At 64.4% G+C, this 53,167-nt stretch carries 58 protein-coding genes and 3 pseudogenes (2 of these 61 cut by a window edge); 39 read left to right on the top strand and 22 right to left on the bottom strand.

The annotated features are described in order from the left end of the window. Nucleotides 1-279 carry the 5' portion of a hypothetical protein gene (locus PFLCHA0_RS23320; protein ID WP_015636730.1) on the bottom strand. It extends 99 nt beyond the left edge of the window, so 279 of the gene's 378 nt are visible here — the first part of the coding sequence; its start codon is at nt 277-279; the stop codon falls past the left edge of the window. 210 nt (nt 280-489) lie between these two features. On the opposite strand from PFLCHA0_RS23320, the gene PFLCHA0_RS23315 reads away from it, so the two are divergent. From PFLCHA0_RS23315 to def, 3 genes are all read left to right on the top strand, one after another. Then, nucleotides 490-681, top strand: a complete 192-nt coding sequence (locus PFLCHA0_RS23315; protein ID WP_011062850.1) for a CsbD family protein — start codon at nt 490-492, stop codon at nt 679-681. Nucleotides 682-867: 186 nt separating this feature from the next. Then, the gene (locus PFLCHA0_RS23310; RefSeq protein WP_015636729.1) at nt 868-1,812 is read left to right on the top strand and encodes a YihY/virulence factor BrkB family protein; all 945 of its coding nucleotides are present in this window, start codon (nt 868-870) and stop codon (nt 1,810-1,812) included. 2 nt (nt 1,813-1,814) lie between these two features. After that, nucleotides 1,815-2,354, top strand: a complete 540-nt coding sequence (gene def, locus PFLCHA0_RS23305; RefSeq protein ID WP_011062848.1) for a peptide deformylase — start codon at nt 1,815-1,817, stop codon at nt 2,352-2,354. Between the two features lie 18 nt (nt 2,355-2,372). Here def and PFLCHA0_RS23300 read toward each other — a convergent pair whose 3' ends face one another. Both PFLCHA0_RS23300 and gstA read right to left on the bottom strand, forming a co-directional pair. Continuing rightward, nucleotides 2,373-2,798 carry a GNAT family N-acetyltransferase gene (locus tag PFLCHA0_RS23300; RefSeq protein ID WP_015636728.1) on the bottom strand — a complete coding sequence of 142 codons (426 nt, stop codon included), beginning with the start codon at nt 2,796-2,798 and terminating at the stop codon, nt 2,373-2,375. Between the two features lie 265 nt (nt 2,799-3,063). Continuing rightward, a complete protein-coding gene (gstA, locus tag PFLCHA0_RS23295) occupies nt 3,064-3,666 on the bottom strand; it encodes a glutathione transferase GstA (protein WP_041119583.1) in 603 nt (200 codons plus the stop codon). A 98-nt stretch (nt 3,667-3,764) separates the two neighbouring features. Between gstA and PFLCHA0_RS23290 the strand changes: the two genes are divergently transcribed. The 3 genes and pseudogenes from PFLCHA0_RS23290 (at nt 3,765) to PFLCHA0_RS32415 (ending at nt 6,482) form a co-directional block, all read left to right on the top strand. Beyond that, nucleotides 3,765-4,625, top strand: coding sequence for a LysR family transcriptional regulator (locus PFLCHA0_RS23290; protein WP_015636725.1), 861 nt, complete (start codon nt 3,765-3,767; stop codon nt 4,623-4,625). Nucleotides 4,626-5,162: 537 nt separating this feature from the next. Further along, nucleotides 5,163-5,936 (top strand): annotated as a pseudogene (locus PFLCHA0_RS32420) (PAS domain-containing protein); the annotation flags it as partial. A gap of 6 nt (nt 5,937-5,942) precedes the next feature. Beyond that, on the top strand, nt 5,943-6,482 hold the full coding sequence (locus PFLCHA0_RS32415) for a methyl-accepting chemotaxis protein (protein WP_225368817.1): 540 nt from the start codon (nt 5,943-5,945) through the stop codon (nt 6,480-6,482). Nucleotides 6,483-6,542: 60 nt separating this feature from the next. Here PFLCHA0_RS32415 and PFLCHA0_RS23280 read toward each other — a convergent pair whose 3' ends face one another. From PFLCHA0_RS23280 to PFLCHA0_RS23260, 5 genes are all read right to left on the bottom strand, one after another. Then, a complete protein-coding gene (locus PFLCHA0_RS23280; protein ID WP_011062843.1) occupies nt 6,543-7,052 on the bottom strand; it encodes a hypothetical protein in 510 nt (169 codons plus the stop codon). Between the two features lie 160 nt (nt 7,053-7,212). Further along, a complete protein-coding gene (locus PFLCHA0_RS23275; protein WP_011062842.1) occupies nt 7,213-8,628 on the bottom strand; it encodes an MFS transporter in 1,416 nt (471 codons plus the stop codon). 179 nt (nt 8,629-8,807) lie between these two features. After that, nucleotides 8,808-9,551, bottom strand: a complete 744-nt coding sequence (locus tag PFLCHA0_RS23270) for an NAD-dependent epimerase/dehydratase family protein (protein ID WP_015636722.1) — start codon at nt 9,549-9,551, stop codon at nt 8,808-8,810. 37 nt (nt 9,552-9,588) lie between these two features. After that, nucleotides 9,589-10,221: a glutathione S-transferase family protein gene (locus PFLCHA0_RS23265; protein ID WP_011062840.1), complete on the bottom strand. Its 633-nt coding sequence runs from the start codon at nt 10,219-10,221 to the stop codon at nt 9,589-9,591. 90 nt (nt 10,222-10,311) lie between these two features. Next, complete coding sequence (locus tag PFLCHA0_RS23260; RefSeq protein WP_015636721.1) at nt 10,312-10,743, bottom strand: PACE efflux transporter; 432 nt, start codon at nt 10,741-10,743, stop codon at nt 10,312-10,314. 123 nt (nt 10,744-10,866) lie between these two features. Here PFLCHA0_RS23260 and PFLCHA0_RS23255 point away from each other — a divergent pair, with 123 nt between their 5' ends. Next, the gene (locus PFLCHA0_RS23255) at nt 10,867-11,781 is read left to right on the top strand and encodes a LysR family transcriptional regulator (protein WP_011062838.1); all 915 of its coding nucleotides are present in this window, start codon (nt 10,867-10,869) and stop codon (nt 11,779-11,781) included. A 4-nt stretch (nt 11,782-11,785) separates the two neighbouring features. Here the strand turns inward: PFLCHA0_RS23255 and PFLCHA0_RS23250 are convergent. Continuing rightward, nucleotides 11,786-12,715 (bottom strand): annotated as a pseudogene (locus PFLCHA0_RS23250) (LysR family transcriptional regulator). Between the two features lie 66 nt (nt 12,716-12,781). On the opposite strand from PFLCHA0_RS23250, the gene PFLCHA0_RS23245 reads away from it, so the two are divergent. After that, complete coding sequence (locus PFLCHA0_RS23245) at nt 12,782-13,402, top strand: LysE family transporter (RefSeq protein WP_011062836.1); 621 nt, start codon at nt 12,782-12,784, stop codon at nt 13,400-13,402. Between the two features lie 6 nt (nt 13,403-13,408). On the opposite strand, the gene gntR is transcribed toward PFLCHA0_RS23245, so the two are convergent. Then, nucleotides 13,409-14,440, bottom strand: a complete 1,032-nt coding sequence (gntR, locus tag PFLCHA0_RS23240; RefSeq protein WP_011062835.1) for an HTH-type transcriptional regulator GntR — start codon at nt 14,438-14,440, stop codon at nt 13,409-13,411. Nucleotides 14,441-14,655: 215 nt separating this feature from the next. Between gntR and PFLCHA0_RS23235 the strand changes: the two genes are divergently transcribed. Beyond that, nucleotides 14,656-15,189: a gluconokinase gene (locus PFLCHA0_RS23235; protein WP_011062834.1), complete on the top strand. Its 534-nt coding sequence runs from the start codon at nt 14,656-14,658 to the stop codon at nt 15,187-15,189. An 84-nt stretch (nt 15,190-15,273) separates the two neighbouring features. Then, nucleotides 15,274-16,626 (top strand): GntP family permease, encoded by a 1,353-nt coding sequence (locus tag PFLCHA0_RS23230; RefSeq protein ID WP_011062833.1) that lies wholly within the window; start codon nt 15,274-15,276, stop codon nt 16,624-16,626. Nucleotides 16,627-16,722: 96 nt separating this feature from the next. Here the strand turns inward: PFLCHA0_RS23230 and alaC are convergent, their stop codons facing one another. Then, nucleotides 16,723-17,934, bottom strand: coding sequence for an alanine transaminase (gene alaC, locus PFLCHA0_RS23225; protein WP_011062832.1), 1,212 nt, complete (start codon nt 17,932-17,934; stop codon nt 16,723-16,725). 279 nt (nt 17,935-18,213) lie between these two features. Here alaC and PFLCHA0_RS23220 point away from each other — a divergent pair, with 279 nt between their 5' ends. From PFLCHA0_RS23220 to PFLCHA0_RS23185, 9 genes are all read left to right on the top strand, one after another. Beyond that, complete coding sequence (locus PFLCHA0_RS23220; protein ID WP_011062831.1) at nt 18,214-18,876, top strand: LysE family translocator; 663 nt, start codon at nt 18,214-18,216, stop codon at nt 18,874-18,876. A gap of 69 nt (nt 18,877-18,945) precedes the next feature. Then, nucleotides 18,946-19,434 carry a GyrI-like domain-containing protein gene (locus PFLCHA0_RS23215; protein WP_011062830.1) on the top strand — a complete coding sequence of 163 codons (489 nt, stop codon included), beginning with the start codon at nt 18,946-18,948 and terminating at the stop codon, nt 19,432-19,434. A 257-nt stretch (nt 19,435-19,691) separates the two neighbouring features. Beyond that, nucleotides 19,692-19,790, top strand: a complete 99-nt coding sequence (gene kdpF / locus PFLCHA0_RS23210; RefSeq protein WP_019093583.1) for a K(+)-transporting ATPase subunit F — start codon at nt 19,692-19,694, stop codon at nt 19,788-19,790. Continuing rightward, nucleotides 19,774-19,944, top strand: coding sequence for a hypothetical protein (locus PFLCHA0_RS31895; protein ID WP_011062828.1), 171 nt, complete (start codon nt 19,774-19,776; stop codon nt 19,942-19,944). The genes kdpF and PFLCHA0_RS31895 overlap by 17 nt, the downstream gene beginning before the upstream one ends. Before the next feature lie 13 nt (nt 19,945-19,957). Beyond that, nucleotides 19,958-21,664: a potassium-transporting ATPase subunit KdpA gene (gene kdpA, locus PFLCHA0_RS23205; protein WP_015636718.1), complete on the top strand. Its 1,707-nt coding sequence runs from the start codon at nt 19,958-19,960 to the stop codon at nt 21,662-21,664. 9 nt (nt 21,665-21,673) lie between these two features. Then, the gene (gene kdpC, locus PFLCHA0_RS23200) at nt 21,674-22,357 is read left to right on the top strand and encodes a potassium-transporting ATPase subunit KdpC (protein ID WP_015636717.1); all 684 of its coding nucleotides are present in this window, start codon (nt 21,674-21,676) and stop codon (nt 22,355-22,357) included. 12 nt (nt 22,358-22,369) lie between these two features. Further along, a complete protein-coding gene (gene kdpB, locus PFLCHA0_RS23195; protein WP_011062825.1) occupies nt 22,370-24,442 on the top strand; it encodes a potassium-transporting ATPase subunit KdpB in 2,073 nt (690 codons plus the stop codon). 78 nt (nt 24,443-24,520) lie between these two features. Then, nucleotides 24,521-27,193, top strand: coding sequence for a sensor histidine kinase (locus PFLCHA0_RS23190; RefSeq protein WP_019093585.1), 2,673 nt, complete (start codon nt 24,521-24,523; stop codon nt 27,191-27,193). Then, nucleotides 27,190-27,882, top strand: a complete 693-nt coding sequence (locus PFLCHA0_RS23185) for a response regulator (protein WP_011062823.1) — start codon at nt 27,190-27,192, stop codon at nt 27,880-27,882. The genes PFLCHA0_RS23190 and PFLCHA0_RS23185 overlap by 4 nt, the downstream gene beginning before the upstream one ends. Here the strand turns inward: PFLCHA0_RS23185 and PFLCHA0_RS31890 are convergent. Continuing rightward, entirely contained in the window at nt 27,861-28,001 is a 141-nt protein-coding gene (locus PFLCHA0_RS31890) for a hypothetical protein (protein WP_015636715.1), read from the bottom strand. The two genes, PFLCHA0_RS23185 and PFLCHA0_RS31890, sit on opposite strands and share 22 nt — an antisense overlap. A 211-nt stretch (nt 28,002-28,212) precedes the next feature. Between PFLCHA0_RS31890 and PFLCHA0_RS23180 the strand changes: the two genes are divergently transcribed. Continuing rightward, nucleotides 28,213-28,710, top strand: coding sequence for a GNAT family N-acetyltransferase (locus PFLCHA0_RS23180; RefSeq protein ID WP_015636714.1), 498 nt, complete (start codon nt 28,213-28,215; stop codon nt 28,708-28,710). Between the two features lie 34 nt (nt 28,711-28,744). Here PFLCHA0_RS23180 and PFLCHA0_RS23175 read toward each other — a convergent pair whose 3' ends face one another. Further along, nucleotides 28,745-29,230, bottom strand: coding sequence for a GNAT family N-acetyltransferase (locus tag PFLCHA0_RS23175; protein WP_041752502.1), 486 nt, complete (start codon nt 29,228-29,230; stop codon nt 28,745-28,747). A 182-nt stretch (nt 29,231-29,412) separates the two neighbouring features. On the opposite strand from PFLCHA0_RS23175, the gene PFLCHA0_RS23170 reads away from it, so the two are divergent. From PFLCHA0_RS23170 to PFLCHA0_RS23155, 4 genes are all read left to right on the top strand, one after another. Beyond that, nucleotides 29,413-29,847 (top strand): YybH family protein, encoded by a 435-nt coding sequence (locus PFLCHA0_RS23170; RefSeq protein WP_015636712.1) that lies wholly within the window; start codon nt 29,413-29,415, stop codon nt 29,845-29,847. A 67-nt stretch (nt 29,848-29,914) separates the two neighbouring features. Beyond that, on the top strand, nt 29,915-30,259 hold the full coding sequence (locus PFLCHA0_RS23165; RefSeq protein ID WP_011062819.1) for a YciI family protein: 345 nt from the start codon (nt 29,915-29,917) through the stop codon (nt 30,257-30,259). A 26-nt stretch (nt 30,260-30,285) separates the two neighbouring features. Continuing rightward, the gene (locus PFLCHA0_RS23160) at nt 30,286-30,777 is read left to right on the top strand and encodes an SRPBCC family protein (RefSeq protein ID WP_011062818.1); all 492 of its coding nucleotides are present in this window, start codon (nt 30,286-30,288) and stop codon (nt 30,775-30,777) included. After that, nucleotides 30,777-32,024: an RNA polymerase sigma factor gene (locus PFLCHA0_RS23155; protein WP_011062817.1), complete on the top strand. Its 1,248-nt coding sequence runs from the start codon at nt 30,777-30,779 to the stop codon at nt 32,022-32,024. The genes PFLCHA0_RS23160 and PFLCHA0_RS23155 overlap by 1 nt, the downstream gene beginning before the upstream one ends. 52 nt (nt 32,025-32,076) lie before the next feature. Here PFLCHA0_RS23155 and PFLCHA0_RS23150 read toward each other — a convergent pair whose 3' ends face one another. Next, on the bottom strand, nt 32,077-32,802 hold the full coding sequence (locus PFLCHA0_RS23150) for an SDR family oxidoreductase (protein ID WP_015636711.1): 726 nt from the start codon (nt 32,800-32,802) through the stop codon (nt 32,077-32,079). 111 nt (nt 32,803-32,913) lie between these two features. Between PFLCHA0_RS23150 and PFLCHA0_RS23145 the strand changes: the two genes are divergently transcribed. Next, entirely contained in the window at nt 32,914-33,738 is an 825-nt protein-coding gene (locus PFLCHA0_RS23145; protein WP_041752501.1) for a LysR family transcriptional regulator, read from the top strand. Between the two features lie 22 nt (nt 33,739-33,760). Here the strand turns inward: PFLCHA0_RS23145 and PFLCHA0_RS23140 are convergent, their stop codons facing one another. Next, a complete protein-coding gene (locus tag PFLCHA0_RS23140) occupies nt 33,761-34,615 on the bottom strand; it encodes a LysR family transcriptional regulator (RefSeq protein WP_015636709.1) in 855 nt (284 codons plus the stop codon). Between the two features lie 88 nt (nt 34,616-34,703). On the opposite strand from PFLCHA0_RS23140, the gene PFLCHA0_RS23135 reads away from it, so the two are divergent. Next, a complete protein-coding gene (locus tag PFLCHA0_RS23135) occupies nt 34,704-35,138 on the top strand; it encodes a multidrug/biocide efflux PACE transporter (protein WP_011062813.1) in 435 nt (144 codons plus the stop codon). Nucleotides 35,139-35,145: 7 nt separating this feature from the next. Here the strand turns inward: PFLCHA0_RS23135 and PFLCHA0_RS23130 are convergent, their stop codons facing one another. Then, the gene (locus PFLCHA0_RS23130) at nt 35,146-35,793 is read right to left on the bottom strand and encodes a TetR/AcrR family transcriptional regulator (RefSeq protein ID WP_015636708.1); all 648 of its coding nucleotides are present in this window, start codon (nt 35,791-35,793) and stop codon (nt 35,146-35,148) included. A 151-nt stretch (nt 35,794-35,944) separates the two neighbouring features. Here PFLCHA0_RS23130 and PFLCHA0_RS23125 point away from each other — a divergent pair, with 151 nt between their 5' ends. The 4 genes from PFLCHA0_RS23125 to PFLCHA0_RS23110 are packed head-to-tail and all read left to right on the top strand — an operon-like array spanning nt 35,945 to nt 39,432. Beyond that, on the top strand, nt 35,945-36,553 hold the full coding sequence (locus PFLCHA0_RS23125; RefSeq protein WP_015636707.1) for a paraquat-inducible protein A: 609 nt from the start codon (nt 35,945-35,947) through the stop codon (nt 36,551-36,553). Continuing rightward, nucleotides 36,553-37,167 (top strand): paraquat-inducible protein A, encoded by a 615-nt coding sequence (locus PFLCHA0_RS23120; RefSeq protein WP_015636706.1) that lies wholly within the window; start codon nt 36,553-36,555, stop codon nt 37,165-37,167. The genes PFLCHA0_RS23125 and PFLCHA0_RS23120 overlap by 1 nt, the downstream gene beginning before the upstream one ends. After that, entirely contained in the window at nt 37,160-38,851 is a 1,692-nt protein-coding gene (locus tag PFLCHA0_RS23115; protein ID WP_015636705.1) for a PqiB family protein, read from the top strand. Before PFLCHA0_RS23120 ends, PFLCHA0_RS23115 begins: the two co-directional genes overlap by 8 nt. Continuing rightward, complete coding sequence (locus tag PFLCHA0_RS23110; RefSeq protein WP_011062809.1) at nt 38,848-39,432, top strand: PqiC family protein; 585 nt, start codon at nt 38,848-38,850, stop codon at nt 39,430-39,432. Before PFLCHA0_RS23115 ends, PFLCHA0_RS23110 begins: the two co-directional genes overlap by 4 nt. Before the next feature lie 60 nt (nt 39,433-39,492). Here PFLCHA0_RS23110 and PFLCHA0_RS23105 read toward each other — a convergent pair whose 3' ends face one another. Then, nucleotides 39,493-40,410 carry a LysR family transcriptional regulator gene (locus PFLCHA0_RS23105; RefSeq protein WP_011062808.1) on the bottom strand — a complete coding sequence of 306 codons (918 nt, stop codon included), beginning with the start codon at nt 40,408-40,410 and terminating at the stop codon, nt 39,493-39,495. Nucleotides 40,411-40,609: 199 nt separating this feature from the next. Between PFLCHA0_RS23105 and PFLCHA0_RS23100 the strand changes: the two genes are divergently transcribed. From PFLCHA0_RS23100 to PFLCHA0_RS23080, 5 genes are all read left to right on the top strand, one after another. Then, nucleotides 40,610-41,368: a 5-oxoprolinase subunit PxpA gene (locus tag PFLCHA0_RS23100; protein ID WP_015636704.1), complete on the top strand. Its 759-nt coding sequence runs from the start codon at nt 40,610-40,612 to the stop codon at nt 41,366-41,368. Nucleotides 41,369-41,463: 95 nt separating this feature from the next. Then, nucleotides 41,464-41,706, top strand: coding sequence for an acetyl-CoA carboxylase (locus tag PFLCHA0_RS23095; protein WP_011062806.1), 243 nt, complete (start codon nt 41,464-41,466; stop codon nt 41,704-41,706). A 10-nt stretch (nt 41,707-41,716) separates the two neighbouring features. Beyond that, nucleotides 41,717-43,090: an acetyl-CoA carboxylase biotin carboxylase subunit gene (locus tag PFLCHA0_RS23090; RefSeq protein ID WP_015636703.1), complete on the top strand. Its 1,374-nt coding sequence runs from the start codon at nt 41,717-41,719 to the stop codon at nt 43,088-43,090. Further along, entirely contained in the window at nt 43,087-43,959 is an 873-nt protein-coding gene (locus tag PFLCHA0_RS23085) for a 5-oxoprolinase subunit B family protein (RefSeq protein WP_015636702.1), read from the top strand. Before PFLCHA0_RS23090 ends, PFLCHA0_RS23085 begins: the two co-directional genes overlap by 4 nt. Next, nucleotides 43,956-44,930 carry a 5-oxoprolinase subunit C family protein gene (locus PFLCHA0_RS23080; protein WP_015636701.1) on the top strand — a complete coding sequence of 325 codons (975 nt, stop codon included), beginning with the start codon at nt 43,956-43,958 and terminating at the stop codon, nt 44,928-44,930. The genes PFLCHA0_RS23085 and PFLCHA0_RS23080 overlap by 4 nt, the downstream gene beginning before the upstream one ends. A gap of 133 nt (nt 44,931-45,063) precedes the next feature. On the opposite strand, the gene PFLCHA0_RS23075 is transcribed toward PFLCHA0_RS23080, so the two are convergent. Then, nucleotides 45,064-46,674: an inorganic phosphate transporter gene (locus PFLCHA0_RS23075; RefSeq protein ID WP_015636700.1), complete on the bottom strand. Its 1,611-nt coding sequence runs from the start codon at nt 46,672-46,674 to the stop codon at nt 45,064-45,066. Between the two features lie 248 nt (nt 46,675-46,922). Further along, a complete protein-coding gene (locus tag PFLCHA0_RS23070; RefSeq protein WP_011062801.1) occupies nt 46,923-47,945 on the bottom strand; it encodes a transporter in 1,023 nt (340 codons plus the stop codon). 228 nt (nt 47,946-48,173) lie between these two features. On the opposite strand from PFLCHA0_RS23070, the pseudogene PFLCHA0_RS32410 reads away from it, so the two are divergent. From PFLCHA0_RS32410 to PFLCHA0_RS23060, 3 genes and pseudogenes are all read left to right on the top strand, one after another. Next, nucleotides 48,174-48,911: pseudogene (locus PFLCHA0_RS32410) on the top strand (methyl-accepting chemotaxis protein); the annotation flags it as partial. A gap of 54 nt (nt 48,912-48,965) precedes the next feature. After that, a complete protein-coding gene (locus PFLCHA0_RS32405; protein WP_370059444.1) occupies nt 48,966-49,844 on the top strand; it encodes a methyl-accepting chemotaxis protein in 879 nt (292 codons plus the stop codon). Nucleotides 49,845-49,954: 110 nt separating this feature from the next. After that, entirely contained in the window at nt 49,955-50,398 is a 444-nt protein-coding gene (locus PFLCHA0_RS23060; RefSeq protein ID WP_015636697.1) for a hypothetical protein, read from the top strand. A gap of 69 nt (nt 50,399-50,467) precedes the next feature. On the opposite strand, the gene PFLCHA0_RS23055 is transcribed toward PFLCHA0_RS23060, so the two are convergent. Further along, on the bottom strand, nt 50,468-50,785 hold the full coding sequence (locus tag PFLCHA0_RS23055) for a PepSY domain-containing protein (RefSeq protein ID WP_011062798.1): 318 nt from the start codon (nt 50,783-50,785) through the stop codon (nt 50,468-50,470). A 155-nt stretch (nt 50,786-50,940) separates the two neighbouring features. Between PFLCHA0_RS23055 and PFLCHA0_RS23050 the strand changes: the two genes are divergently transcribed. Beyond that, nucleotides 50,941-51,852 carry a sterol desaturase family protein gene (locus PFLCHA0_RS23050; RefSeq protein ID WP_015636696.1) on the top strand — a complete coding sequence of 304 codons (912 nt, stop codon included), beginning with the start codon at nt 50,941-50,943 and terminating at the stop codon, nt 51,850-51,852. On the opposite strand, the gene PFLCHA0_RS23045 is transcribed toward PFLCHA0_RS23050, so the two are convergent. Then, nucleotides 51,830-52,510 (bottom strand): helix-turn-helix domain-containing protein, encoded by a 681-nt coding sequence (locus PFLCHA0_RS23045; protein ID WP_015636695.1) that lies wholly within the window; start codon nt 52,508-52,510, stop codon nt 51,830-51,832. The two genes, PFLCHA0_RS23050 and PFLCHA0_RS23045, sit on opposite strands and share 23 nt — an antisense overlap. Then, nucleotides 52,511-53,167, bottom strand: the 3' portion of a protein-coding gene (locus tag PFLCHA0_RS23040; RefSeq protein ID WP_011062795.1) for a glycerophosphodiester phosphodiesterase. Its footprint extends 471 nt past the window's final position; 657 of the gene's 1,128 nt are visible here — the last part of the coding sequence; the start codon falls outside the window, past its right edge; it ends in the stop codon at nt 52,511-52,513.

Raw genomic sequence — 53,167 nt, 5'->3', positions numbered from 1 at the left:
CTTGCGCTTGCCTTCGTTGCGGATCACCAGGCCTTCGAGTTTTTCCCGCAGGAACACCGTAGGCACTTTCAGGTGCAGCAGTTGATCGGTGTCCGGGGTGTGCAGCAGCAGGTGCACCCATTCGTACTGACCGATGGCCAGGCGGGTGACCAGGATATCGAACCACCAGATATTGCGGTTGCGGTTCAGCTCCGCGAAGTGGCAGTTGTTGACGCCCAGCACCGCACCGCCCAGTTCCTGGTTCCTGCGGGCGATAGCCTGCTTTTTATCGAGTTTCATAACGTTCCTACGGGGATTGGATCTTCAGTGCTTGGCCTGAACAGGGGGAGCATTCTCCCGGGTTGCCCGGCAAACATAAAGCGCTACCTGGGCGGCGCGATGAAATGCCCGGCAAAAATAATTGAAACTCTGCGCGAAAGCCGCGGGTCAACCTTGGGTAACGACGCAATCCCCTTTGTTCGATCAATGAATGTTCTACGGAGAAATACCATGGGCAGCACAGCGGATAAGGCAAAAGGTCTGGCTAACGAAGCCATCGGTAACGTCAAGCAAGGTGTCGGCAAAGCCACCGACAACACCAAGCTGCAGGCTGAAGGCAAGCTGCAGGAGAAGAAAGGCGAAGCCCAGCAAGCGGTGGGCAAAGCCAAGGATGCAGTGAAAAAGACCATCGACAAGGCCTGAAAACGGCCTGTTCGATGACCCACTGCAGCGGCCATCCACGGATGGCCGTTTTCATGTGAGGTGTGGGTGAGAGAGGGGAATCGGCCACTGGAAATGGTTGCGGTTCGCCAACTAGGCTAATTTGTTGTAGAAAACGCCCCCTGAGTCGCTATCGACTTCAACCTTTTTGCGGCGAAAGGAGACGCTATGATTTTTCCGGACCTCAAAGGTTTGCCCCTGCACCGGGTACTGATCCGCACGGTGAATGAGTTCATCGCGGACGAGATGTCCACCTACGCCTCGGCACTGGCCTACCAGATGCTGTTCTCGCTGTTCCCCTTCATTCTGTTCCTGATCGCCCTGATCGGTTTCCTCCATCTGCCGGACTTCTTCACCTGGCTGCGCCTGCAGTCGGAGCTGGTGCTGCCCCACGAGGCCCTGGAGCAGGTCAACCCGGTCATCGATCAATTGCAGCAGTCCAAGGGTGGCCTGCTGTCCATCGGTATCGTCATCGCCCTGTGGACCGCTTCGGCGGGTGTACGCCTGATGATGAGCGCGATGAACGCCGCCTACGACGTGGTCGAGGGGCGGCCGATCTGGAAGCGCTTCCCGCTGTCGGTGTTCTACACCGTGGGCATTGCCGGCATGCTTCTGGCCGCCGCGGCGCTGATGGTGCTGGGGCCGCAGGTGATGGCCTGGCTGGCGGGGCAGGTGGGCCTGGAGGACTTCATCGTCACCCTGTGGACCATCCTGCGCTGGCCGGTGATCGTGCTGCTGATGATGGTGGCCGTGGCCCTGATGTACTACGTGATGCCCGATGTGCAGCAGAAATTCCGCTTCATCACCCCGGGCTCGGTGCTGGCGGTGGTGGTATGGATCGTCGCTTCCCTGGGGTTTGCCTACTACGTGAAGACGTTCGCTAACTACAACGCCATGTATGGCAGTATCGGTGCGATCATCGTGCTGTTGCTGTACTTCTATATCTCCGCCGCGGTGCTGTTGCTGGGAGCGGAGATGAACGCGGTGATCGAACACATGTCGGCCGAAGGCAAGGACCCTGGCGAAAAGGACTTTGACCAGCACGACGAAAAACAACACGTTTCGGGACTGGGCCGGGACCACTCGCTCAAGCCGACCACTGACGAAGCCTGATCATGATCCGTGAAATCCTCAAGATGGGCGATGAGCGCCTGCTGCGCATCGCCCCGCCGGTACCGCCGGAAATGTTCGACAGCCCCGAGCTCTGGGAACTGATCGACGATATGTTCCAGACCATGGAAAGCGTGGGTGGCGTCGGCCTGGCGGCGCCGCAGATCGGTGTCGACCTGCAACTGGTGATCTTCGGCTTCGAGCACAGCGAACGTTATCCGGAAGCCGAAGCGGTGCCGCAAACCATCCTCATCAATCCGCTGATCACGCCCTTGAGCCCGGTGCTGGAAGAGGGCTGGGAAGGTTGTCTCTCGGTTCCCGGCCTGCGCGGCGCGGTGCAGCGCTACCAGCACATCCGCTACGAAGGCTTCGACCCCAGGGGCGAGCCCATTGTGCGCGTGGCCTCGGGTTTCCACGCCCGGGTGGTGCAGCATGAGTGCGATCACCTGATCGGCCGGCTGTACCCCTCGCGGATCAGCGATTTCAGCAAGTTCGGCTTCACCGAAGTGCTGTTTCCCGACCTCGACCCCAACGCCGACGAATAAGCCCCGGCCCGCCCGGTGTCAGGGCCTCGACCCAGGCCGGTCGATGGCCATGGCCAGCAACGGTTTGCTGCGCTGGTAGCGGGCCAGCCGTTCGTTCAAGGCGTGTGGCAGGCAGGTCGTGCTGCAGAAGCCCATCGACCGGTAAAGGGCCTGCAGGTCCGGATGGCAGAACAGCCAGACCGGGCCTTCGACGCTTTGCACGGCCTGCCCCACCAGCTGGGTGGCCAGCCCCTGGCCGCGACTGGTCGGGGCGACGAACAGGCCCGTCAGCCAATAGCCTTCAGCTGCCGGGCTCAGGCTCATGCCAGCGATGATTTCACTGCTTCTGGCAACCCAGAGCTGGCCCTCGGAAGCGGCGCGCATGGATGACCGGTGCTGGCGATAGAACTTGTTCAGCAAGGGCCGTTCAACCTCGGCAAGCAGGTTGATCTGGAGGTCGGGCATGAGGTTTCCGGATTTGGCAACAGGGGCCGGCGGATTATAAAAGAACCCTGGCCGACTATAGGTGCTATACCTGAAGCCTTTCCCGCATCAGTGGAGTGAACGTCATGTCCAAAGGTATGAACGCCAAGAAAAATGCCAAGAAAAAGCCGGCAAAGAGCGCAGACGAGAAACGCGCCGAGAAAAAGGCCAAGAAGACCGAAGTGAATATCTTCGGCCACTGATCACTTTGACGAAGCCCGCCCCGCGGGCTTCGTGCTCTCTCCCCTCAGGCCAGTTCCAGCGCCAGGGCATCGCGTACCGCCGGTCGCTGTTCGACCCGAGCCTGGAACCGCGACAGCGCCGGCCAGTTCGCCAGGTCGATGGCGAACAATGCCGTCCAGCGCAGAACGGTGAACAGGTAGGCATCGGCGATCCCGAACTGCGCGCCTTGCAAGTAGTCCTGGTGTTCCAGCGTCTGCTCGAGCAAGGCCAGGCGCTTGAACAACTTCTGCTTGAACACCTCTTTCACCCCATCATCGAACCCCGGATTGAATAGCCAGCCCATGATCCCGTGCACTTCGCTGGTGATGAAGTTCAGGGTTTCCTGCAGGCGCACCCGCTCCCAACTGCCATTGGCCGCGGCCAGGCCGGACTCGGGCTTGAGGTCGGCGAGGTATTGCAGGATGGCCGGGCCTTCAGTGAGGACCTGGCCATTGTCCAGTTGCAGCGCGGCTACGTAGCCCTTGGGGTTGATGGCGAGGAAGTCCCGGCCGTCGGCGGTGCGCTTGCTGCGGTTGTCGACGCGGATGGCCTCGAAAGGCAATTGCAGTTCGCGCAACACGATATGGGAGGCCAGGGAGCAGGCTTGTGGGGCGTAGTAGAGTTTCATCGGCAGGTCTCTGGTGAAAGTGGGAGCCAGTGTCGTGCAAGGCGGCAACATGGGTAAAATTAATCTTTCAGAACACTGCCATAAGGATAGCTACTGCCATGATGAACCTGATGCACTGGCGCCTGCTGGTGGCGATTGCCGAGTGCGCCACCATCACCCGGGCCGCCGAGCAGGTGGGCATGACCCAGTCCGGGGCCAGCCAGGCCCTCGCCCAGATGGAGGACATGCTCGGGGTGCAGCTGTTTGTCCGCGAGAGCCGCCAGGCGCTGCCCACGGCGATCGGTTTGCAGGTGCTGGCCCAGGCGCGGGTGATGCTCGAGGCCCTGGCCGAGGTCCGCCGGCAGGTGGACGCGGCGCGGGGCATTCCTCAAGGCAGTGTGCGACTGGCGGGCTTTCCCATGGTCCTGGCGACTTTCCTGCCGCCGTTGCTGCGGCGTTTCAAGCAGCTGTATCCGGGCATCGAGGTGGTGCAGCTGGAGGTCAGTGATGATGAGGTCGAAACGCTGCTAGAGGCGCAACTGGTGGACCTTGGGGTCGTGCTCAACCCGACCCCCGAGCGCCGCTCTTGGTTGCTGGGGCGTGATTCGTGGGTCGCGGTGCTACCTGAAGATCACCCCTGGCAGGCCTCGACCATCGACCTTGAAACCTTGCTGGCGCAGCCCTTTGTCCTGGCCACCGGGGGCTGTTCGGTGAATGCCCGCAGCCTGGCCGCCGAGGCCGGGATCCCCCTGGCCGACGTCCGGGTGGAGGTGCGGGAATGGAACAGTGCCTTCAGCCTGGTGCGCGAGCAGCTGGGAGTGACTCTGGTGCCGCAGAGTACGTTACCGGTGCAACGCGAAGGGTTGCGGGTGCTGGAACTGAGCACAGGAGTGGAGCGGGAGTTCGCCCTGGTAGCGGCGCCGGGGCGGGAGTCGAGTGTTCTGGTCCAGGCGTTTCTGTCGACCCTCGAAGAGTTTTAGTGCGGGAGCTTCCCGGGCTTTGCCACAGGCTCTGTTTATGTCTTGTTTGTTACTTGTCGCGAATGTACTTCAATACCTCGAAAGTTGTGAAAACAGACTGACTAGTGGCCTTGCATAGAGACTGCGGCTGTCTATGCTCAATTGTGAAAATTCGTATCTGTTGGCCTATGAGTATCCGTCCCGAGCGGCCTGCGCCGATGTAACCGGTATGCGTGCGACCTTCATCCAGGGCGCAGTATTGAATCCATGAATAAAGGCGAGAGTGCGCAGTTAGAGGCACCGCAGTATCAGGAGTGTCGATTTAGATGGAGTTTCTTAACTTTGTTAGGTCAGGCCCGGAAATGGGGCATCAAGTAAAGGATGGCTTGATAAGAGCGTTGCAACATGGACTCTCCGATTAAACATCATTTATCACCTGACACTTACTCTCTCATATGGAGGGAGGCGCTTGCCCTGTTTTATAGATCGTTGTGGTGGATCAGTTGAAAGACTAGAAACTTCCGTCAATCAAAAGACAGCGTTGAAGGTGATACAACCATGTTTAACCTACATCACAAGGCTGACCTGCTGGAAATCGAACGATTCAACTGTGCGCTGAGCGAGGCCAACGCCAAGTTGGCGGCGATCAGTCGTTCCATGGCGATGATCGAGTTCTCGCCCGATGGCATCGTGCTGGATGCCAATGAAAACTTCTGCCAGGTCATGGGCTACTCCGCAGAAGACATACGTGGCAAGCATCACCGGATTTTCTGTGAGGAAGAGTTCTATCGCAGCGAGGAGTACAGCAAGCTGTGGCGCGACCTGGGGCGTGGCGAACCGGTCAGCGGGACTTTTCTGCGCCTGGACAAGCGTGGCCGGGAGATCTGGCTCGAAGCCAGCTACATGCCGGTGTTCGATGCCGATCGTCAGGTGCGCAGTGTGATCAAGGTGGCGTCGGACATCTCCGAACGCATCCATGTCGAACATGAGAACCAGAGCCTGCTGAACGCTATCGGCCGTTCCATGGCCATCATCGAGTTCAGCCCGGACGGCAGGATCATCACCGCCAACGACAACTTCCTGAAGACCATGCAGTACACCCTGAATGAAATCGTTGGCCAGCATCACAGCATGTTCTGCCACCGTTCCGAGGCTGAATCCCCGGAGTACAAGCAATTCTGGGCTTCGTTGAACCGTGGCGAGTTTCACTCCCATCGTTTCGAGCGGGAAAACAAGTATGGGCAGACGGTGTTTCTCGAAGCCTCCTACAACCCGCTGTTCGATACCAAGGGCCGCCTGTACAAGGTGGTGAAGATCGCCAGCGACATCACCGATCAGATGACCACCTTGCGCTCCGCCGCCGAGTCCGCCCACAGCACCTCGGTGCAGAACGACGCCTGTGCGCAGAAGGGCTCGGAGGTGGTGCAGCAGACCGTGGAAATCATTCAGCAGATTTCCCATGACCTCAATGAAGCGGCCCACAGCATCGATGCGGTGAGCAAGCAGTCGGACATCATCGGCAGCATCGTCCAGACCATCCGCGGGATCGCCGACCAGACCAACCTGCTGGCCCTCAACGCGGCCATCGAGGCCGCCCGTGCCGGTGAGCACGGGCGCGGTTTCGCCGTGGTCGCGGACGAGGTGCGCAGCCTGGCGGCGCGCACCAGCCAGGCGACGGTGGAAATCGTCGAGGTGGTGCGCAAGAACCACGACCTGTCGACGAGCGCGGTGACCAGCATGCAGTCGAGCCTGAGCCGCACCGGGCTCGGGGTCGAACTGGCGAATGAGGCGGGGGAGGTGATCCTGGAGATCCAGCAAGGCTCGCGGCACGTGGTGGATGCCATCAGCCAGTTCAACTCGACCCTGCAGTTGCAGTAGCCGGTTTTCGCCGGGCACAAAAAAGGGTTCCCATGGGGAAACCTTTTGCGTTCAGCGGGGTTACAGCGCGGCGAGGAACTTCTCGTCCACCGGTTTGGCGCTGTCCTTGGCGTCTTTCTCTTCCTTGGCCAGTTGCATCTTGTCCTGCAGGCGCTGGGCAATTTCCTGGTTGATCGCCAGTTGGCGCTCTGGCGGCAGGTTCTTCAGGTCTTCCTCGGTCAGCCCCATGTCCTTGAGGATGCTGTCGCGCAGGCGCTGTTCCGGGGTCTTGCTCATGTAGTCCTTGAACTCGCTCAGCGCGCCGGTTTCCGTCGCGCTGGTAGCCTGCGCGGCGCTGGCGGTCGGTGGCGTGGCCTGGAGCAGCACGCGGGTCTTGGCGAAGGCGGCGTTGACGTTGTCGTCCACGCTGTTGGCCTGCTGGCTGGAGGACTGGGACGCCGGATAGGTCACGGAGTTCTGGGCCTGTTGCAGCATGCCGCTGTACAGCGCGCTGGCGGCTGCGGTAGTCGGGTCCATATCGGTGCGCGAGGTGGGCTGCACCGAAACGGATTTCTGGGCGTTGACCAACATGATCGGGAACCTGTGTAAGAGAACTAGGCTGAGGTTTTAGCAAGTTCCATGCCGATTGATGAGCCCTTGTATATCAAGGGCTTGGCTCAAGACGCCGGTCGTGGCTGCCAGCAAGCGGACAAGTCTTGCCGCTTTCAGGCAACCGCTGCCGGCGCCGTCTTCATGCGTGGGCAATGTCTTCCAGGGCCAGGTTGCGGGTGCGCGGCCCGAAGCGGCCGATGGTCAGGATCACGATCAGCATGCTGCTGACGATAAAGGCCAGGACCCCGGGCGTGCCGAAATGCTCGAGGAAAAAGCCCACCAGCAAACTGCTGAACACCGTCGACAAACGGCTGAACGAGTAACAGAAGCCCACCGCCCGGGCGCGAATGTTGGTGGGGAACAATTCGCTCTGGTAGGAGTGGTAGCTGAAGCTCAGCCAGGCATTGCAGAAGGTGATCATCACCCCGCAGACAATCAGCCCCAGGGCGCTGCTCTGCAGGGCGAACAAGGTGCCGAAGGTCATGGCGCCCAGGGCCGAGCCGACGATCTGCCACTTGTTCTCGAAGCGGTTGGCGAAACGCACGAACAGCAGCGGCCCCAGGGGGTAGGCCAGGGTGATGATGAAGGCGTACAGCAGGCTGTGGGTGACGCTCACGCCCTGGCCCGACAGCAGCGCCGGCAGCCAGTTGCCGAAACCGAAGAAGCCGATGGCCTGGAACACGTGAAACACGATCAGCATCAGGGCCCGGCGGCGGTAGGGCGGTTGCCAGATATCGGCGAAGCGCCCACGGCCCTGGATATCCATGGCCTGGGGTTCGGGCTCATCCAGCGGCTTGGCGTAGTCCCGGGCGCAGCGGGTCTCGAGGCCTTGCAGGATCCGGTCGGCTTCGTCGAAGCGCCCGTGCTGGGCGAGCCAGCGTGGCGACTCCGGCAAGCGTGAGCGCAACCACCAGATGAACAGGGCGAACACCGCGCTGGCCAGCACCACCCAGCGCCAGCCGGAGATCCCCCAGGGCGCCTGGGGCACCAGCCACCAGGACATCAGCGCCACTGCCGGCACCGACAGGAACTGTACGAAAAAGGCAAAGGCGAAGGCCGAGCTGCGCATGCGCTTGGGCACCAGTTCGCTGAGGTAGGCGTCGATGGTCACCAGTTCGATGCCCAGGCCGATGCCCACCAGGAATCGCATGCAGATGATCCCCAGCGCCGTGCTCTGCAGCCCCATCAGCACCGTGGCCAGGGTGTACCAGATCAGGGCGAAGGTGAAGATCGCCCGGCGTCCGAAGCGGTCGGCTATCGGGCTCAGCAGGCTGGCGCCGAGGAACAGGCCGAGAAAGGTCGCCGAGGCGAAGGCCGCCTGGTCGGAAAAACCGAACACCCCCTGGTTGCCGCTGGCGAAGATCCCGTCGCGGATCAGCCCCGGGCTGATGTAGGCGGTCTGGAACAGGTCGTACAGCTCGAAAAAACCGCCAATGGACAGCAGCGCCACCAGGCGCCAGATCGTGGCCACGGCAGGCAGGCGGTCGATGCGCGCGCTGATGCCGGCGGCGCGTTGAGGGTCGAGGTCGCTGGTGAGCGGGGCAGAGGCGGGCATGCAGGGAATTCCACAGGACACAGAGCGGAAATCTTAGCCTGCTAACGGAAACCAAGGATTGTGAATCCACGTGCGTAAACCGGAGGATGCGCTGATTTATTGTCGTATTTCGTTACATCTGCCGGATTTATAGCGCAATGCTGGGCACCCGCGCGTGACGGCGGGTGCCCGGTGGTGGCTCAGTAGGTGATGGGAATGCCGAAATCTTCCTGGAAGGCATCGTCCACCGGTTCGTAGCCCAGCACCCGGGTGGTTTCGCTGAGGTCCAGGCGCTTGAAGCGATTGTTGGAAATGCCGTGGCCGATCAGCAGTTGCACCCCCGGGGTTTCCACTGCCCGTTGCAACAGCTGCACTGCATCCCGTGGGCTGAGCCAGGCGCTCAGGTCGCGGGTGGTGGTCAGTTCGTGGTGTTTCGGGTCTTCGAACGCACCAATGCGCAGGGCAATGCAGGACAGTCCGCGCTTGGCGGCATAGAAGGCGCATAGCGCCTCGCCGTAGCACTTGCTCACGCCATACAGGTTGGCTGGCATCACCGGCATGCCCGGGGTGATCTGCCGGTCCACCGGGTAGCCCTCGATGGTCTGGGCGCTGCTGGCAAATACCAGGCGCCGGCAACCGGCCTGTACCGCGGCCTCGAACAGGTAGGTGGTGGCGAGGATGTTGTTCGGCAGCAACTCGTCGAAGCTGGCGCTGGCATGGGGAATGCCGGCCAGGTGCACGATGACGTCGATCCCCGGGAGCAGGCGGCCGATGGCTTGCGGGTCGTCGAGGTCCAGGCGCACGAAGCGGTGTGGCGCGGGGATTTCGAAGTCCGGCTCTACCCGGTCGGTGAGGGTGAAGCGGTGGCGCTCTTGGGAGCCCTGAAAAAACACCTTGCCGATCCTGCCGCAAGCGCCGGTCAGTAGTACGTTAAGTCCGTTCATTTCGAATCTCCGATGGGCCAGAGGAGGGATGGCCAGCTCAGGCGATGCCATTGCGCCCGTGCAGCATGAAGCCCGGGTGCAGGCTGAGGCGTTCGTAGTAGGCGGCCACGGCGGGGTAGGCCGGGTGCTCCATGGGGGTCATCTTCCAGCGATTCACCGAGAGGCCAAGAACGATATCCGCAAGGCTGAAATCCTCGCCCAGAACATAGGCGCCCGAGCGCTCGAGCTGGCGTTCGAGGATTTGCATCTTGGCATTCCAGGCCAGCAGGCTGGCGCCGATGCGCTGGCTGTCCTGGTAATCCGCATGCTGGCGCACCAGGCCCATGAAGGCATAGCTCCAGGACGGGTTCAGCTCGGTGGCCTGCCAGTCCATCCACTGTTCAACCAGGGCCCGGGCGCGCGGGGCCGTGGGCAGCAGGCCGCTGCCGGGGTGCAGGTTGGCCAGGTAGCGGCAGATGCTGTTGGATTCCCACAGGACCCCGGCGTCGTCGATCAGCACCGGTACCTGGGCATTGGGGTTGAGGGCGAGAAACTCGGGGGTATGGGTGGACTGAAAGCCACTACCCCAGTCTTCCTGCTGGTAGGAAAGCCCAAGCTCCTCACAGGTCCACAAGACTTTCCTGACATTGATGGACGAGGCTTTACCGAGAATTCTGCAGCGGGTTCCCATGACGCTTCCTTGTTCGTGGTACTGGATGGCCATGGGAATCTAACAGCGTGGCGTCGTCTCGGCGACGATCAATTTGCCGATACGGGTATCTCAGGCCGGATCGGGGAGGGCCGAGGCCGGCAAGCCGAAAACCCGGTCGAACAGCCAGTTGAAGGCAAAGGTGTAGCAGGGGATGAACAGGATCAGCGCCAGGTCCAGGAGAAAGGCCTGCACCAGGCTGATCGCCATCCACCAGGCGATCAGCGGGATCAGGAACACGATCAGGGTCAACTGGAAACCCACGGCATGGGCAATGCGCCGCTTGACCGTACGGGTGCGCGATGGCTGGCGGCTTTCCCAGCGCTCGAACAGGGTGGTGTAGATGAAGTTCCAGGTCACCGCGATGCTGGTGATGACCACCGCCAGCGGCCCGGTGCTGCTGGGCGAGGTGCCGGACAGCAGGGCCAGGCCCAGGGCCGAGAAGGTCATGCCGAACACTTCGAATAAAGAGACATAGACCAGTTTGCGTTTCACGCCTTGCATGCGGGTTCCTCGATTTTGAATGGGAATGGCCAGCCTGAGGGTGGCGCAGGGCGCGGAAGATAGCTTCAATCAAGGTGACAGAAAAAGTCGGAAGCTTTCAGTTTTCCTGATAGGTTGTTTCTCATGAACTTCTCCAGCGACAGCATCCAGTTGTTTCTCGCCGTGCTCGATCGCGGCTCCTTTTCTGCGGCGGCGCGTTCTTTGGGCAAGGTGCCTTCGGCCGTGAGCATGGGCATCGCCAACCTCGAGGCGGAGTTGGGGTATGCGCTGTTCGATCGCAGCCACCGCGAGCCGCTGCCCACGCCGCTGGCCTTGTCCCTGGCGCCCCATGCGCGGCTGATTGCCGACCAGCTCAAGCAATTGCAGGTGCATGCCGTCGAGCTGTCCCTGGGCCTGGAGAGCAAGCTGTCGATCGCGGTGGTGGATGACATCGACAAGCAACGGGTACTGGCCGCCATCAAGCTGATTGCCGAGCGTTATCCGCTGCTGGAAGTCGAGCTGCTCAGTGCTCCCCAGGATGACGTGCTGCACCTTTTGCACAGTGGCCGGGTCAGCGTGGGCGTGGCCTTTGCCGGGTTGAGCGTGAATGCCCTGGAGTATTTCCAGTACCTGGGCTGCGAGCGGATGATTGCCTGCATTTGCGCCGGGCACCCTGTGTTCCAGGCCAGTGACGGTTCGCTGTACCTGGAAGAGCTGATCAAGGTCCGTCAGGTGGTGGTGGCCAGCCGCGACCTGCCCCTGAGTGATACCCGGCCCCTGGTGGGCGAGTCGCTGTGGCGCACCGACAGCCTGGCCATGGCTCTGCACATGGTGGAGGCGGGGATCGGTTGGGGCAATTTCCCGTTGTCGGTGATCCAGCCGTTGCTGGCGGCGGGGCGCTTGCAACGGTTGCATTTCAAGAACATCGACAACGGCCTGGTGTTGCCGGTGCACGCGGTGTGGTTGAAGAACCAGCCTTTGCAGAAGGGGGCCCTGGCCCTGGTGCAATTGCTCAGCGGCGAGGACCCGGCGCTGGGGGCCGTGGCCCCGCCTGCCTGAGTGCCTACGCCAGGGCTTGCCGGCGCAACCAGTGCAGCAGTTTTCCGCTGGCCGAATCCGGGTCTATGGCCTGGGGGGAAAGCAGGTAATAAGCGCTGCCATCGGCGACAAAGCCGAAGGGCGCACACAGCAGCCCGCCCTCCAGGTCGTCACGCACCAGTTGCCAGGGGGCAATGGCCAGACCCAGCCCGGCCACGGCCGCTTGCAGGCTGAAGTAGAAGTGCTCGAAGACCTGCTCCGGTGGCGTCGGGGCAACCGGTTGTTGCTGCAATTGCAGCCACTGTTACCAGGCGTGCGGCCGGGTGGCGCTGTGCAGGCGCGGTGCCTGCGCCGCCAGTTGCGCCAGCCCGGCCGTTGCCGGGGTCCAGTCGGCCTGGCGCTCAGGGCGGCATACCGGGCCTATGGCTTCGTCGAATAGCCAGTGGGCCTGGGTGTCGCGGCTCCAGGCAAAGTCGTTGCGGCGGATCGCCAGGTCGATACCGGCACCGAACGAGAAGGGCCCGCCGCCGGCCAGCAGCTGGATCGGCACTTGCGGGTGCTCGGCATAGAACCCCGGCATGCGCGGAATCAGCCAGCGCATCAGCAGGGTCGGCTCGCAGGACAGCACCAGCGGTGCTGCGGGAGCCGGGGCTCGCAGGCGGCTGGCGGTGCTCTCGATCAGGTCCAGGGCCTGGGTCACGCTGTGCAGCAGTTCGGCTCCGGCGGCGGTGAGAAAGACCCGCTGGCTGCGGCGCTCAAAGAGAGGGGTGCCGAGGTCCTCTTCCAGGGCGCGCACCGCACGGCTGATGGCGCCGTGGGTCAGGTGCAGGGTGGCGCCGGCCTGGGTGAAGCTTTCCAGGCGTGCAGCGGCTTCGAAGCAGCGCAAGGCGCTCAGCGGGGGCAGGCGCCGTCGCGAGAGTTGTGAGTTTTTATCACCAGGAATGTCAGTTTTCATCGTTATCGGCCTGGGTCATGGTCCCAATACAGTAGCGCCTGATTCTATAGCCTAGGCGTATTCAACGTGACCGAACTGTTACTCGTAATCACCATTACCATTCTTGCTGTACTCAGCCCCGGGGCCGACTTTGCCCTGGTAACCCGCAACAGCCTGCTGCTTTCGCGCCGCCACGGCGTGTTCACGGCCCTGGGCATCGGGCTCGGGGTCATGGTGCATATCGGCTACAGCTTGCTGGGGGTGGGGGTGCTGTTGCAGCAGTCGCTGCTGTGGTTTACCGGCTTGAAGATCGCGGGTGCGCTGTACCTGATCTACCTGGGCATCAAGCTGTTGCGCAGCCCTGAGCAACGTCCGGGGGAAGAACCGGCAGAGGGGGCTCGGATGTCGACCTGGGGCGCCTTGCGCAGTGGCTTTCTGACCAATGCCCTGAACCCCAAGACGATGATTTTCGTTCTCAGTCTGTTCATGCAGGTGATTCAGCCGGGCACGGCCTTGCCGGTGCAGATCGGCTACGGCGCGATCATCGTCCTGGCCCACGTGCTGTGGTTCGTGCTGGTGGCGCTGTTTTTCTCGGCACCGGCGATTGCCGGCCGGCTACTGGCCTACAAACGCCGGATCGATCAGTTGTTCGGCGCGGTGCTGGTGGGCTTCGGCCTGTTGCTCAGTGTCCTGAGCGTCAGGCCCTGAGGCGTTTCAGGTGCTTTCCCGAACCCGCAGTTCAAAGCCCATGTCCACCACCGGCTCGGCCACGCTGTTGCCGGCCAGCAGGGTCAGCATCTGTTCGGCGGCGCGGCGGCCAATGGCTTCGCGCGGAGTGCTGATGCTGCTCAGGCGCGGCACCATGTGTTCGGAGGAGGGCAGGTCGTTGAAGCCCAGCACCGCCACCTGCTCGGGCACCTTGATCCCGCAGCGCATGGCTTCCAGCAGCGCGCCCTGGGCCAGGTCGTCGTTGCCGAAGAAGATCGCGTCCACCTGGGGCTGGCTCTGCATCAGTTGCAGGAACAGCTCGGCCCCCAGGCCGACGGACGAGGGCCGTGGGGTCAGCAGTTCCAGGTCGGGGTTGTACAGCCCGGCCTGCTGCAGGGCACGGCGGAAACCTTCGCCGCGCAGCAGGGTGCGCTGGTCCAGTTGCGCACCGACGTAGGCCAGGTGCTTGCGCCCGCGGGAAATCAGGTGCTGGGCCGCCGTTTCGCCGGCGTTCAATTGCGAGAAGCCCACGCAGTTGAGCCCGGCGCCGGAGTCCAGGTCCATCATGTAGACGCAGGGAATGTTGTTCGCCTCGATCATCCGTCGGGCGCTTTCGGTGCGGTCGAAACCGGTCAGCAGCAGCCCCCGGGGCTGGTAGGTCATGTAGTTGCGCAGCAGGTTTTCTTCTTCGTCCCGAGAATAGTGGCAGTTGCCGATCAGCACTTCGAAGCCTTTGGGGCGCAGTACCTGGTGGATGGCTTCCAGGGTTTCGATGAACAGCAGGTTGGACAGCGACGGCACCAGCACCACCACCGACTGGCTCTGCGCCGAAGCCAGGGCGCGGGCGGCGGAGTTGACCACGTAGTTCAGTTCCTGCGCGGCCTTCTGCACCTTTTCCACCAGTTCGGTGGCCACGCTGCTGACGCCGCGCAGGGCCCGGGAGGCGGTAATCGGGCTGACTCCGGCCAGGCGGGCGACTTCATTGAGGGTGGGACGGCCCGTGGTACGGGTGTTTTTATCGTTTTTATGAGTGGTCATCAGACGGCTTGCCAAACAAAATTCAAGTCTCTAAGGTAGCGCTGTCCTGAAACAGCTGCAATGCGTGAGCGAGGTGTGCCTGACCCTCGCTCTTTGGTTTGGCGGACTATATACGCGGCAACCCACAAAAATGACAAGAAGGCGTCGGCAGACACTGTTTTTGTACTAGATTTTTTATTTGCGAAGGTAGCGCTGTCTGCGCGCTGAGGTGTTTCATGAGTCAACCCATCACCGCCCTGGTCATCATGGGTGTTGCCGGCTGCGGCAAGTCCAGTGTCAGTCAGGCCCTGTGCCAGCGCAGCGGCGCCATGGCCATTGAAGGCGATACCTTCCACCCGGCGGCGAACATCGCCAAGATGAGTGCCGGCATTCCCCTCGACGACGAAGACCGTGCCGGCTGGCTCGACAGCCTGTGCGATGAACTGCGTCGTGCCCTGGCCGCCGGCCAGCACCCGGTACTGACCTGCTCGGCGCTCAAGCGCAAGTACCGCGAGCGCCTGCGCGCCGCCACGCCCGGCCTGGGCTTTGTCTTTCTCGAACTGACACCGGCAGTCGCCGCCGACCGTGTGGCGCACCGGCCAGGGCATTTCATGCCTTCGACCCTGATCGACAGTCAGTTCGCCACTCTCGAATCCCCGGTGGGGGAGCCGCTCACCCTGGCCCTGGATGCCAGCACCCTGAGCGTCCAGCGCCTGGCCGAACTGGCCAACCAATGGTGGCTGGAGCATGGCCTGGAACCTTCACATTAAGTGCTGGCTCGAAAAAGGTAGCGCTATCCCACTCGGCCCTTGTTTTTAACGCTTTAATAAAAACAACAAACCGGAGGCAATCCCATGTTTGGCATGTCCCAAGAGACCTATCTGCTGGTTGATGCAGTGGTCACTATCATCGGGCTGATCGTGTTGATCACCCGATTCAAGCTGCACCCCTTCATCGCTCTGATCATCGCCGCGGGTTTCCTCGGCCTGACGTCGGGCATGCCGGTGGACAAGATCATCAAGGCGTTCCAGGACGGCTTTGGTGGCGTGCTCGGTTTTGTCGGCATCATCCTGGCCCTGGGTACCATGCTCGGCAAGATGATGGCCGAGTCCGGTGGCGCCGATCAGATCGCCCAGACCCTGATCCGCTCGTTCGGCAAGGAGCGGGTGCAGTGGGCGATGATGTTCGCCGCCTTCCTGGTGGGCATCCCGCTGTTCTTCGAGATCGGCTTCGTGCTGCTGATTCCGCTGGTGTTCATCGTTGCCCGGCGTACCGGGGTGTCGCTGATCAAGATCGGCATTCCGCTGCTGGCCGGCCTGTCGGCGGTGCACGGTCTGGTGCCGCCGCACCCGGGGCCGCTGCTGGCCATCGGCGTGTTCGGCGCCGACATCGGCAAGACCATCCTGTATGGGCTGATCGTGGCGCTGCCCACGGCGATCATCGCCGGGCCGATCTACGGCACTTTCATTGCCAAGTACATTCCCGGCAATCCGTCCCAGGAACTGGTGGACCAACTGGCCCGCGAGCCCCAGGCCGCCCAGTTGCCCAGCTTCAGCGTGACCCTGGTGACCGTGCTGCTGCCGGTGTTCCTGATGCTGCTCAAGACCTTCGCCGACGTGGCGCTGCCGGACGGACACTTCTTCCGCATCTGGATGGACATGATCGGCCACCCGATCACCGCCTTGCTGCTGGCGCTGCTGCTGTCGCTGTACACCTTCGGCTACAAGCAGGGCATCGGTTCCAAGCAGATTCTCAAACTGTTGGATGCCAGCCTGGCGCCGACCGCGGCGATCATCCTGATCATCGGTGCCGGTGGCGGCTTCAAGCAGATGCTGGTGACCAGCGGCGTGGGTGACGTGATCGGCCATATGGCGGTCAATGCGCAGATCTCGCCGATCCTCCTGGCGTGGCTGGTGGCGGCGGTGATCCGTATCGCCACCGGTTCGGCCACCGTGGCCACCATCACCGGTGCCGGCATCGTGGTGCCGGTGGTGGGGATGATCCCCGGGGTCAACCGCGAGCTGCTGGTGCTGGCCACCGGCGCCGGCTCGCTGATCCTGTCCCACGTCAACGACGCCGGGTTCTGGCTGGTCAAGCAGTACTTCAACATGACCGTGGCCGAGACGTTCAAGACCTGGACGGCGATGGAAACCATCCTTTCGGTGGTGGGCCTGATCTTTATCCTGCTGCTGTCGTTGGTGGTTTAAGAGCTTCACCCGTAGGAGCGGGCTTGCCCGCGAAACACCGATAGCACGGCCACAAAAAAACCGCATCGCTGCGGTTTTTTTGTGGCTCAAGCCATCTCAGCTTTTCGGTGCCAGCCCGTCAGCGCGGAACATGCCGCGGATGCCGCGCACTGCCTGGCGAATCCGGTCCTGGTTTTCGATCAGGGCGAAGCGCACGTGATCGTCGCCGTACTCACCAAAACCCACCCCCGGCGAGACGCAGACCTTGGCCTCGGCCAGCAGCTTCTTGGCGAACTCCAGGGAGCCCAGGTGCGCGTAGGCCTCGGGAATTTTGGCCCAGACGTACATCGAGGCCTTGGGGTTCTCCACCATCCAGCCCAGTTCGTGCAGGCCCTTGACCAGCACGTTGCGCCGCTGCCGGTACTGTTCGGCAATGTCGCGCACGCATTGCTGGTCGCCTTCCAGGGCGGCAATCGCCGCCACCTGCAACGGGGTGAAGGTGCCGTAGTCGTGGTAGCTCTTGATCCGCGCCAGGGCGCTGACCAGTTCCGGGTTGCCCACCATGAAGCCGATGCGCCAGCCGGCCATGTTGTAGCTCTTGGACAGGGTGAAGAACTCCACCGCGATGTCCTTGGCGCCCGGCACCTGCATGATCGACGGGGCTTTCCAGCCGTCGTAGACGATATCGGCGTAGGCCAGGTCATGGATCACCAGCACGTCGTACTGCTTGGCCAGGGCGATCACTCGTTCGAAGAAGTCCAGCTCCACGCACTGGGCGGTGGGGTTGGACGGGAAGCCGAGGATCATCATCTTCGGCTTGGGGATCGAACCGCGGATGGCCCGCTCCAGCTCGGCGAAGAAATCCACCCCGGGCACCAGCGGCACCGAGCGCACCTGGGCGCCGGCGATGACCGCGCCGTAGATGTGGATCGGGTAGCTGGGGTTGGGCACCAGCACCGTGTCGCCCTGGTCCAGGGTGGCCAGCATCAGGTGCGCCAGGCCTTCCTTGGATCCGATGGTGACGATGGCTTCGCTTTCCGGGTCGATATCGACCTCGTAGCGGTCCTTGTACCAGCGGGAAATCGCCCGGCGCAGCCGCGGAATGCCCTTGGAGGTGGAGTAGCCGTGGGTGTCTTCGCGCTGGGCGACGGTGACCAGTTTCTCGACGATATGCGGCGGGGTAGGGCCGTCGGGGTTACCCATGCTCAAGTCGATGATGTCTTCGCCGCGCCGACGCGCAGCCATCTTCAGCTCGGCAGTGATATTGAAAACATAGGGGGGAAGACGATCGATGCGCGCAAAGCGGCGCGGCGAACCTTGTTCGGCCATTGTTGCCTCGAAAAGACGTAAGCGCCCGGAACCGTCCGAGCGACGTTGGCCACTGCGGTGGCCTGCGGGGCAGACGATACGGGCGCCGCCGCCGGCTTGTCCAGAGGCGCGGAAAATTATTTTTGGTGCGCCGGGCGGATTTGCGAGGGTGCAGGATTTGCCGCTATAACGTGCACGCTTCTTGCCTGCAGGGGCTGTGAGCTGCCTCAGCCGGCCCGGCTTTTCCGGGCTCCTCGCACCTCGCCCCTCTTCGAACAACAGCAGCAAACGGGATGAATGATGGAGTTTACCAGCGGCTTCTTGTTGAGCCTTTCGCTGTGCCTGGACATCGGCGTGGCCAATATCGCGATGATTACCCTGGCCATGCAACGGGGTTATTTCCAGGGCTTCTGCCTGGGCCTGGGGACCTGTGTCGGTGACCTGATCTATGCGCTGCTGGCCCTGGCCGGGATGACCGTGCTGTTGCAATACCAAAGCGTGCGCTGGGTGCTGTGGATCGGCGGTTCGGCCCTGCTGGTGTACTTCGCGGCGAAGATGATCTACGCCGCCCTCCATCACAGCGCGGTGCTGGCCACCGCCGGGGAGGCGGACCAAGGCTCGCCGCGCCGGGAGTTTTTTCGCGGGATCTTCCTGGCCATGTCGTCCCCCAGTGCGATCCTCTGGTTCGCTGCCGTGGGCGGCACCCTGATTGCCCGATCCGGGGGCGGTGGGATTGCCGATTCGGGATTGTTCCTGGCCGGCTTTTTCTGTGCCGGGCTGGTCTGGACCCTGGGCCTGTGCCTGGCCGCGACCCAGGGCGGCAAGCTGCTGGGGGACAAGCTGTTGCGCTATTCCTACCTGGCATCTGCGGCGATCTTCTGCTATTTCGCGGTGTACGTGATTCTATCCGGCTACCAGGAGTTCATCCTTGGTACGGGCGCGGCAGACCTTCCGGCGCTCTGATCCTGGCCTTGGCTATTGGCTTCTATACTTCGTGCCGAACCCATCTTTTCTGCGGCAGGAGTGGCATTCATGGATGAGCAAGAACAGGGCAGAGGCCCAGAACCGCGCTTCGAAAGGGAGCGTTTTTTGCTGATCGCCGGCCTCGGCGAACGATTCACTCCTGCCACTCGCCAGGACATCGGCCTGCTGTGGCAGCGCTTTGTGCCGCACATTGGCAAGGTGCCGGGGCAGGTCGACCGCAAGACCTATGGCATCTGCTGCAACCCCGACGGCCAGGGCGGCTTCGAGTACATCGCCGGGGTCGAGATCAGCAAGCTCGACGATCTGCCCGAGCGCTATCGCTGGATCGAGGTGCAGCCGCAGCACTATGCGGTGTTCGAGCATGGCGGCGCCTTGCAGGACTTGCCCCGGACCTTCGACTACATCTGGAACACCTGGCTGCCCCAGTCGGGTCGAGAGGCCGCCGATGCCCCGGAATTCGAGCGCTACAGCGCCGACTTCAACCCCCAGGCCGGCACCGGGGTACTGGAAATCTGGCTGCCCCTGAAAAGTGAATGACCCCCTCGGGGGCGCTGTCCCGTCCCCGATTCTCCCGCCCCGCACCGCCGCAATCTTTACGCCGTCTTAATGCCGCCCCCGGCAATCAGTGCCCGACCTTGATGCGCCCTCACCTAACCTGCGTGGCGCAGAGGAGAGCGGTGGACGAGGCGTTCCCGACTCCCTGCCGGCGCCCGTCGCGGGTGCCCTGACCGGCCGTGCCCGGGTTGCGCTTTGCGCTCCCGGCACCGCCTTTGAGCATTAAGGGGAGAGCTGCCTTGCTGACACTGCCATTCATCTACGGCGCCAGTGGTTTGTGCGCCGTGCTGCTGTTTGCCTACCTGGGTTATGCGCTGATCCGTGCCGAGAAATTCTGATGACCGCACGCAGCAACTGCCACCCACTTTCATTCGCCCGTCCGGGCATCTACCAGAAAGGAAACCAGCCATGTTCGACCTGATCTTCGTGGGCCTGACCCTGGGGTTCTTTGTGTTGACGGCCCTGGTCATCGTCGCCATGGGCAAGATTTGAACGGAGCATCGACATGTTGAGTACTGTGCTGGAATACGCGGTGATCCTCGGCCTGATGACCGGGCTGGCCGCGCTGATGGGCCAATGGCTGGCCCGGGTCTTCAGCGGCCGTGGCCACGCCTTGGCGGAGCGTGCCACCTACCGCCTGCTGGGGATCGACCCGGCTGAAACCATGGGCTGGGCCCGCTATGGCTCGGCCCTGCTGCTGTCCAATGCGGCGATGATGCTGCTGGGCTACCTGCTGCTGCGCCTGCAAGGCAGCACACCGCTCAACCCCCTGGGGCTGGCGGCGCAGACCCCGGACCTGGCGTTCAACACCGCCGCGTCCTTTATCACCAACACCAACTGGCAGGCGTACTCAGGTGAAAGCAGCCTGTCGAACTTCAGCCAGATGGCAGTGATCACCTTCCTGATGTTCGTCGGCGCCACCGCCGGCGTGGTGGCGGCAGCCGGTTTCATTCGTGGGCTGAGCCGTTCCAGCTCGGCGGACCTGGGCAACTACTGGGTGGATTTCACCCGAACCCTGTACCGAGTGATGCTGCCTTTGTGCCTGATCATGGCCCTGGTCTATGTCTGGCAGGGCATGCCTCAGACCCTCAACTCCCAGGCCCTGGCCACCACCTTGGAAGGCGCCCAGCAGCAACTGATCGTCGGCGCCGTGGCCAGTTTCGAGTCCATCAAGCACATCGGCACCAACGGTGGCGGCTTTTTCAGCATGAACGCCGCCCACCCGTTCGAGAATCCGACGCCGCTGACCAACGTCCTGCACATCCTCAGCATGTTGCTGATCCCTTCGGCGCTGACCTACGCCTTCGGCAGCATGCTGCTGCGTCGGCGTCAGGGCTGGGTGTTCTTCGGCACTTTCCTGGTGATGTTCATCGGCTTCCTGGCGATTGTCTTCACCGCGGAGCAGGGCGGTAACCCGCTGCTGACCCAGGCCGGTGCCGACCAGCAGATGTCGGAGACCCAGAGCGGCGGCAACATGGAAGGCAAGGAGCTGCGCTTCGGCATTGCCGACACCGCGCTGTTCGTCACCACCACCACCGGCGCCACCACCGGTTCGGTGAATGCCATGCACGACTCGCTGACCCCCATGGGCGGCTTCGTGCCCCTGGCGCAGATGATGCTCAACTGTGTGTTCGGCGGCGACGGCGTGGGCTTTATCAACCTGATCCAGTACGCCCTGCTGACGGTGTTCCTGGTGGGCATGATGATCGGCCGCAGCCCTGAGTTCCTCGGCAAGAAGATCGAGGCCCGGGAGATCAAGCTGGTGATGCTCTCGGTGCTCGCGCACCCGATCTGCATCCTCGGTTTCACCGCCCTGGCGGCACTGTGGCCGGGCACTCTCAACAGCCTCAACAATCTGGGCCCCCATGGCTTCAGCGAGGTGCTCTACGCCTACGCCTCGGGCACCGCCAACAACGGTTCGGCGTTTGCCGGCCTGAACGCCAATACACCGTTCTTCAACACCACCATTGGCCTGGCGATGCTCATGGGGCGCTTCTTCACCATGCTGCCGATGCTGGCCGTGGCCGGTTCCCTGGCGGCGAAAAAGAACATCCCGGCCGGTGCCGGCACCATTCCCACCGCCACGCCGCTGTTCATGTTGCTGGTGGTGTTCGTGGTGCTGGTGGTCGGTGGCCTGACTTTCCTGCCGGCCCTCGCGCTCGGCCCGCTGGTGGAGCAACTGCAGTTGCTCGCCGGCCAGACCTACAAGTAAGGGGTTGTGATGACTACGCAAATGCAAACCCAGGGCGCCACCGCGCTGTTGTTCAAGGGCCTGTTGCGCCCGGTGCTGGTGTCGGCGGTGTTCTTCATGCTGCTCACCGGGCTGGCCTATCCGCTGGTTACCACGGGGTTGGCCAACCTGCTGTTTCCGTTCCAGGCCCAGGGCAGTCTGGTGCAGCGTGATGGCCGGGTCGTGGGCTCGGCGCTGATCGGCCAGGCGTTCGACCGCCCGGAGTATTTCCAGGGCCGCCCGAGCATGACCCTGGGCAGCGATCCGCTGGACCCGAGCAAGAGTGTGCCCCAGCCCTACAACGCCGGGGCCAGCGGCGCCAGCAACCTGGGCCCCACCAGCCAGAAGCTGGTGGACAGCGTGGCCGCGCGGGTCAGCGCCTATCGCCAGCTCAATGGCCTGGCGGCAGACATGCCGGTGCCAGTGGACGCAGTGACCGCCTCGGCCTCCGGCCTGGACCCGCACATCTCCCTGGCCAACGCCCGGCTGCAACTGAACCGGGTGGCCCGCCAGCGGCAAATGGCCGCCGTGGACGTGCTGATGCTGCTGCAGGCGCACAGCGAAAGCCGCACCTTCGGCCTGCTGGGCGAGCCCCGGGTCAATGTGCTGCAACTCAACCTGGCGCTGGATGCCCAAGCGCCCCTGCATTCCTCGCCCGTTGCGGCCAGTGAGTAAGAGACGTCGATCATGAGTAGCAACCCTCGTATAGCGTTGTTCGACCGTGGGCTAGTGCTCACCGCGTGCCTGGATGCCGTGAAGAAACTGCTGCCCCAGGCGCAGTGGAAGAACCCGGTGATGTTCGTGGTCTACCTGGGCAGCCTTCTCACCACCCTGCTGTGGTTCCAGTCCCTGGGCGGCGAGGGGGAGGCCCCCAGCGGCTTTATCCTCAGCATCACCCTGTGGCTGTGGTTCACCGTGCTGTTTGCCAACTTTGCCGAAGCCCTGGCCGAGGGCCGCAGCCGGGCCCAGGCGGCGAGCCTCAAGGGCATGAAGCGCCAGACCCTGGCCAAGCTGCTGCAACAGCCCCGGCATGGCGCCGCCTGGTTGCCCATGGCCGCCAGCGAACTGCGCAAGGACATGGTGGTGCTGATCGAGGCCGGCGACCTGGTGCCCCTGGACGGCGAGGTCATCGAAGGCGTGGCCACGGTGGACGAAAGCGCCATCACCGGTGAATCGGCACCGGTGATCCGCGAGGCCGGGGGCGATTTCTCCTCGGTCACCGGCGGCACCCGGGTGCTGTCGGACTGGTTGGTGGTGCGCATCAGCGTCAACCCAGGCGAGTCGTTCCTGGACCGCATGATCTCCATGGTGGAGTCGGCCAAGCGCCAGAAGACTCCCAACGAGGTGGCCCTGACCATTCTCCTGGTGGGCCTGACCCTGCTGTTCCTGCTGGTGATCGTGACCCTGAGCCCGTACTCGATCTTTGCCGTGGCCATGAGCGGCACCGGCAGTGTGATCAGCGCCACGGTGATGGTGGCGCTGCTGGTGTGCCTGATCCCCACCACCATCGGTGGCCTGCTCTCGGCCATCGGCGTGGCGGGCATGAGCCGGATGATGTCGGCCAATGTCATTGCCACCTCCGGCCGCGCCGTGGAAGCGGCGGGGGACGTGGACGTGCTGCTGCTGGACAAGACCGGCACCATCACCCTGGGCAACCGCCAGGCCAGCGCCTTCCTGCCGGCGCCGGGGATCAAGGACAGCGAACTGGCGCAAGCCGCGCAACTGGCTTCCCTGGCGGACGAAACCCCGGAAGGCCGGAGCATTGTGGTGCTGGCCAAGCAACTGTTCGACATCCGTGGGCGTGACCTTCACGCCCTGGGCGCCAGCTTCGTGCAGTTCACCGCCCAGACCCGCATGAGCGGGGTCGACCTGCCCGAGGGCCGGAGCATCCGCAAGGGCGCGGCCGATGCCATCCGCCGGCATATCGAGGCCCAGGGCGGCAGCTTCCCGCCGGCCCTGCAGGCCAAGGTCGATGAAGTCTCGCGCCGTGGCAGTACGCCGCTGGTAGTCAGTGAAGGCGCCCAGGCCCTGGGCGTGGTGGAGCTCAAGGACGTGGTCAAGGGCGGGATCAAGGAGCGCTTCGCCGAGCTGCGGCGCATGGGCATCAAGACCGTGATGATCACCGGCGACAACCGCCTGACCGCGGCGGCCATCGCCGTGGAAGCCGGGGTCGACGATTTCCTCGCCGAAGCGCGGCCCGAGGACAAGCTGCAACTGATCCGCGACTACCAGGCCAAGGGCAAGCTGGTGGCCATGACCGGCGACGGTACCAACGACGCCCCGGCCCTGGCCCAGGCCGACGTGGCGGTGGCCATGAACAGCGGCACCCAGGCGGCCAAGGAAGCCGGCAACATGGTGGACCTGGACAGCAACCCGACCAAGCTGATCGAAGTGGTGGAAGTGGGCAAGCAGATGCTCATGACCCGCGGCGCCCTGACCACCTTCAGCGTGGCCAACGACGTGGCCAAGTATTTTGCTATCGTACCGGCCGCCTTCGTCGCCACTTACCCGCAACTGGCGGCGCTGAACGTGATGCACCTGAACAGCCCGAACTCGGCGATTCTCAGTGCGGTGATCTTCAACGCGCTGATCATCGTGTTCCTCATCCCCCTGGCGCTCAAGGGGGTGAAGTACCGGGCCATTGGCGCCGCGGCGCTGCTCAACCGCAACCTGCTGATCTACGGCCTGGGCGGGGTGCTGGTACCCTTCGCCGGGATCAAGCTGATCGACATGCTGCTGGCCGGCCTCGGCCTGGTCTGACAGGGACTTGCAAGGCGGCGCTCTTTCGAGTGCCGCCTTGTCCATTTAAGGATGCACATGGCTGTTCTCGATGCTGACATGCCGCCCCGCGACGGTCGCCCCGATCCCGATGCGCTGCTGGAAAAACTGCAGCAGGACGAGCAAGCGGCCCAACGGGGCAAACTGCGGATCTATTTCGGTTCCAACGCCGGAGTCGGCAAGACCTGCGCCATGCTCACCGCGGCGCGCAACGAAGTGGCCCAGGGCCGCGACGTGGTGGCCGGGGTGGTGGAAACCCATGGCCGGCGGGAAACCGCCGAGCTGCTGCAAGGGCTGCAAGTGCTGGAGCGCCACCGCCTGATGCACCGCGACTACGCGTTGCCGGAGTTCGACCTGGATGCCGCCCTGGCGCGGCACCCGGCGGTGCTGCTGGTGGACGAGCTGGCCCACAGCAACGTGCCCGGCTCGCGCCATCCCAAGCGCTGGCAGGACGTGGAGGAATTGCTGCGGGCCGGCATCGATGTCTGGACCACCCTCAACGTCCAGCACCTGGAAAGCCTCAACGACATCGTCAGCGGGATCATCGGCATCCGGGTGCGCGAGACGGTGCCCGACCACCTGTTCGACGAAGCCCACGAAGTGCTGGTGATCGACCTGCCGCCGGATGACCTGCTGCGCCGCCTCAAGGACGGCAAGGTCTACCTCGGGCCCCAGGCCGAACGCGCTTCACGGCATTTCTTTCGCAAGGGCAACCTGCTGGCCCTGCGTGAACTGACCCTGCGCCGCACCGCCGACCGGGTCGATGCACAGATGCGCGACTATCGCCGCGAGCGTTCGATCAATGCCTTGTGGCCAGCCCGCGAGCGCTTGCTGGTGGGGATCGCCGGCGACCCGGCGGACGAGCGCCTGGTGCGCGAAGCCGCGCGCCTGGCGCAAAAGCTCGAAGCCGACTGGATGGTGGTGCACGTGGCTTCGGCCCAGCGCCGTGGCGCCGGCGCCGCCCGTTATGCGGCGGCCATGAAGACCCTGGCCCTGGCCGCCGAGTTTGGCGCCGAGACCGCCACTTTGCCCGGCATGGATGTCGCCGAAGCCCTGGTGGCCTGCGCTCGCGAGCACAACGCCAATCGCCTGGTGCTGGGCCATTACCCGCGCAAGGTCTGGCAGTTCTGGCACCAGTCGGTGAGCGACCGCATCAGCCGCCAGCACCCGGAAATCGACCAGATCGTGATCGCCAACGGGCCCTTGAGCCGGCGCCCTGCGCCAGTGGACAAGCCCGAGGCCGGCCTGCCGCCCAGCCGCGCGCCGGCCTACCTGTGGGCGAGCCTGGCGTGCTTTGCCGCCACCGCGGTGGCGGCGCTGCTGCTCAAAGTGTTCGACCCGGCCAACGTGGTCATGCTGTTCCTGCTGACCGTGGTCCTGGTGGCGCTGCGCTACGGGCGGGGCCCCGGCGTCTGGGCGGCGATGCTGGCGGTGCTGTGCTTCGATTTCTTCTTCGTCCAGCCGGTGTGGTCGTTCACGGTCAACGACACCCAGTACTTCTTCACCTTCGCCCTGATGCTGGGGATTGCCCTGATCACCGGCCAGCTCACCGCGCGCCTGCGCCATGAAGCGCGTACCGCGGCCGCGGGCGAGCGCCGTGCCACCTCCCTGGCCGGGCTGGCCCGTGAGCTGTCGGCGGCGTTGACCGAGGAGCAGATCTGCGCCGTGGCCTTGCGTACCTTCAGTGGGGTGTTCGAGGCCCGGGTCGGGCTGGCGTTGCCGGATGCCGAGAACCGGGTGCGGGCGCTGAGCGCCAATACCCTGGCCATTGACGAGAGCATCGCCCAGTGGGCCTATGACCACGACCAACCGGCCGGGCGCGGCACCGATACCCTGGCGGCGGCCAAGGGCTGCTATCTGCCGCTCAAGGCGCCGATGCGGGTGCGTGGCGTGCTGGTGCTTGAAGCCGAGGATGCCGAGCGCCTCAAGGAGCCGGAAGAACAGCGCCTGCTGGAGGCCTGCATGAGCCAGCTGGCGATTGCCCTGGAGCGCGTGCATTACGTCGAGGTGGCCCAGAGCACTGTGCTGCAGATGGAGGGCGAGCGCATGCGCAACACCCTGCTGGCGGCCATTTCCCATGACCTGCGCACGCCCTTGACCACCATCATCGGCGCCGCCGACGCCGCCTTGCCCCACGCTGCGCAGGGCCCGCTCAAGCACCTGCTGGCAGGGATTCACGATCAGGCTTCGTCCATGCAGCGGCTGATCGAGAACCTGCTGGACATGGCGCGCATGCAGGAGCGCGGGGTACGCCTGAATCGCCAGTGGAACTCCCTGGAGGAGATTGTCGGCAGTGCCCTGCGCCAGCTGCGCGAGCCCCTGGCCGGGCATCAATTGCGAGTGGCCATGGCGCCGCAGCTGCCCTTGGTGGAAGTGGACGCGCTGTTGCTGGAGCGGGTGCTGGTGAACCTTCTGGACAACGCCGCCAAGTACACCCCGGCCGGGACCCTGGTGCAGATCAGCGCCCGCCAGGTCGACCAGCAGATCATCCTGCAGGTCAGCGACAGCGGCCCGGGCTGCCCGAAGGGCAGTTCCCCGGCCAGCCTGTTCGAAGCCTTCAGTCGCGGTCAGCAGGAATCCGCCGTGGCCGGCATCGGCCTGGGCCTGGCCCTGGCCAAACGTATCGTCGAGGCCCATGGCGGGCGCATCGAGGCCCAGCCTCATGCCGATGCCGGGCTGAGTTTTGTCATCACCTTGCCGGCGGGTCAGCCGCCTTCCATGGAAACCCTATGAGCAGCGCACGCATCCTGATCGTCGAGGACGAAGCCAATATCCGCCGTTTCGTCGGTATCGCCCTGGAGGACGAAGGTTTCCAGGTGTTCGAGGCCGACAGCGTCAAGCGCGCCCTGATCCATGCCGCCAGCCGCCAGCCGGACCTGGTGATCGTCGACCTGGGCCTGCCGGACGGCGACGGCAAGCAGTTGATCAGCGAGCTGCGCGGCTGGCTGGCGGTGCCGATCCTGGTGCTGTCGGCCCGGGATCGGGAGGACGAGAAAGTCGCCGCCCTGGATGCCGGCGCCGACGACTACCTGGTCAAGCCGTTCGGCGTGCCGGAACTGCTGGCGCGGATTCGCGCGCAACTGCGCCGTCATGGCCAGAGCGGTACGGCGGCCGCCACCAGCAAGGTGGCCTTTGGTGCCATCGAGGTCGACCTGGCCACCCATGAGGTGCGCCGCGAAGGGCTGCCTGTGCACCTCACGCCGATCGAGTACCGTCTGCTCTGCGCGCTGATCCGTGGCCAGAGCCGGGTGCTGACCCATCGCCAGTTGCTGCTGGAAGTCTGGGGCCTGGACTACGTCGACCGCGCCCATTACCTGCGGGTGCACATGGCCCATCTGCGGCAGAAGCTGGAGGCCGATCCGGCCCAGCCCCAGCATCTGATCACCGAGTTGCAGGTGGGTTACCGCCTGGTGGGGCTGTGATCCCGGCCCAGGGATTTTTCGCCGCGGCGCCGTTCGTGGACAAAGTCGATGTACAGGGTGATACAGCCGAAGGCGGCAATGCCGAACAGCAGTAGAAGGCCGATCTGGATATTGCTCATGGGAAAGCTCCTGGGGGCAGGACGGGGCGGTTCCGGCCCGCTCGGGCCGGCCACCCTGACGTCGGGGTGCTGATAGATAAGCCCTTGGCGCAGGCGTTGCCAGGGCTTATATGAAAGCTTTACGGCGGCCCCTTCGATCCCTATGCAATGCATACGCAGGCTGCACTGTTGATAGAATCGGCGGCCCTTCTCCGACCCCAGGTTGCCGCCCATGACCGCTTCGACTCCGCTGATCCGCACCGTCCTGCCCACCGACCTGGACCGCTGCTTTGCCATCGAGACCCTGGCCTACGAAGGCGACGAGGCCGCGACCCGGGACAAGATCGCCACCCGCATCGCCACCTGGCCCGAAGGTTTCATCGTTGCCCAAGTGCAGGGTGTGGTGGCCGGCTTCATCAACTCCGGCGCTACCTTCGACGTGCAGATGGCCGACGAGGCCTTCAAGGAACTGATCGGCCACGACCCGGCGGGCCCGGAAGTGGTGATCATGTCGGTGGTGGTGCACCCGGACTTCCAGGGCCTGGGCCTGTCCCGGCACCTGCTGCAAGCCTTCATCGCGCGCATGCGCGAACTGGGCAAGGCGCGCATCCACCTGATGTGCAAGGAACGCCATGTACCGCTGTACCAGCGCTTTGGTTTTGTCTACATCAAGGCGTCGGAGTCGGACCACGGCGGCATGGCCTGGCACGAGATGGTGCAGTCGCTGTAGAGCGGATATCGGGTTTGCAGCGGCGGGCCCGGGGTCAGAACGCCAGCGCCATCCGCCGTTCATAGCCGATCCGGCCCTTGCAGGCTTCGCCGTTTTCCACCCAGCCCAGTTTGCTGTACAGCCTGAGGGCCGGCTGGTTGTCGCTGTCCACCGCCAGGGTCAGGCCCTTGAGCTCGGGCCAGGCCTGGCGGGCGGCCTCAGGCACCGCTTGCAGGCAGGCCTGGCCGAAGCCCCGGCCCTGGTGCCGCCGGTCCACTTGCAGGGCGTGCAGGCTGGCGCTGTCGGCATCGGCCCAGGCCGGCAGGCAGGGCGGGCGCTTGAGCAGCAGGAAGGCCACCGGCCACTCCTCGCTGAGCAGGGCAAAGCCCCTGATTGCTCCCCGCGGCGCGTTGCCGAGGGTGTACAGCGCGCCATGAATGTCCCCGCTAAACGCCTTCTGTCCGGGCAGCACCTCAAGCTCCAGCAAGCGGGCATGCTGGTGGCTGTCGAGCTGTTCGTAAGGCACCAGGCGAGTGGTCACGGGCACGTAGATCCGGTGGGGGGAGGGGGCGGATTCTAGCGATTTTGCCCCGCGGGTAAATTTTTTTATGCGCAGTGTCGATTGCGCGAATGGCCAGACGACTAAGGGTGAACTGAACATTCAACGGCGTGGGTGCAGGGGGTGTTCAGCAGCGGTTCATTCCATTCATGAGGAGTTTGGCCATGCACAATCCATCCAACGAAGCGCAGATCCGCAGCCTGATCGACAGCTGGCAACAGGCTGTGATGGCCCGGGATATCCAGCGTATTGTCAGTTACTACGCCGACGACATCACCTCTTTCGACGCGGTCGGTGCCTTGCAATTCAAGGGCAAGGCCGCCTATCGCGAACACTGGGAAGCGTGCATGCAGGTCTGCCCCGGCCCGGGCATTTTCGAGTTCCATCAGTTGCAGGTGCTGGCCGACGAAGAGCTGGCCTTCGCCCACTGGCTGGCCCATTGCGGTGGCACCGATGCCGAGGGCGTGACCAAGGCCTGCTGGATGCGGGTGAGTGCCGCTTACCAGCGCCGTGCGGGCCAATGGCTGGTGGTGCACGAGCACTGGTCGGCGCCGTTCGACATGCTCACCGGGACCACCCAGTTCGACCTGCAACCCTGAGCAACCAGCGGTTCGCCAAAGCGGCGAACAGCGACCATAGTTGCTCAGCCCGAATCCGGAGGTGCCCATGAAATACCTATGCCTGGTCTACAGCGACGAACAGTTGCTGCACAGCCTGCCCGACAGCCCCGAGGATGCCGAGTGCCTGGCCTATGCCGAGTCGGTCCAGGGCAGCGGGCGGATGCTTGCCGCCGAGGCGCTGCAATCGGTGCACACCGCCACCACGGTGCGCATGCGCGGTGGCAAGCTGTCGATCACCGATGGCCCGTTCGCCGAAACCAAGGAACAGTTGGCCGGTTTCTACCTGATCCAGGCCAAGGACTTGAACGAAGCGATCCAGGTGGCCGGGCAGATACCGGCGGCCCGGGTCGGCAGTGTCGAAGTGCGTCCGGTACGTGAATTGAATCCCTGAAAACAACGATAAACAGGAGTTTCGCGATGACTTTCCAGACCGCGGGCCGCAAGCCCGCCGAGCATGAACTGTCCATCAGCCGCCTGATCGACGCGCCGCGCAACAAGGTCTTTCGCGCCTGGACCGAGCCGGCCTTGCTGGCGCAATGGTGGGGGCCCCACGGCATGACCACTCCGGAGTGTGAAATGGACCTGTGGGTCGGCGGCCAGTTTCGTACCCTGATGCGCGCCCCGGACGGCAGCGAGTACCCGACCATGGGGGTGTTCCTGGAGATCGCCGCGCCGTCGCGGCTGGTGTTTACCGACGCCTACCTGCCGGGCTGGATCCCCTCGGGCAAGCCGTTCATGACCGCTGAAGTGACCTTCGAGGAGCAGGGCGACCAGACCCTCTACACTGCCCGCGCCATGCACTGGACCGAGGCCGATCGCAAGGCCCATGAGGCCATGGGCTTTCACGAGGGCTGGGGGCAGAGCCTGGAGCGCCTGGTGGCCCTGGTCACCCGGGACCTGCCGGACTGATGAGCGACCAGCCTCGGGAAGTCATCGCGGCAACGGTGGCGCAGGTCTACCGCGAGCAGTCGCGGCGGATCCTCGCCACCCTGATCCGCCTGCTGGGGGATTTCGACCTGGCCGAGGAGGCGCTGCATGAAGCCTTCTTCGTGGCGGTGGAGCGCTGGCGCAGCGATGGCGTGCCGGACAACCCGCGGGCCTGGCTGGTGTCCGTCGGCCGCTTCAAGGCCATCGACGCCCTGCGTCGCCGGGCGCGCTTCGCGGCGTCACAGGCGGCGCTGCTCAGCCAGCTCGAGCAACTGGAACAGGACGACTGGAGCGCCGAGGACGTGCAAGACGATCGCCTGCGCCTGATCTTCACCTGCTGCCACCCGGCGCTGGCGGCGGATGCCCAGGTACCCCTGACCCTGCGGGAGATCTGCGACCTGAGCACCGAGGAAATCGCCCGGGCCTTTCTGGCCACGCCGGCCACCATCGCCCAGCGCATCGTGCGTGCCAAGGCGAAGATCCGCGATGCGCGGATTCCCTACCAGGTGCCGGCGTTGAGCGAGCTGCCCGAGCGCCTGGAGAGCGTGCTGCGGGTGATCTACCTGGTGTTCAACGAAGGGTATTCGGCTTCCATGGGCGCCGAGCTGACCCGGGAGGACCTGACCCGCGAAGCCATCCGCCTGGGCTACCTGCTGCTGGAACTGTTGCCGGAAGCGGAGGTGATGGGCCTGCTGGCGCTGATGCTGTTGCACGAGTCACGGCGTGGCGCGCGCCTTTCCAGCGACGGCGAGCTGGTCCTGCTGGACGAGCAGGATCGCGGGTTGTGGCAGCAGGACTTGATCGAGCAGGGCTGTGCCCTGGTAGAGCGCGGCCTGCGCAGCGGCCAGGCCGGGCCCTATTGCCTGCAGGCGGCGATTGCCGCGGTGCATGCCGAAGCGCCGAGTGCAGCACAGACCGACTGGCCGCAGATCGTCGGTTTGTATGACGTGCTGCTGCGCCTGCAGCCTTCGCCGGTGATCGAGCTCAACCGTGCCGTGGCCCTGGCCCAGCGCGACGGGCCCGGTGCCGGGCTGGCGCAAGTGGAAGCGATCCTGCTGCGCGGCGACTTGCAGGATTACCACCTGGCCCATGCCGCTCGTGCCGACTTCTGCCGGCAACTGGGGCATATCGCCGCGGCGCGCCAGTCCTACCAGCGGGCCCTGGCCCTGGTCCGGCAAGCCCCCGAGCGGCGCTTCCTCGAACAGCGCCTGGCCCAGCTCCCCCAGTAGCCGCTGCCGAAGGCTGCGACCGAACCCGCCGGGGCGCCAACCTCGCCCCGGCTCAAGCCTGCTGCCGGGTCGCCGCCAGGACGATCTCGCGGATACACACTTGCTGCGGCTGCTGGTAGGCAAAGGCAATGGCCCCGGCCACGTCGTCTGCACTCAGCACCGTACCGCCCATGTCCTGTTTCCAGGCCTGGTAACCGGCCTTGATGGCCTCGTCGGTGGTGTGGCTCAGCAGTTCGGTTTCTACCGCACCGGGGGCGATGGTGATGACCCGCACATTGTGCGGCGCCAGCTCTTCGCGCAGGTTTTCCGAGAGCCCGTGGACCGCGAACTTGGTGCCGACATAGGCCACGTGGTTGGCAAAGGTCTTGCGCCCGGCCACCGAACTGACGTTGATCAGGGTGCCCTGGCGGCGCTCGATCATCCCGGACACCACGGCGTGCACGCCATTGAGCAGCCCCTTGACGTTGACGTCGAGCATGCGCTCCCACTGCTGCGGGTCCTGCCGGCTGATTTCCCCCAGGAGCATGACCCCGGCGTTGTTGATCAGGGCGTCCGCCGGGCCGAACCGCGCTTCGGCCTCCTCCACGGCGGCCAGCAGTGCGGCGCGGTCGGTGATGTCCACCGCGCGGCTCAGGCTGTCGGGCAGTTCCAGGGCGTGCAGGCGCTCGACGCGCCGGGCCAGCAGCAGGAGGGGATGGCCGGCCGCCGACAGCAGGCGGGCGGTGGCCTCGCCGATGCCCGAACTGGCGCCGGTGATGATGACGAGAGGCTTGCTCATGGGAGGACTCCAGGAATAAGAAAAATGCATGGCTTTACGGGGCGGGCAGTATATTTAGCCCTCTTGAGGCTGAAAAATGCCTTATTCCTCTGTCTGTCATCGGTATTTCCTATGGATATCCGCCATCTCAAAGCCTTCCTTGCGGTGTTCGAGGAGCGCAACATCACCGCTGCCGCCCAGCGCTTGTGCATCAGCCAGCCGACCTTGTCGGTGACCATCAAACAGCTTGAGGACGAGTTGGGGGCGCAGTTGTTCCTGCGCCAGCCACGGGGTGTTGAAGTCAGCGAGCAGGCGCGGGTGCTGTATCCCCAGGCCCGGCGCATGGTGGCCGAGGCCGAGAGCTTGAGCCGTCTGTTTCGCCAGGACGAAAGCCGTTTGGCGCTGGAGCTGGGAGTAGAAGGTGATATTGCCGACAGCCAGGTCTCCGCTTTCGTACGAATGGCCCAGCAGGCGTTGCCCAACCTGTTGCTGACCTTGCAGGAAGGCTGTGTCGGCGACGCGCGCCTGGCGGTGGAAGAGCTGTGCTGCGAGGACGAATTGTTCCTGCCGTTATGGGAGGAGCCTTATGTGCTGGCGGTGCCGGTGGGGCACAGGCTGCTGGAGCAAGAGCAGCCCCAGCCCCGGGTGGAGGACTGGGTCACTTGCCCGGAACACGCCTCGCACCAGCGCCTGATGGCGCTCTATGGCGGTGCTGTGCAAGCCCAGGCCGGGCATGCCGGGAGCTTGAAACAGGCGCTGAACATGGTGGCGGCGGGCCTGGGGGTGGCGATGCTGCCGCTGTCGCTGGTGCAGGGCCGCGAGGGGGTAGAAAGCCGGGCCTTGCACCTGCCGGCGCCCAGCCGGCGGATCGGCTTGTGCTACGCCGTGCAGGCGCTGGAGTCGGCGACCTTGCGCACGCTGCATGACTACTTGCGCACCCTGCGGCCAATCGGCTAGCGGGCGGCGCTGACGAGCGCGGTCATTGCAGCATCTGCGCCAGCAACCAGCTGCCCGCCGGCCCTGGCGGGTGCAGGCGCGACCAGAGCGCGTCCACCGCCACGGTGCGCGGCCAGCCACGCACGTTCAGCTCCTGCAACTTGCCCGCGCCAAAACCTTCCACCAGCCAGCGCGGCAGGGGTGCCCAGCCAAAGCCGCCCTGGGCCATCTCCAGCAGCATCAGGTAGCTGGGGGCCGACCAGACCCGGCCCTGGCAGCGGCTGTCGTAGGGGTTGAGCACGGTGGCCAGACGCAATTCACGGTGCTGGCGCAGGCTTTCCTCATCGACCCGGGCCTGCTGCGCCAAGGGATGCTTGCAGGCCACGTAGAGGGAAATCTCACTGCGCTCTTGCATGGTCTTGTGCTCCAGGTCCGCCGGGTAGTCGGCCTGCATCTCGGCAAAGGCGATCTGCGCCCGGCCGCTCTGCACCAGGGCGATCAGGTCTTCGCACTCGGCAATCAGGCATTCCAGCTCGAGGTCCGGGTAACGCTGCTCGAAGGCGCTCAGGCTGCTTTCGAAGCGATCCGACTGGTAGGTGTCCGACAGCGCCACCGTGAGTTTCGCCTCAATGCCCTGGGACAGCTGGCTGGCGGCCATTTCCAGGCGGCTGGTGGCAGCCAGGATTGCTTCGGCACGCTGCAGCAGCACATGCCCGGCCGGGGTCAGGCCGGGCTTGCGGCTGGAACGGTCGAAAAGCTGCACGTCGAGGTCGATCTCCAGGCTGGCCACCGCCGCGCTGATGGTGGACTGGCTCTTGCCCAGCTTGCGCGCGGCAGCGGAAAAGGAACCTTGGGTGGCTGCCTGGACAAACGCCAGGAGCACTTCATGTGAGGCCATGAACTATCGCCCTGCTCGATGGTTATTGATTATGAAGTATCGGCCTTGTCCTGGAAGATCGGCAACACATTCATTCAAGGAGCCGGCCATGAGCCTTCAGAAATCCCTTAACGAACGCATCTTCCAGGCGGTAGGTTTTGAACTGCTGGCGGTGCTGATCTGCACCCCGCTGCTGTCCTGGATCATGGACAAGCCCATGGCCGACATGGGCCTGGTGACCATCGGCATCGGCCTGTTGGCCCTGGCCTGGAACGTGGTGTTCAACGGCCTGTTCGACCGGTTGCTCAAGCGCTTGCAGTGGGTCCACAACGGCTGGACCCGGGTCCTGCATGCGTTGATGTTCGAAGGCGGGCTGGTGGCAGTGGGCGTACCGATGATTGCCTGGTGGCTGAATATCAGCCTGCTGCAGGCGTTCATCCTGGACATCGGCGTGCTGCTGTTTTTCCTGCCGTACACCTATGTCTATCACTGGGTCTACGACGTGCTGCGGGACAAGTGGCTGCAACAGCGCCTGGCTCACTGAGCCGGTTTCAGGGCGCCGGGTGCCGCCCTTCGATGGCAGCCAGATAGGCTTCCAGCGCCCGCGGCACTTCTTCGAGCAGCAGCTGGCTCTTGAACTCGGGGTGTTCCAGGGCCAGGTGGAACAGGCCGATGGGCAGGCCGAGCATGGCCATGGCGTAGGCCTCGCGCTCGGCGTCACTGGCCTGGGGAAGGCGCAGCGCCAGGACCTGGCGATAGACGCTCTTGATCTGCAGGCGCAGGTCCAGGGCCTGCAACTGGCCCATGGCAAACCCCGGGTTGATCATCAGCAGCAGGTCGGGGTGCTGCTCCAGGTATTCGAGGATCGGCAGCACCATGCGCTCTATCACTTGCCGGCCACTGGACCCCGTCCAGACCTGCGGAGCAACCGCCAGCAGGTCGCTGGTGATGGTGCTCAGGGCTTCGATGTGGCGCTGGCCCAGGGCTTCGAGCACTTGCTGCTTGTCACTGAAAAAATGATAGAGCGAACCGATGGAAGTACCGGCCAGCCGGGCGATGCCGTGCATGGTCAGGTTCGCCGCCCCCTGGCTGGGCAGTAGCCGGGCACAAGCGTCGAGGATCGCCATCACCCGTTCATGGCCACGGGACTGTTTGGGGGCTCGGTGGGGAGCGGCGGGGGAGGGAATGGATTCGGTCATGGTCAGCGAAATGTCCGGGGGCGCCTATTATGGCGTAGAGCGTGGGGTGCAGTCCTAGAGAAAACTAGACACCATCCTCTACTTTTGCAGAAAATACCCGGCTTCGGGTTCCGTTCAGTGAACCTGCTGTCCTCCTGACTATCTGAAGGCCATGACTATTTCCCGCAACTGGATCATCTGCGAACACTGCGATTCGTTGTACGAGTCCGTGCCGCTCGGCAAAGGCCAGACGGCCCAGTGCTCGCGCTGTGGCGCGGTACTGGCCCGTGCCCGTTGGCTGAGTGTGCAGCAGCTGTTGGCCCTGTCGATCACCGCCGGGTTGTTGTTCGTCTTCGCCAATCTGTTTCCGGTGATCAAGATCAGCCTCGAAGGCCTGAGCAACGAGGCGACCCTCTGGCAATCGGTGGAGGCCCTGGCCCAGGGCCGCATCAGCCTGATTGCCGCGATCACCGGCCTGACCATCATTCTTGCGCCCTGCCTGCAGATCATCCTGCTGTGCTGGGTGCTGGGGTTTGCCAATGTGGGGCGCGCCGCGCCCGGCTTCAAGGCCAGCATGCGCGCTCTGGAGCACCTGCGGCCCTGGAGCATGCTGGAGGTGTGCCTGCTGGGGATCCTGGTGGCCATCGTCAAGCTGGCGGGGATGCTCGATGTGCACCCGGGGCTGGGGCTGTGGGCCCTGGCGATGCTCACGGTGCTGATCATCCTGATTTCCGGCAAGGACATCCGCTACCTCTGGGATGACCTGGAGGGCCGCTACTGATGAGCGCTCCACCCTACGCCCGGGACCACCAATTGATGCTGTGCCACACCTGCGGCCAGGTCTGCCAGGCGTCCGAGCATCAATGCCCGCGCTGCGATTCGCCGGTGCATGCGCGCAAGCCCAACAGCCTGGCGCGCACCTGGGCCTTTCTCCTGGCCAGCCTGATCTTCTACATTCCGGCCAACCTGCTGCCGGTGATGCACACCAGCATCTTTGGCAGCGCCAGTGAAAACACCATCATGAGTGGCGTGGTGGAGTTCTGGAAACACGGTTCCTGGGACATCGCCCTGCTGATCTTCATCGCCAGCGTGGTGGTGCCCTGCAGCAAGTTCTTTGTCCTCGGCACCCTGCTGGTGACCTGCCAGCGCCGCAGCCTCTGGGCCCAGCGCGAGCGGGCCAAGCTCTATCGTTTCATCGAGCTGATCGGCTACTGGTCGATGCTCGACGTGCTGGTGGTGGCCCTGGTGGCGGCCCTGGTGCAGTTTCGCGCCCTGAGTTCGATCGACCCGCGCATGGGTATTCTGTTTTTTGGTTTGGTGGTGGTGCTGACGATGTTGGCGGCCATGAGTTTCGATCCCCGGCTTATCTGGGACGCAGAGGTTGAAGATGTCTGATCATCCAGGTTCCAACGCAGCAAATCCCCCGCCCGTTCCTGGCGCTCCGGCGCTGCGCACGCGGCGTTTCAATGTCTCGCTGGTGTGGCTGGTGCCGATTGTCGCGGCCCTGGTGGGGCTGTCGATGGTGGTGCACAACTCACTCTCGGCGGGGCCGGAAATCAGCATCAGCTTCCAGACCGCCGAAGGCCTGGAAGCCAACAAGACCCAGGTCAAGTACAAGAACGTGGTGATCGGCAAGGTGACCTCCATCGCCCTGAGCGACGACCGCAAGAAGGTGGTGGCCAAGGTCGAGCTGGACCAGTCCGCCGAACCCTTCACCGCCGACGATTCGCTGTTCTGGGTGGTGCGCCCGCGAATCGGCGCCAATGGCATTTCCGGGGTCGACACCCTGCTTTCCGGGGCCTTTATCGGCGCCGATGCCGGCAAGTCGGAAAAACGCAAGGACAGCTTCAAGGGCCTGGAAACCCCGCCGCCCATCACCTATGGGCAGAAAGGCAAGCGCTTTACCCTGCACACCGATGACCTGGGCTCGCTGGACATCGGCTCGCCGGTTTATTACCGGCGCATCGAGGTGGGGCAGGTGGTGTCCTACCAGTTGGCCAACAGCGGCAAGGGCGTGGACGTGAAGATCTTCGTCAACTCGCCCAACGATAAGTACGTCACCACCGACACCCGTTTCTGGAACGCCAGCGGCGTCGACGTGACCCTCGGCGCCAACGGTTTGAAGGTCAACACCGAGTCGGTGTCGTCGATCCTCGCCGGCGGCATTGCCTTCGTCGAACCCAAGTACAGCCCCAACGCCAAGCCGGCTGACGAGAACGCCGAGTACACCCTGTTCGGCGACCAGGACACCGCCCTGGCGCCGCCCGACGGCGCGCCCTATTACATTCGCATGCGCTTCGACCAGGCCTTGCGCGGCCTGTCGGTGAATGCCCCGGTGGAGTTCCTCGGGGTGAACATCGGCAAGGTGGTGTCCATGGACCTGGACTACGACGAGCAGCGCAAGTATTTCCCGACCCTGGTCGGCGCGGTGATCTACCCCGAGCGGCTGGGCAAGGCCCACGAAAAGCTGGTGAAGCAGACCGGCGGCGAAGACGACGCCCGCTCGGCGAAACTGATCGGCGCCTTCGTCAAGAACGGCCTGCGCGCCCAGCCCCGCAGCGGCAACCTGCTGACCGGCCAGCTGTACATCTCCCTGGACTTTGTCACCAACGCCAAGCCGGTGGCCTATGACGCTACCGCACGGCCCCTGGAGATTCCCACTGTGCCTGGCAGCATGGACAAGTTGCAGGAGCAGTTGCAGGCCGTGGTGGACAAGATCAGCAAGCTGCCGATCGATTCCATTGCCGCCAACCTCAATGGCAGCCTGGCGGAGATGCAGAAGACCCTCAAACAGGTCAACGGCGAAGTGCTGCCACAGATGCGCGACACCCTGGAGCAATCCAAGAAGACCCTGGCCAGCGCCAACGAGAGTTTCTCCGAAGACTCGCCGCAGCGGCAGAAACTCGGCCAGGCCATGGAGGAAGTGCAGCGCACCGCGCGTTCGGTGCGGGTGCTCAGCGATTTCCTCGGGCGTCATCCTGAAGCGCTGATCCGCGGGCGCCTCAAAGACAATCAACCGGATGCCTACCAGTCGCCATCCTCCTCTGTTCGCGAATCCGTACCGGAAGCCCAGCCATGAAAACCCGTGCCCTGTTGCTCTGCCTGACCCTGGGACTTGCCGCCTGCAGCTCCGCGCCCACCCATTACTACACCCTGCTGCCACCGGTGGCCGAAGGCAGCAGCGCGGCCCGCACCGGGGGCCCGCAGTTCGAAATGTCCACGGTGCGGATTCCGGTCCAGGTGGACCAGCCGCAACTGGTGGTGCGCCAGGACAGCGGCACCCTGGCGATCCTCGAAACCCAGCGCTGGAGCGCGCCGCTGGTGGATGAGTTCCACGACGCCCTGGCCAGCCAGATGGAGCAGAAGCTGGGTACCCGCAACCTTGAAGGCCTGCCCAAGCAACCCGGGCGCCCGGTGCTGTCGTTGCAGACCGATGTGCGGCGCTTCGAGTCCCTGCCCGGGCGCTATGCACTGATCGATGTGGTCTGGAGCCTGCGCCAGCGGGGTGAGGGCGGCCCGGCCCGCAGCCTGACCTGCAGCAGCCAGATCCGCCAGCCGGCGGGGGTGGAACTGAACAGCCTGGTCCAGGCCCATCAACAGGCCATCGCCCAGTTGGCCGGGCAGGTCGCCGCCGCCGCGCAACGCTGGACCTGCCCCTGAATCACCCTGTAGCCGCTGGCGCAGGTTGCGAACGGCTCAGCAGGTGACAGGGCCACACGCTCAGCGCCGGGCGCTGAGTTGCTGGGGCGCCAGGAAGGCATCGTGGAAATAATCGCGCAGGGCCTGCATGGCCGGCGTGAAGGTACGCTCGCGGTGCCAGGCCAGCCCCACGCTCATGGGCGTGACCGCATCGCTCAGGCTCAGGGTCTCGATACGCTTGCCTTCCAGTGACCAGGGCCGGTGCACCAGATCCGAGAGGATCGCCACGCCGCTGCCGTTGGCCACCATGCTGCGCACCGCTTCCACCGAGCTGGTGCGCACGCGCACCCGTGGCTGCTGGCCGGCCTGTTCCCAATAACGCATGGCGCTTTGCTCGGCTTCGTCGACGGTGAGCAGGATGAACGGCTCCTCGGCCACGTCCGCCAGGCTGATGCTGCTGCGCTCGCACAGCGGATGATGGGCCGGCAGCCACAGCCGGCGCTCGGAGTTGAACAGGGTCTGCGAGACGATGTCCGGGTGCGTCAGGTTGGCGGTGAGTACCACTGCCATGTCGAAGCGGCCTTCCAGCAAGCCTTGCTCGATGGCCTGGCGTTCCTGTTCATGGAGCTCGATGGTGACGTCCGGGTGCCAGTGCTGCAGGCGCTGCAGGTGGTGCGGCAGGAAGTAGCCGATCACTGTGTAGCTGGCCGCCAGGTGCAATACGCCGCTGGCCCGATAGTCCGGCAACGGGCTGTTCAGGGCATCTTCGACGCTGCGCAGGATCACGTAGGCGCGGTTGAGAAAATGCCGCCCGGCATCGGTCAGGTTCATGCCCTGGGCCGAGCGCACGAACAGCTGCACGGCGAGCATCGCCTCCAGCTCCTTGATCGCCGTGGTCACCGCCGACTGGGAAATATTCAAGTGCAGCGCCGCCTGGGAAATCTGCCCGATCTCGGCGGTAGCAACGAAATAGCGCACCTGGCGCAAGGTCAACGACACGGCCCATTCCCCTCTAACGCTGCAGGAGCCGGCTTGCCGGCGAAAGCGATCGTGCAAGCGCCTGCGCCGTCACGCATCACGCTGCCTGTTAGCTTTATCTGTTTTTCAGAACAAGCTCTATCTGATAATAGATCTTCCCAAGGGGTCAAGGGCGCTCTAATTTTCGTCGCACGAAGTCACGAGAGTTGGAGCAACAGTGATGCAGGCAGTGGATTTCAATTCGGACATGGGCGAGAGCTTCGGCCCGTGGACCATCGGCGATGGCGTCGACAACGAGCTGATGGGCTTTATCAGCTCGGCCAATATCGCCACCGGCTTTCACGCCGGCGACCCCGGCACCATGCGCCGCACCATCGAACAGGCCAAGCGCCTGGGGGTGGCCATCGGCGCCCATCCGGGGTTTCGCGACCTGGTGGGTTTCGGCCGCCGGCACATCAATGCCCCGGCCCAGGAGCTGGTGGACGACATGCTCTATCAGCTTGGCGCCCTGCGGGAAATGGCCCGGGTACAAGGCGTGAAGCTGCAGCACATCAAGCCGCATGGTGCGCTCTACATGCACCTGGCCCGGGACGAGGAAGCGGCGCGGCTGCTGGTGCAAAACCTGCGCCGGCTGGAGCCCGAGTTGCTGCTGTATTGCATGCCCAATTCGGTGATCTGGCGTGTGGCCCAGGAGCTGGGGCAGCCGGTGATCCGCGAGTTCTACGCCGACCGCGACTACGACCTCAGCGGCTCCATCGTGTTTACCCGCAACGTCCGCGCCCTGGACCCGGCAGCCGTGGCGGCCAAGGTGCTGCGCGCCTGCCAGACCGGCCTGGTACGCACCGTCGAAGGCGAGGAGCTGTTCCTCGAGTTCGATTCCATCTGCCTGCACAGCGACACCCCCGGCGCCCTGGACCTGGTGCAGGCCACCCGAACGGCGCTGGATCAGGCCGGTATCGAGGTCCGCGCACCGCGTTGAGGCGCATCGACACGAAGCACCGCGCACAGACGCGGGGTTCATCTGGTTTTGTTTTTTTTGCCTGCCTTTCTACAACTATTCCAAAAGGAACAGACATGGCCGAATACAGTGTTATCACCCCCTTGCCGGGCACCTTTTATCGCAAGGCCACCCCGGAGTCGGCGCCTTTCGTCGAGGTCGGCGACAGCGTCAGCGCCGATACCGTGATCGGCCTGATCGAAGTCATGAAGCAGTTTTCCGAACTGACCGCCGGGAGCGCGGGTCAAGTCAGCGCCTTTCTGGTGGAAGACGGTGATCCGGTGGAACCGGGTCAGGTCGTCGCGACGCTCGAACAGTGAGGGCCGGGGCATGACTGGATCAATCAACAAATTGCTGGTGGCCAACCGTGGCGAGATTGCCGTGCGCATCATTCGCGCGGCCAAGGCCCTGGGGATTCCCACCGTTGCCGCCTGCAGTGAGGCGGATGCCGATTCCATGGCCGCACGTATGGCCGATGAAGTGCAGATCATCGGCCCGGCGCGGGCCGACAAGAGCTACCTGAATGTCCAGGCCCTGCTCGGTGCCTTGCAGGCCAGCGGTGCCAACGCGGTACATCCGGGCTATGGCTTTCTTTCCGAGAATGCCGACTTCGCCGAGGCGGTGGTCGAGGCCGGGGCGATCTTCGTCGGTCCCAGTGCCGAAACCATCCGCCGCATGGGTGACAAGGCCGAAGCCCGGCGCACCGCGCAGGCGGCGGGAGTGCCGGTGGTACCGGGCTCCCCAGGAGAACTCTTCGACCTGGACAGTGCGCTGGCGGCCGCTGAAGTCGTGGGCTTTCCGCTATTGATCAAGGCCAGTGCCGGCGGTGGCGGGCGCGGGATTCGCCTGGCCCGGGACGCGGCGCAATTGGCCGAGGAATTCCCTCGGGCGCAACGCGAAGCCCAGACGGCTTTCGGCAACGGCGCAGTGTACCTGGAGCGTTTCATTGGCCGTGCGCGGCACATCGAAGTCCAGGTGTTGGGCGATGGCAAACACGCGGTGCACCTGTTCGAACGCGAGTGTTCGCTGCAACGGCGGCGGCAGAAGATCTTCGAGGAAGCGCCGTCGCCGGTACTCAGTGCCGAGCAGCGTGAGCAGTTGTGCAGCAGCGCCGTGCGCCTCACCCAAGCCTTGGGCTACCAGGGCGCGGGCACTCTGGAATACCTCTACGACGACAGCACCGGCGAGTTCTTCTTTATCGAGATGAACACGCGGATCCAGGTGGAGCACCCCATCAGCGAGCTGATCACCGGCATCGATCTGGTCCAGGCCATGCTGCGTATTGCCGGGGGCGAGCCCCTGGGTTTGCGCCAGAGTGATATCCGGCTTAACGGCGCGGCCTTGCAGATGCGCCTGAACGCCGAAGATCCGGCGCGGGATTTCTTCCCCAGCCCGGGCAAGGTCGAGCAGTTGATCTGGCCGCAAGGCGCCGGGGTGCGAGTCGATAGCCACCTGTACCCGGGCTATGCTGTGCCGCCTTACTACGACTCGCTGCTGGCCAAGCTGATCGTCCATGGCCGTGACCGTGGCGAAGCCCTGGCCCGGGCGCGGCTGGCCGTGGAACACACCACCCTGACCGGCATGGCCAGCACCTTGTCGCTGCACCGTGAACTGCTGGCCGAACCCTGGCTGGAGCAGGCCGACTTTCACACCGGAACCCTGGAAACCTGGCTGGCCGAACGCCGCGCCGGAGGTGTCGCATGAACCTGCCTATCCGCTACAGCTTTGGTGCCGACGAGCACCTGTTCGCCGAAGTCAGCGACAGCATGTCCCTGGAAGCTTTCTTCAAGGGCATGGCGGTGACCCGCGCGGTGGAGCGCCTGGAATTGGATGGCGTGCTGGATGTGTGCCTGGCCAATGCTTCGTTCCAGATCCGCTTCGACCCGGACCGCATCGCCCCGCACACCCTGTTGGAGGCGGTGCAACAGGCCGAGGCCTGCGCGGTGGCCGAGCGCAGCCTGCATACCCGGATCATCGAGATCCCGGTGCTCTACAACGACCCCTGGACCCATGAAACCCTGATGCGTTTTCGCGACCGGCACCAGGACCCCAGCGCCACCGATCTTGAGTACGCGGCGCGGATCAACGGCCTGGCGGATGTCGAAGCCTTTATCGCCGCCCACAGCGGCGCGCCCTGGTTCGTCTCCATGGTGGGCTTTGTGGCGGGCCTGCCGTTCATGTTCCAGATGGTCGAACGTGAACGGCAACTGCAGGTGCCCAAGTACCTGCGGCCACGCACCGATACGCCAAAACTGACCCTGGGCCATGGCGGCTGTTTCGGCTGCATCTACTCGGTGCGCGGTGCCGGCGGCTACCAGATGTTCGGCGTCACCCCGGCGCCGATCTACGACCCGCAGCAACAGTTGGCCTACCTCAAGCAGCACATGGTGTTCTTCCGTCCGGGGGACATCGTGCAGTTCAAGCCCATTGACCGCCAGGCCTATGACCTTGCCGTGGCCGAGGTCGAGGCCGGGCGTTTCGACTTGCGCATCCGCGAGGTGGAGTTTTCCCTGGATGCCTTTCTCGCCGACCCGGTCGGCTATCCCACTTCGCTGCAGGAGGTGCTGGCATGATCAAGGTCATCAAACCGGGCCTGGCCACATCGGTACAGGACCTGGGTCGCGAAGGTTTCTATCACCTGGGGATTCCGCCGTCCGGGGCCCTGGACCAGTACGCCCTGAGCGCCGCCAACCAGCTGGTGGGCAACCCGGCGGGGGCAGCGGGGCTGGAGTGCACCTTGCTCGGCCCTGAGCTTGCATTCAGCACCGATGCCCTGGTGGCGGTCTGCGGTGCCCACATGACCCCCAAGCTCGATGGCGTGGACATGCACCTGGACACCGCCTTTGCGGTCAAGGCCGGGCAAGTGCTGCGCTTCGACTTTCCCAAGGCCGGGGCCCGGGCGTATCTGGCGGTGGCCGGTGGCATCGATGTGCCGCTGGTGCTGGGCAGCCGCTCGACTTACGCCTTGGGTACCCTGGGTGGTTTCCAGGGCCGGCGCCTGGTGGCGGGTGATGAGCTGCCGGTGGGCGTCGCCAGCGGCAAAAGCCGTCCCGGTGCCAGCTTGCCCATGGCGCTGCGCCAGTCCCTGGGGGGCGAAATCACCCTGCGGGTGGTGCCGGGCCTGTACTACGAGCGCTTGAGCGAGGCGGCCAAGGCCAGCTTCTTCGCCGAACCCTGGACCGTGGGCTCGGAGGCGGACCGCATCGGCTATCGCTTCAAGGGCGGCAGCGCCTTGAGCTTCCAGCCCCGGGAGCAGCCGTTCGGTGCCGGTTCCGATCCGTCGAACATCGTCGACAGCTGCTATCCCATCGGTTCGATCCAGGTGCCGGCGGGGCTCGAACCCATCGTCCTGCACCGGGACGCGGTGTCCGGTGGTGGCTACGCGATGATCGGCACGGTGATCAGCGCCGACCTCGACCTGATCGGCCAGATGCAGCCCAACCAGAAGGCCCGTTTTGTCGCGGTGACCCTGGAAGAAGCGCTGGAGGCCCGGCGTTCCTACAAGAAAAAGCTCAGTTGCCTGAGCAAGTTGTTCCCTTCCTGACCCTCTTGCTCGTGTAGCCGCTGGGAGCCTGAGGTTGCTGCAGGTTTGGCGAGGGATCGCCAGGCAAGGCCCCGCGGGCCTTTTCGCAGCCTCGCAGGCTCGGCAGCGGCTACAGAGGGGGGAGGCAAGCCCCTCAGAACAGCTGAGTGAACAACCAGTACAGGCTGCCGGACAGCAGGATCGCCGCCGGCAGGGTCAGCACCCAGGCCATGGCCAGGTTGCGGATGGTGCGCATCTGCAAGCCGCCGCCATTGGCCACCATGGTCCCGGCCACCCCCGAGGACAGCACATGGGTGGTGGACACCGGCAGGCCGAACATGTCCGCCGCGCCGATGGTCAGCATCGCCACGGTTTCCGCCGAGGCGCCCTGGGCGTAGGTCAGGTGGGTCTTGCCGATCTTTTCGCCAACGGTGACCACGATGCGCTTCCAGCCCACCATGGTGCCCAGGCCAAGGGCGATGGCCACGGCGATCTTCACCCACAGCGGAATGAAGCGCGTGGCGTTGTCGATCTGTTGCTTGAACAGTTGCAGTTTGTCCCGGGTGTCCTGGTCGAAGTGGCCTACCTGATTCTTGTCCATCAGGCGGATCGCCTCGCTGGTCAGGTACATGTCGTTGCGCACGTTGCCCATGGCTTCGGCGGGCACCTTGGCCAGCGAACCGTAGCCCTTCACTTCAGTGCCGATGGCGCCGGTCAGGGCGGCCAGCGCGGGGATCAGTTCCGGTGTCGCTTCCTTGCTGCGCATGTACTCCGAGAGCACCGCGCGGGAATCGGCCGGCGCCGGTTGCGGGGCACTCTTCACCAGGGCCTGCTGGGTGACTTCGGCCACCGCGGCGAATTGCAGCGACTGGTCGGCGGGCATGGTGCGGTTCAAGGCGTAGGCCATGGGCAGGGTGCCCACCAGGATCAGCATGATCAGGCCCATGCCTTTCTGGCCGTCGTTGGAACCGTGGGCGAAGGACACGCCGGTGCAGGTCAGGATCAGCAGCCCGCGAATCCACCAGGGCGGCGGTGCGTCGCCCTTGGGGGCCTTGTACAGGGCACGGTTCTTGACGAACAGGCGCAGGGCCAACAGCAGCAGGGCGGCGAACACGAAGCCGATCAGGGGCGAGAACAGCAGGGCGTAGCCGACCTTGGTGGCCTGGCCCCAGTCCACGCCGCTGGTGCCGTCGCGGCCATGCATCAGGGCATTGGCCACGCCGACACCGATGATCGAGCCGATCAGGGTGTGGGAAGACGAAGCCGGCAGGCCCAGCCACCAGGTGCCGAGGTTCCATAGGATGGCGGCGATCAGCAGGGCGAAGATCATCGCGAAACCGGCGGAGGAACCCACCTGCAGGATCAGTTCCACCGGCAGCAGGGCGATGATGCCGAAAGCCACCGCGCCGCTGGACAGCAGTACGCCGAGGAAGTTGAACAGGCCGGACCAGACCACCGCGAACTGCGGCGGCAGCGAGTGGGTGTAGATCACCGTGGCCACGGCGTTGGCGGTGTCATGGAAACCGTTGACGAACTCGAAGCCCAGGGCGATCAGCAACGCCACGCCCAGGAGCAGGAACGGGGTCCAGGTGGTGACCGTGGTGCCCAGCTCGTGCATATCGTGCACCAGGCTGTAGGCGGTGAACAGCAAGCCCATGGCCAGCACCGCGAAGAAGGCGACGAGGGTGAAGGGGCCGGGCTTTTTATCCAGTTGCGGTTTGCTGTCGAGGTTGGACGAAGCGGCAGTCAGGGACGGGGTGGCCATTGCTGGACAATCCTGTGGCGAGAAGGAGTGCTGCCCATGATCGTTGCTGAATGTTACAGGGAGGCTGCCTCAGGTCATGGTTTACGCAATTGAGCCCTTGCGTTGATCAGATCGATCACGCACGACCATCCCTCCATCCCTCCATCCCTCCATCCCGCAGGAGCCGGCTTGCCGGCGAAGAGGCCCTCAAGCCAAGCACCTGCCTTGGCGGACGCCTTCGCCGGCAAGCCGGCTCCTACAAGGTGGAGTCAGTAGTCCTGGCGTTTGCGAAAGGCCCAGCGCCCGGCGATCACGGTGAAAGTGGCCACCAGCGCTACCAGGATCCAGAAGCCCTCCGGGTCGCCGGAGAACGGAATGCCACCGACGTTCATGCCAAAGAAACCGGCGATGATGTTGATCGGCAACGCCAGCACCGTGACCACCGTCAGGGTGAACAGGGTGCGGTTGGTCTGTTCGTTGAGGTTGGCGGCGATTTCTTCCTGCAGCAGCTTGATCCGCTCCCCCAGGGCGGTGAGGTCGTTGATGATCAGGGCGAACTCTTCGGTGGACTTGCGCAGCTCCTTGACGTCTTCCTTTTGCAACCATTGCGGCGGGCGGTTGAGCAGGCGCAGCAGCGAGCCCGGCTCCAGGGCCAGCAGCCGTTGCAGGCGCACCAGCACCCGGCGCATGGCCCCCAGTTCGGCACGGTTGGTGGAGACCCGGGCTGCCAGCAACTGGTCCTCGATCTGATCCACGCTGAGGCTGGTCCGGCGCACGATCTGGGTCAGCACTTCGCCCTGGTCCCGTAGCAGGTGCACCAGCAGTTCCAGGGGCGAGCGAAAGCGTTCTCCGGCCTTGACCGAGGAGCGCAGCTTGTCCACCGAGTGCAGCGGCTGCAGGCGGGCGCTGACGATCAGGCGGCTGCGGGCGCAGACCCAGAGGGTGGAGATGTCCGAGGAAACCATGCTGCCGAAGTTGAACACCACGTCGTTGACCACCGCCAGCAGGGCCGAATCCACCTGTTCGATGCGGGTCGAGCGCGAGCCTTCGTGCAGGGCCTCGAAGAATTCGTCGGGCAATTGCAGGTGGGACTTCATCCAGCGCTCGCACGCGGCGTGAGCCAGGTTCAGGTGCAGCCAGAGGAACTCCTCGCTGTCCTCGGGGTGTTGCAGGGCTTGCAGGGCCTTGGCCGAGTCCAGTTCGCGGCCCCGTTCGCCGGGGCGAAAGCTGAAACCGTAGAGCAGGCCGAACAGATCGGAATCACGGTGACTCTGGTCGATGCTGTGGTTCATGGAGTCTCGCAGGAGGGACAGTGCCTGGCGCGGGTTTCTCAGGTTCACTTGAGCCCCATCATGGCAAGGCTTTTTGACATTTTTGTGACGTTTTGAAGTGCATGATGGAGCCCGTCATACCGATGGTCGGCGGCACTCAAGATTGTCTTGCGCAGGCCGATCACACTCCTACGCTGCACTCATTCGACCCCTCTCGAATGCGCCTTACAGGGATGTTCGGCACTACGCATGCCTTCATCGGGCCTGCTCTATCCCTGCCATGAGATCTCCTCGATGTTTTTGCAAAAATCCCTGAGAGCGCAAATCCTTGCCCTGCTGAGCGGTAGCCTGCTGGCGATGTTGTTGATCGCCCTGGCGAGTTTTCATTTGCTGTCCGGTGGCGTGCAGAGCTACCGCGAGCTGATTGAAGGTCCGCTGCGCAGTTCGCAGTTGATCGACGAGGCCAACCTGCAGTTCAAGAGCCAGGTGCAGGAGTGGAAGAACGTATTGTTGCGGGGCAAGCAGCCCCAGGAGTTGAACAAGTACTGGCAGCAGTTCGAAGACCGCCAGCGCGATGTGCAGAGCATCCTCGGCCAGCTGGTGCAGACCCCCGGGCTGGACGCCTCCCTCAAGAGCCGGGTGCAGCGCCTGGCGGATGAGCACCGGCAGTTGGGTTCGGCCTACCAGAAGGGCCGCGATGCCTATGTGGCCGGCGGTGCCGATCCGAGTGCCGGCGATGCCGCGGTCAAGGGCGTGGACCGGGCCACCAGCGAGCAGATGAGCGAACTGGTGACCGAGCTGCGCCAGCACGGCGACCGGCAGTCCGCCGAGATCAGTGCAGCGGCCGACCGCACGGTGTGGCTGGGTATTCTGGTGATGCTGGCGTCCGGTTTGCTGATCGGCCTGCTCAGCCTGTGGCTGGTCAATCGCAGCCTGGTGCAGCCGATCCGTCAGTTGATCGACTATGTCGCCCAGCTCAGCCGCGGCCAACTGGCCCAGCGGGTGGCCAGCGAGCGTCAGGATGAACTGGGCAAGCTGGCGATGGCCGCCAACACCCTGCGGGATTTCCTGGCCCAGACCTTCGCCAGCTTGCAGCGCAGTGCCTCGGACCTGGACAGTTCCAGCGGCGAGCTCAACTCCATCGCCACCCTGATGTCCCAGGGCACCAACGAGCAGTTCAACCGCACGGACCAGGTGGCCACGGCGATGAACGAGATGTCCGCCACCGCCCAGGAAGTGGCGCGCCACGCCGCCGACGCCGCTCGTGCCGCAGACGATGCCGACCAGTCGGCGCAGCAGGGCGAACAGGTGATGCAGCAGACCATCCACAGCATCACCCAGATGCGTGGCGAGATTGCCAACACCGCCACCGTGATCCGCCGGCTGGAGGCCGACAGCGGGCGCATCGGCAAGGTCCTGGAAGTGATCCAGGGCATTGCCGAACAGACCAACCTGCTGGCCCTCAACGCGGCCATCGAAGCGGCCCGGGCCGGTGAGGCCGGGCGCGGTTTTGCCGTGGTCGCCGATGAAGTGCGCAGCCTGGCGCAGCGCACCGCGGCCTCGATCACCGAGATCAACCAGATCATCCAGAGCGTGCAGACCGGGGCCGTGGATGCGGCCCAGGCCATCGAGAGCGGCCAGTCCCGCAGCGAGCAGAGCGTGCAGCAGGTGACCGAGGCCGGGGCCATGCTCGAGCGCATCACCGAAGCGGTGGAAGCGATTCGCGACATGAACCGGCAGATCGCGACCGCCGCCGAGGAGCAGACGTCGGTGGCCGAGGACATTTCCCGCAACCTCACCGAGATCACGTCCATCGCCAGTACCAATCTGGACAACGTGCAGCGCACCGAGGCGGCGAGCCGCAATCTGCACGGCCTGTCGGGGCAGTTGAGCGAGGTCACGGCGCGCTTGAGCGCCTGAGGCCGGCCGGGGTGTATCGGCCTGCTTACCAGGCCGATACACGATCACTCTCAAGTGGCCGGGGCGGGTGTCGATGACCGGGTATCTTCACACCCGACAGGACTCACACCATGGTCAGCATCACTTCCATCGCGATCAACCAGACCCAGGTCAGCCCGAGCAAGACCAGCATCGCCGGCAGTTCGGACAGCGACACTTCAGCGACCTCCACCGCCAGTATCACTGCTGCCAGCGACGCGACCAAGGCGCCGGCCACGGGTGCTGGCGCGGCCGGCGGCAGTTCCAGCAGCGATGATTCCAGCAGCGACTCGGTCAAGCAGTTGCGCAAGCAGATTGCTGAACTGCAAAAGCAATTGCAGGAGCAACAGCAGCAGTTGCAGGCCGCGCAGAGCAAGCAGGAAAGTGCCGATGCCAAGGCCGCGCAAGTAGCGGCAGCCCAGGCTCAGGTGGCCAGCACCAGCGCTTCGTTGCAGACCGCCACCGCGGCCTTGTTCCAGGCCCTGCAGCAATCCCAGAGCAGTACTTCAGGCTCCCTGGTCAGCACCAGTGCCTGACTGATCCGCACGCCCCAACGCACAAGGCCGCGCTCCCGAAGCGGGGCGCGGCCTTGTAGGGGCGGGGGGTTACTTGTCTTGCTTGTTGCTCAGGACCTTGCCGGTCTTGGCATCCAGGTCCACGTCCCACTCGATGCCTTTGCTGTCGCGCAGTTCCACCTGGTAGACGTAGGCGCCAGTGGCGGTCTGCTCGAGCTCGGTGTCGGTGATGCTGGCGGCGGTGGTGCCCGGGTGCTGGGCGAGGGCGGCCTGGTTGAGTTTTTCCAGGTCCATGATGGCGCCGGACTTGAGCAGGCCAGGGATCAGGTCCGGGCGTACATCGGCCTGGGCCAGGCCAGCGGTCAGGGTCAGGGCGGCGGCTGCGAACAGGGCGGAGAACTTGGTCATGGGTTGATTCCTTGGGGTGATGGGTTTCGATGGGCACAGGTTAGCCAACGCAACTTAATTCACCCTTAATTCAGGTCACTCTTTGCGTCGTTTGTTCAAGCCGCGCCCCGGCATCGGGTCGCAAGCTGCGGTTTTCCCTACAGGAGCTGCAGCAAATGAAACGAATGCTTGCATGGTTGTACGCACCCTTGGTGTTTGCCGGGTTCATCGGCGCCGGGGTGTGGTGGATGAGTGCTGGGCCGGCGTCTGCCAGCGGGTTGTTGGGGGTGTTCGGGGCTGCGCTGGGGGTGTCGTTCCTGGCGGAATGGTGCTTGCCCTATGAGCCTGGCTGGAACCGTTCCCAAGGCGACCGGCTGCGCGACAGCCTGCATGCCCTGGTCAATGAAAGCCTCAATGCGCTGGGGCTGCTGGCGTTGCCCGGGCTGGTGGCGCTGCTGGCCCATGATGGGCTCTGGCCCCGGGGCTGGCCGCTCTGGGGGCAGTTGCTGCTGGCCATCGTGATCGCTGATTGCGGCATTACCCTGGCCCACTACGCCAGCCACCGCCTGGCCTGGCTCTGGCGTTTGCATGCGGTGCATCACAGTGTGCAGCGCATGTACGGTTTCAATGGCTTGCTCAAGCATCCCCTGCACCAGTTGATCGAAGCTTCGGCCGGGCTGCTGCCGCTGGTGTTGCTGGGCATCCCGCTGCCGGTGGCGCAGTTGCTGGCCCTGGCCATTGCCGTCCAGCTGCTGTTGCAGCATTCCAATGTCGACATGCGCCTGGGGCCTTTGCGCTGGATCTTCGCCTGGGCGCCGGTGCATCGCTTTCACCACATGAAGTACGGACGCGCCGGGGATGTGAACTTCGGGCTGTTCTTCAATCTCTGGGACTGGCTGCTGGGCACCGCGTTTTATCGCGATGACTATTGCATGCGCCAGGGCGACCTGGGGATTGGCAGCCGTGCCGACTACCCGGTGGATTACTGGCCGCAGTTGCTGGAGCCGTTCAAGGCCCAGCGCTATGGGGCAGAACCCGTGGTGCCCGAGCAGTTGCGCCGGCGCGTCAGACCAGCAAGCGGGGCTTGAGGTGCTTGAGGGCCTGGCTGGCGGTGACGCCGAACAGGCTCTTCAGGGTGCGGGAGAAGTGCGCGCTGTCGGCGAACCCGGCGCCGTGTGCCGCGCCAGTGTGGGTCTGGCCCTCCAGCACCAGGGCCATGGCCAGGCGCAGGCGGCGCCAGAGCACCAGGCGCCTTACCGGCAGGCCGACGTCACGGGCGAACAGACGCTCCAGCTGGCTCAGGGATACATGGGCCCGGGCCGCCAGTTGCGCGGCGGCCACCTTGCCCTCCAGGGCGGCATCCACGGCGTGCAGTGCCCGCGCTACACGTGGGTCGGCAACGGGCTGGCGCGGGCAACGGCGCAGCGCCGCTTCCAGGCCGGGCAGTGAGGGGGCGGCGCCACTGACGCATGCTTGCAGGTCTTCGACGGCGATCAGCAGCGGCTCGGCGTACACCGTGAAGGCCTGCTCGGGAGCCTGAACGATGGCGTGGCGCTGCAAGGCCGGGATCAACAGGTAATGAGCGCTCTGCAGCCCGCCCGCGAGCGCCACCGTGACCGGTTGCCCGGGGGCGATGATCAGCTGATGGGCATAGTGGGCATGGGGCTCGGTTGGCCCCATCGCCCCGTGGATCAGGCCGAAATCCCGGCCCAGCCAGAGCTCGCCGTGCCAGTGCGAAACCGTCATTCAGTAACCGCTGGCGTCCAGCAATTGCGCCACGCTGGCACTGGCCGGCCGCTTGAAGTACTTGAGCAGTTCGGCACTGCGGTTGGTGAAGATGCCATCGACCCCGGCATCCATGACCTTCTTGAAGTCCACCGGCTCGTCGATGGTATAGACGTGCACCAGCAGGCCCTGGTCGTGGGTGTACTGGTTCATCCAGGGTTGCACCAGGTCCGAGTAGCTCTGCTCGCCACCGCCGGTCAGGGCCGCGGAAGGGCCGGTGCCGATGGCACCCTGGGCCTTGGCGAAATCCACCCAGCGTTTGAACTCGGCCTGGTCCTTGGGCTGCTGCCGGGCATAGAACGCGGCCTTGTCGGTTTCGCCGCTGCTGGCGAAGCTCTGGCCGGACGCGGGTTCGATACTGCCGGGCGCGACCCACAGCAACAGTACTTTCGGCACGTTGGGCATTGCCTGGTGCAGCAGTTCCAGGCTGTGCTTGTCGAAGGTCTGCAGCACCACCTTGCCCTTGCCCTGGCCCACCGCCAGTTCGCTTTTCGCCAGCTTGGAACCGGCCGGGCTCAGCCAGCCACGGTCCTGGAGTTTTTCCTTGAGGTCGTGCTCGATACCGGGGAACAGCTGGGGTTCCTTGGTCTCGATATACAGCCCGGGCTTGTGCTGCGC

The organism is Pseudomonas protegens CHA0, from assembly GCF_000397205.1.
GTDB classification, from domain to species: Bacteria; Pseudomonadota; Gammaproteobacteria; order Pseudomonadales; family Pseudomonadaceae; genus Aquipseudomonas; species Aquipseudomonas protegens.
This window is presented reverse-complemented; position numbering and strand designations above follow the sequence as displayed.

What these genes read in the sequence shown, in the direction of transcription:
- PFLCHA0_RS23265 (WP_011062840.1), bottom strand. Translation starts at nt 10,221, where the DNA reads ATGGGAACCCGCTGCAGAATTCTCGGTAAAGCCTCGTCCATCAATGTC.
- PFLCHA0_RS23140 (WP_015636709.1), bottom strand. Translation starts at nt 34,615, where the DNA reads ATGGCCTCACATGAAGTGCTCCTGGCGTTTGTCCAGGCAGCCACCCAA.
- gstA (WP_041119583.1), bottom strand. Translation starts at nt 3,666, where the DNA reads ATGAAACTCTACTACGCCCCACAAGCCTGCTCCCTGGCCTCCCATATC.
- PFLCHA0_RS23280 (WP_011062843.1), bottom strand. Translation starts at nt 7,052, where the DNA reads ATGTTGGTCAACGCCCAGAAATCCGTTTCGGTGCAGCCCACCTCGCGC.
- PFLCHA0_RS23055 (WP_011062798.1), bottom strand. Translation starts at nt 50,785, where the DNA reads ATGACCAAGTTCTCCGCCCTGTTCGCAGCCGCCGCCCTGACCCTGACC.
- PFLCHA0_RS23310 (WP_015636729.1), top strand. Translation starts at nt 868, where the DNA reads ATGATTTTTCCGGACCTCAAAGGTTTGCCCCTGCACCGGGTACTGATC.
- PFLCHA0_RS23275 (WP_011062842.1), bottom strand. Translation starts at nt 8,628, where the DNA reads ATGCCCGCCTCTGCCCCGCTCACCAGCGACCTCGACCCTCAACGCGCC.
- PFLCHA0_RS23145 (WP_041752501.1), top strand. Translation starts at nt 32,914, where the DNA reads ATGGATATCCGCCATCTCAAAGCCTTCCTTGCGGTGTTCGAGGAGCGC.
- PFLCHA0_RS23110 (WP_011062809.1), top strand. Translation starts at nt 38,848, where the DNA reads ATGAAAACCCGTGCCCTGTTGCTCTGCCTGACCCTGGGACTTGCCGCC.
- PFLCHA0_RS32405 (WP_370059444.1), top strand. Translation starts at nt 48,966, where the DNA reads ATGGCCGCCAACACCCTGCGGGATTTCCTGGCCCAGACCTTCGCCAGC.
- PFLCHA0_RS23255 (WP_011062838.1), top strand. Translation starts at nt 10,867, where the DNA reads ATGAACTTCTCCAGCGACAGCATCCAGTTGTTTCTCGCCGTGCTCGAT.
- PFLCHA0_RS23125 (WP_015636707.1), top strand. Translation starts at nt 35,945, where the DNA reads ATGACTATTTCCCGCAACTGGATCATCTGCGAACACTGCGATTCGTTG.
- PFLCHA0_RS23115 (WP_015636705.1), top strand. Translation starts at nt 37,160, where the DNA reads ATGTCTGATCATCCAGGTTCCAACGCAGCAAATCCCCCGCCCGTTCCT.
- kdpA (WP_015636718.1), top strand. Translation starts at nt 19,958, where the DNA reads ATGTTGAGTACTGTGCTGGAATACGCGGTGATCCTCGGCCTGATGACC.
- PFLCHA0_RS23095 (WP_011062806.1), top strand. Translation starts at nt 41,464, where the DNA reads ATGGCCGAATACAGTGTTATCACCCCCTTGCCGGGCACCTTTTATCGC.
- PFLCHA0_RS23100 (WP_015636704.1), top strand. Translation starts at nt 40,610, where the DNA reads ATGCAGGCAGTGGATTTCAATTCGGACATGGGCGAGAGCTTCGGCCCG.
- PFLCHA0_RS23215 (WP_011062830.1), top strand. Translation starts at nt 18,946, where the DNA reads ATGGATGAGCAAGAACAGGGCAGAGGCCCAGAACCGCGCTTCGAAAGG.
- PFLCHA0_RS23120 (WP_015636706.1), top strand. Translation starts at nt 36,553, where the DNA reads ATGAGCGCTCCACCCTACGCCCGGGACCACCAATTGATGCTGTGCCAC.
- PFLCHA0_RS23155 (WP_011062817.1), top strand. Translation starts at nt 30,777, where the DNA reads ATGAGCGACCAGCCTCGGGAAGTCATCGCGGCAACGGTGGCGCAGGTC.
- PFLCHA0_RS23190 (WP_019093585.1), top strand. Translation starts at nt 24,521, where the DNA reads ATGCCGCCCCGCGACGGTCGCCCCGATCCCGATGCGCTGCTGGAAAAA.
- kdpB (WP_011062825.1), top strand. Translation starts at nt 22,370, where the DNA reads ATGAGTAGCAACCCTCGTATAGCGTTGTTCGACCGTGGGCTAGTGCTC.
- PFLCHA0_RS23045 (WP_015636695.1), bottom strand. Translation starts at nt 52,510, where the DNA reads ATGACGGTTTCGCACTGGCACGGCGAGCTCTGGCTGGGCCGGGATTTC.
- PFLCHA0_RS23315 (WP_011062850.1), top strand. Translation starts at nt 490, where the DNA reads ATGGGCAGCACAGCGGATAAGGCAAAAGGTCTGGCTAACGAAGCCATC.
- alaC (WP_011062832.1), bottom strand. Translation starts at nt 17,934, where the DNA reads ATGGCCGAACAAGGTTCGCCGCGCCGCTTTGCGCGCATCGATCGTCTT.
- PFLCHA0_RS23070 (WP_011062801.1), bottom strand. Translation starts at nt 47,945, where the DNA reads ATGAACCACAGCATCGACCAGAGTCACCGTGATTCCGATCTGTTCGGC.
- PFLCHA0_RS23270 (WP_015636722.1), bottom strand. Translation starts at nt 9,551, where the DNA reads ATGAACGGACTTAACGTACTACTGACCGGCGCTTGCGGCAGGATCGGC.
- PFLCHA0_RS23170 (WP_015636712.1), top strand. Translation starts at nt 29,413, where the DNA reads ATGCACAATCCATCCAACGAAGCGCAGATCCGCAGCCTGATCGACAGC.
- PFLCHA0_RS23085 (WP_015636702.1), top strand. Translation starts at nt 43,087, where the DNA reads ATGAACCTGCCTATCCGCTACAGCTTTGGTGCCGACGAGCACCTGTTC.
- PFLCHA0_RS23230 (WP_011062833.1), top strand. Translation starts at nt 15,274, where the DNA reads ATGTTTGGCATGTCCCAAGAGACCTATCTGCTGGTTGATGCAGTGGTC.
- PFLCHA0_RS23290 (WP_015636725.1), top strand. Translation starts at nt 3,765, where the DNA reads ATGATGAACCTGATGCACTGGCGCCTGCTGGTGGCGATTGCCGAGTGC.
- PFLCHA0_RS23075 (WP_015636700.1), bottom strand. Translation starts at nt 46,674, where the DNA reads ATGGCCACCCCGTCCCTGACTGCCGCTTCGTCCAACCTCGACAGCAAA.
- PFLCHA0_RS23235 (WP_011062834.1), top strand. Translation starts at nt 14,656, where the DNA reads ATGAGTCAACCCATCACCGCCCTGGTCATCATGGGTGTTGCCGGCTGC.
- PFLCHA0_RS23050 (WP_015636696.1), top strand. Translation starts at nt 50,941, where the DNA reads ATGAAACGAATGCTTGCATGGTTGTACGCACCCTTGGTGTTTGCCGGG.
- PFLCHA0_RS23130 (WP_015636708.1), bottom strand. Translation starts at nt 35,793, where the DNA reads ATGACCGAATCCATTCCCTCCCCCGCCGCTCCCCACCGAGCCCCCAAA.
- def (WP_011062848.1), top strand. Translation starts at nt 1,815, where the DNA reads ATGATCCGTGAAATCCTCAAGATGGGCGATGAGCGCCTGCTGCGCATC.
- PFLCHA0_RS23220 (WP_011062831.1), top strand. Translation starts at nt 18,214, where the DNA reads ATGGAGTTTACCAGCGGCTTCTTGTTGAGCCTTTCGCTGTGCCTGGAC.
- PFLCHA0_RS23260 (WP_015636721.1), bottom strand. Translation starts at nt 10,743, where the DNA reads ATGCAAGGCGTGAAACGCAAACTGGTCTATGTCTCTTTATTCGAAGTG.
- PFLCHA0_RS23150 (WP_015636711.1), bottom strand. Translation starts at nt 32,802, where the DNA reads ATGAGCAAGCCTCTCGTCATCATCACCGGCGCCAGTTCGGGCATCGGC.
- PFLCHA0_RS23080 (WP_015636701.1), top strand. Translation starts at nt 43,956, where the DNA reads ATGATCAAGGTCATCAAACCGGGCCTGGCCACATCGGTACAGGACCTG.
- kdpC (WP_015636717.1), top strand. Translation starts at nt 21,674, where the DNA reads ATGACTACGCAAATGCAAACCCAGGGCGCCACCGCGCTGTTGTTCAAG.
- PFLCHA0_RS23160 (WP_011062818.1), top strand. Translation starts at nt 30,286, where the DNA reads ATGACTTTCCAGACCGCGGGCCGCAAGCCCGCCGAGCATGAACTGTCC.
- PFLCHA0_RS31890 (WP_015636715.1), bottom strand. Translation starts at nt 28,001, where the DNA reads ATGAGCAATATCCAGATCGGCCTTCTACTGCTGTTCGGCATTGCCGCC.
- PFLCHA0_RS23300 (WP_015636728.1), bottom strand. Translation starts at nt 2,798, where the DNA reads ATGCCCGACCTCCAGATCAACCTGCTTGCCGAGGTTGAACGGCCCTTG.
- PFLCHA0_RS23090 (WP_015636703.1), top strand. Translation starts at nt 41,717, where the DNA reads ATGACTGGATCAATCAACAAATTGCTGGTGGCCAACCGTGGCGAGATT.
- PFLCHA0_RS23165 (WP_011062819.1), top strand. Translation starts at nt 29,915, where the DNA reads ATGAAATACCTATGCCTGGTCTACAGCGACGAACAGTTGCTGCACAGC.
- PFLCHA0_RS32415 (WP_225368817.1), top strand. Translation starts at nt 5,943, where the DNA reads ATGACCACCTTGCGCTCCGCCGCCGAGTCCGCCCACAGCACCTCGGTG.
- PFLCHA0_RS23185 (WP_011062823.1), top strand. Translation starts at nt 27,190, where the DNA reads ATGAGCAGCGCACGCATCCTGATCGTCGAGGACGAAGCCAATATCCGC.
- PFLCHA0_RS23180 (WP_015636714.1), top strand. Translation starts at nt 28,213, where the DNA reads ATGACCGCTTCGACTCCGCTGATCCGCACCGTCCTGCCCACCGACCTG.
- PFLCHA0_RS23060 (WP_015636697.1), top strand. Translation starts at nt 49,955, where the DNA reads ATGGTCAGCATCACTTCCATCGCGATCAACCAGACCCAGGTCAGCCCG.
- PFLCHA0_RS23135 (WP_011062813.1), top strand. Translation starts at nt 34,704, where the DNA reads ATGAGCCTTCAGAAATCCCTTAACGAACGCATCTTCCAGGCGGTAGGT.
- gntR (WP_011062835.1), bottom strand. Translation starts at nt 14,440, where the DNA reads ATGACCACTCATAAAAACGATAAAAACACCCGTACCACGGGCCGTCCC.